Source organism: Kitasatospora sp. NPDC085895 (assembly GCF_040702125.1).
Classification (GTDB): domain Bacteria; phylum Actinomycetota; class Actinomycetes; order Streptomycetales; family Streptomycetaceae; genus Kitasatospora; species Kitasatospora arboriphila.
The window spans coordinates 113,162-165,494 of the sequence record NZ_JBFBJY010000011.1; the positions used below are offsets into that span (position 1 = coordinate 113,162).

Genomic DNA, 52,333 nt, shown 5'->3' on the forward strand with positions numbered 1-52,333 from the left:
TGGGCGCGATCCTGGCGAGGATCGCCCTGAACGAGCTGTTCACCGAACTCCTCGGCCGGCTGGAACACCTCGAACCGGCCGGCCCCGTCCGGCGCCTGCGGTCCAACTTCATCGCCGGCCTGGGCAGCATGCCGGTCGCCATGACGCTGCGCCCGACGGGTCCGCAGGGGTGAGCGGCCCCGTCCCATCGGTTGTTCCGAAAGGATGTTGACACCGCGTCGACAGACTGGTTTCGCCCACGGATGAAGCATGCGAGCATTACCCGCGGCTCGTATCGCCACCCACGGTCGCCGTCCGCTCACGAGGCAGGGCAGCCGATCGGGCCCACCGGACGGAATCCACCAGAAAAGGAACCAGATGGGGCTGCAGCCGCACGATGCGGACGACGACGTCCACTTCGCACTCCTCGGGCCGTTCGCGGTCACGCGCGGCGGCACCTCGGTACCCCTCCAGGCCAGGCGGAGCCGGCTCCTGCTCGCCGCCCTGGCCTGCCGGCCGCGGGAGATCGTCAGCGTCGAGCACCTCAGCGAGGTGGTCTGGGCCGAGGACCCGCCGACCACCGTCCGCACCCAGATCCAGATCTGCATCTCCACCCTGCGCAAGACCCTCGGCGTCGTCGGGATGAGCGAGGCCCTCGTCACCCACCCCGTGGGCTACGCCCTGATGCTGGCCCCGGGCCGCCGGGACGTCGACCGCTTCACCGAACTCGTCCGCGGCGCGCGCTCCGCCAGCGACGCCGGGGACCTCGAGACCTCGGTGCGCACCTACCGCGAGGCGCTCGCCCTGTGGCGCGGGCCCGCGCTCGGCGGCGTGGACAGCGACGTCCTGCAGCGCCGGGCGGTCGCCCTCGACGAGGAACGGCTCACCGTCCTGGAGGAGTACTTCGACCTGGAACTGCTGCGCGGCCGCGACCGGGGACTGATCCAGGAACTCGCCGACCGGATCGCCGAACACCCGCTGCGCGAGAAGCTCCGCGGCCAGCTGATGCTCGCCCTGCACCGCGCCGGACGGCGCTCCGACGCCCTCCAGATCTACCGCGAGGGCCGCCGGCTGCTGGTGCGGGAACTCGGCATCGAACCCTCCGACGAACTGCGCCGCCTCGAACAGGAGATACTCCGCGACGCACCCGAGCTGAACCCCGGCTACGGCAAGCCCGAAGGACCCGCCGCCCCGCGCCAACTCCCCAGGCAGTCACGCTACTTCATCGGCCGCGAGGAGACCGTCCGCCGGCTGACCGCGGTCCTGGCGGACCCGCGCGGGCCCGAGGACCACCCCTACCGCGCCGTCAACCTGTACGGCCCCGGCGGGACGGGCAAGACCGCCCTCGCCGTCCACGTCGCCCACGCCCTCCAGGACCGCTTCGGCGACGGACAGCTCTACTACGACCTGCACGGCAGCAACACCGTCACCGCGGCGCCCGTCCGGGTCCTCGACCACTTCCTGCGGGCGCTCGGCGTCCCGCCCGGCGACATCCCCGACGAACTCGACGAGCGGGCCGCGATGTTCCGCAGCCTGGTCGCCGAGAAGAAGATCCTGGTCATCCTCGACGACGCCGCCGAGGAGCACCAGATCAGCCCGCTGCTGCCCGGCGGCCGGGACTGCGGCGTCGTCGTCACCAGCCGCCGCCCGCAGACCGGCCTCCCCGAACTGGAGTCCGTCCACCTGGACGTGCTGACCCAGACCGAGGCCGTCGAACTCCTCGGCCGGATCGTCGGCGACCGGCGGGTCGCCCAGGAGCCCCTGGCCAGCGCCCAGTTGGTCCGCGAGATCGACCGGCTGCCGCTCGCCCTGGGCATCGTCGGCGCCCGCCTCGCCGCCTCGCCGCACCGGACGATCTCCTCCATGGCCCACCGCATCCACGACGAGCGCCGACGGCTCGACGAACTCGCCCACGGCAACCGGGCCGTCCGCAGCACCATCTCCTCGACCTTCGACACGCTCAAGCCCGACCTGCGCGACCTCCTGTGCGACCTCAGCCTGTTCGGCGCGGAGGCCTTACCCGGCTGGATGGCCGGCGCGATCCTCGGCGGTGACACCGAGGACGCCAACGACGTCATCGACGAGGCCGCCACCAGCCAGCTGCTCGTCGCCACCGACGCCGAACCGACCGACAACCCCCGCTACCGCTTCCACAGCCTCGTCCGCCTCTACCTCAGGGAGTCCGTCGACCGGCTGCCCGCCGAACAGCGCGCCCGCACCGTCCGCGCCGTCCTCGCCGGCTGGCTCGGCCTGATGGACCTCGCCCAGGCCCAGCTGTGGGGCGGCAACTACACCGTCGTCCGCGGCGGTTCCGCCCGCTGGCAGGCCCCGGAGGCCGTCGTCCGGCATGTCCTGACCGACCCGCTCGGCTGGCTGGACACCGAACGGCCCGGACTCCTCGCCGCCGTCGGCCTCGCCGCCGAACACGGCCTCGACGAGGAGTGCTGGGAGGCCGCCACCCAACTCGTCACCCTCTTCGAAGTGCGGCAGCACTACGCCGACTGGCAGGAGAGCCACGAGACGGCCCTGCACCTCGTCCGGCGCACCGGCAACGTCCGCGGCGAGGCGGCGGTGCGCTGCTCGCTCGGATCGCTCTACCTCTCGCAGCGGCAGGCCGGGCAGGCACTTCCCCACCTGGAGAGATCGCTGACACTCTTCGAGGAACTCGACGAGACCGGCGGAACGGCCCTGGCCAACCGCAACATCGCGCTGTGCCTGCACACCGTCGGCGACCTCGACGGCGCACTCCGGCGCTACGAACGGGCGGCCGAGCTCTTCCGGCTCGCCGGGGACCCGCTGGGCCGCGCCCACGTCCTGTCCAACATGGCACCGATCCACGCCGCCGGCGGCGACCCCGGCCGGGCCGAACAGGAACTGACCGAGGCGCTGCGGATCTGCCAGTCGATCGGCAGCTCGCGGGTCGCCTCGATGAGCCTCCACCGCCTCGGGCAACTCTGCCTCGGCCAAGGGCGGTTGGACGACGCCCTGCGCTGGTACCGGGAGGCCCTCGCCATCGTCCGGCGACAGGCCGACTCGCTGGGGGAGTGCATCGTCCAGCACGGCCTGGGCGACACCCACATGGCCAGGGGCGACCACGCGGAGGCCGCAGGCTGCCTGGAGGGCGCCCTCGTCACGGCCGAAGCGGCCGGACACCTGCACGCGGCCGCACAGGTACGGGTCAGCCTCGCCGAGGTGTGCATCGCCCAGGGGCTGGACGGCCGCGCGAGGAACCTGCTGGAGGAGGCCCTGCGCGTGCTGGAGGACCACGACCACCGGGCCGCCCTCACCCGGGCCCGCACAGCCCTGGCCCGGCTGGACGGGGTGAACTGGTAGGACGTGTCTTCAAAGGCGTACGGATGCCGCACAGAGGCGCGTGGGGGCGCCTCCCGAGTCATTCCGTTGCCCGCTGCCGGGCCCCCGTGGGACGATCAAGGTCTGATGGACACCACAGAGCCGGCAGAAGCCCGCATCGAGGCCGCACGCACCGTCCTGGTCGCACCCTCGGAGCTGCAGGACAACGACGTCGTCAGGGACTTCTTCGGGTCCACCGTCACACCGGAGGAGCTCGCCTCCGGCGCGCCCGACCTCGCGGGGAGGACGGTCTACCTGTGCGGTGACGTCTCCGGGGTCAGCCGGCACCACCTGCGGGCGGCGGAGCGGGTGTTCGTCGTCCGGGAGCTGTCGCACGGTCACCGCGAGGACGCCGACGAGCCGTGGACGGTCGTCGGCCCCGGCCGGGTCCCCGTCCGGGTGCACGGCGCCGGCGTGTACTACCCCTGCTTCTTCGACCCCGACGCCGACCACTTCGGACGGATCCGTGCCGAGCACGCCTTCCAGTCCCTGACGGAGTCCACCAAGCCCGGAACGGCCCACCGCAGCGGGATCTACCTGACGCCCGTCACCCGGGACGGCGACGAGCTGCACTTCCGCCTGCTCCGCTGCTCCACGAACCTCTCGGGGCCGACCGAGGGCTTCCGCCCGACCGACACGGAGATCGTCGAGGCGCTGAACCGCGAGGCCGCCGCCGTCTTCCGGAACCAGGCCCCGCTCAACCACGTGCTCGCCCAGATCTACCACAACACCCCCGCCGCGGACGGGCGCAAGCAGTCCAAGGCCAGGATCTCGGCCCACGCCGACAAGACCAAGGACATGCCCGTCAACGGCATCATGGCCTTCTGCACCTTCTACGACCGGCTCGACGGGCTGCAGCCCTCGGCCGAGGACGCCCTCGACCGCGGCGTGAACGGCGTCAGCGCGCTGACCAGGCTGCACTTCCGCCTCAAGGAGCCGAACGCAGGACACGACGGGGCCGCGCTCCCGGCGCAGTTCACCGTGACCCTCCACCCCGGCTCCGTGTTCTTCGTGCCGCTGTCCACCAACCGCCTGTACACGCACGAGATCCGGCCCTCGGCGCTGGACGCCGAACTGCTCCCGACCCGCCTGGGCTACGTGGTGCGCTGCTCGAAGGCCGAGGCCGTCCACAAGGGCGGCCACACCTTCCTCAAGGCGGCCGGCGGCCCGGTGCGGCTGGGACCGCCCACCCCGGAGGGCATGGACGAGCTGCGCCGGCTGTACGCCGAGGAGAACAGGTCCTCGTCCTCCGTCGACTACGGCGACGAACTGCTCTTCAGCATGAACACGGGGGACTACGGTGCACCCCGGGCCTAGGATCGCGGACGAGATCGTCTCGTGCACCCTGCCGGCCGCGGAGGACCTCTTCGCCGAGCTGGCCGCGTCGGCCCGCCTGGAGGACGTGGGGAGGGGCCGCCGGGGCGCCGTGCTCACCAGGGTCGACGAGGCCGGCGGCGTCCCCCTCGTGCGCACCACCACCCGGTACGGCAGCCCGGCGCAGCGCTTCCGGGCGGTGCACGAACGGCTGGCGCAGCGGATCCAGGACGGTGCGGCGCTCCCGGTCGGCTTCAACAACGCCCTCGTCGAGCGCTACACCGACGCCTACCGGACCATGGGCGCCCACTCCGACCAGGCCCTCGATCTGGCCGACGGCTCGTTCATCGCCGTCTTCTCCTGCTACCTGCGCCCCGAAGCGGGCCCGTCCAGGAAGCTGATCTTCGAATCCAAGGAGTCGGACCTCGACGGGTTCGAGATCCCGCTCGCCCACAACGGCGTCGTCGCGTTCTCCGTCGCCTCGAACCGGCGGCTGAGGCACAGGATCGTGCTCGACACGACCGTCCCGGCGTCGGACAACCACTGGCTGGGCGTCACCTTCCGGACCTCGAAGACCTTCGTCCGCTTCCGCGACGATCGGGCCCACCTCCCGGACGGTGCGCGCCTCGTGGCGGCCGACGACGAGCAGAGCCGCGAGTTCTACCGGCTGCGGCGCCGCGAGAACCACGAAGCGGACTTCACCTACCCCCTGCTGACGTACACCGTCAGCGAGAGCGACCTGATGCCGCCCGTCTGACCCCGACCGCGTCAGGACCGCGAACCGGGCGTCAGGACTGCGGGCCCGGGCCCCAGGGGTTGTCGGCCACGACGTGCACGGGGTGGGCGGGGCCGGTCTGCGACTCCAGGGAGTCGGCGGCCGCGGTGAGGGCCACGGCGGCCAGCAGGCATGCGCACGCACGGACGAACATGAGCTTGGTCATCGCTGTCTCCCATGTGTCGGCGGGGCCGGGCCGGCGGGCGGTGGCGTCCTGCTCGGCGTTCCCTCGTGATGCTCACGCTAGGAAGGCCGCCCATTGCCACCGCATCGGTGCACTATCGCCTCGGCCGCCACCGCGATAGCGGCCGCGGCAAAGGCCGTCAGACCTGCGGCGACGCGCTACCGGCGGCCTCGCTCCACGGCCGCGGCGGTGTGACCCGGACGGTACGCCCGTCCTCGAACCGGAAGTCGTAGGCGATCCTCCCCAGCGCCTCGTCGAGCACCGCGAACATCTCCCGGTGGGATGCCGCCTCTCCGCACACCATGTCGAGCTGGCAGGTCATCCCGCCGTCGAACAGCCACTGGCCGGGCTTGACGATCGGGCGGTAGGCGGTGATGCCCGGCACCGCCCGGGCCTCCCGGCCGCCCTCGACGCCGGTCAGCCGGCACCGTTCGGCGGGCCCGGCGCCCCAGTACTGGAAGTGGACCCGGTCCATCGGCTCCGGTTCGGCCCAGTCGTCCTTGCCCGTGGCCCGCAGGCCGGCCAGCCGGATCAGGTCGACTCCCGCCGCCCGGCGGCTGATCTCGTTGACGAGCCCGCCGAGCCGGCCGTTGACCTCGATGATCCGCGGCCCCCGGGCGGTGAGCTTCACCTCGGTGTGGGTGACGCCGAAGTCCACGCCGAGCGCGCGCAGCGCCCGGGTGGTCAGGTCGGCCACCGCGGCCACGTCCTGCGGGGGCAGCGCCGAGGGCCAGAACTGGCCCTGCTCGCGGAACGGGGGAGCCATCGGGAACTTGCCCGAGACGGAGACGTGGGTGATCCGGTCCGGCGCGCAGAGGCTCTCGACCGACACGTAGTCCCCGTACGGCAGGCTGGGCCTGCCCTGCAGGTACTCCTCGACCATCATGCCGGCGGGGTGCCGTTCGGCGAGCCGGGCGAGGGTCTCCTCGTCCCGGACGAGGTGGGTGTCCCGGCTGCCGCCGCCGTACAGCGGCTTCACGACGGCCGGGAGCCCGACGGCGTCCAGGGCCGAGGCCCAGTCCTCCGGGCGGTGGACGGGGTGGTGGCGCACCGCGTCCACCCCGGCCTGCGCGAGCCGCCGGCGCTGCCGCTCCTTGTCGGTGAGCAGCAGCACGGTCTCCGGCCGGTGGCCCGGCAGCCCCAGGGCGGCGGCGATCCGGGCGGTGTCCCGCAGCATCGGCTCGCTGTAGGTGACGATGCCGTCGGGGCGCAGCGCCCGGACCCGGGCGACGTCCCGGTCGTCACCGGCGAGGTCGACGACCGTGCCCAACTGCTCCAGCAGGGGCCGGACCTGGACGGTGTGGTCGGTCCGCGGGACGAGGAAGGCGAGCGGGGTGTCCGCGGCCAGCGCCGTGGCGATCTCCGCCGCTGCGGCGGCCCCGTGGTCGTAGGCGATCACCAGCATGTCAGCCTCCGGGGAAGGTGCGCATGACGAACGGAAGGGAGTTGGCGACGCACAGCAGTGCGAAGGTGAAGGACTGGACGTACTCGTCGACGACCGGGGCCTTGACCAGCCCGGGGTCGAAGGCGACCAGCACGCCGCTGCCGAGGTCGGGCGAGCCGAGCAGCACGTCCACGCCGAGCGGGATGCCCGCCCCGCCGACGGACCACCAGGAGCCGACGGCGGTCTCCAGGTGCTCCAGCCGGTGGCGCGGACGGAACCGGGTGAAGCCGAAGGCGACGTCGAACGGCGCCCGGCGCAGCCGGCGTTCGATCTCCGCGGGCGGGAAGTGCCGGTGCGCGGCGGTGCTCCGCTCGGCGCTCCAGGCCCGCCTGGCCTGGTCGGCCCAGCTGCCGCCGGTGGTCCGCAGCCGCAGCGGAAGGGTCTTGGAGAAGCGTCCCACCAGGTGGTCGGAGCCTTTGCCGACGGGCCGGCAGTCCGTCACCAGACCGGTGACGATGTCGCTGTCGCGTCCGGTCGCCTGCGCCAGCGACCAGACGTGCAGGGCGAGGTAGAGGCTCTTCGGCGGGACCCCCGCCTCCTCGGCGGCCGCGCGGATGCGGTCGACGGCAGGCCCGTCGAGCGGGATGAACCGCGCCTCGTCCGGGTCGGGGACGGCGTCGGCGGCGCGCAGCGGCAGGAGCAGCGGCGGTGCGTTCGCCTCGGCGAGCCAGAACGCCGCGGAGGCCGGGTCCGCGTAGTCGGGTCCGGCCAGCCGCCGGTGCCCGTCCGGCGGGACGTCGGGCAACTCGGCCGGCACGCCGGTGAGTTCGGCCTCGTACAGGGCGACCAGCTCGGCCAGCAGGACCCACACGCTCCAGCGGTCCACGGCGGCGTGGTGGGCGGCCACCGAGACGCTGAAGGACGCCGGCTCGCGGACGACGTGGCAGCGGAAGGCGGGCGGCCCGGCCGTATCCGCGTCGGCGGCGAACCGCCGTCGCTGGAAGGCGCGGACGAGCGCGGCGCCGCCACCCGTCTCGACCTCCACCGGCGGGTCCGCCTCCGCCCGGACGAGCTGCAGCGGCACGGAGAACCCGGCCGCCGCGAACGAACTGCGCAGGGGGTCGTGGCGGGCGGTCACCGTGCGCAGTGCGGCTCGGAACCGCTCCTCGTCGAACGGTGCCTCGACGTGCACGCCGACCACGTCCCGACCCGGACCCCGACGGTCGGCCAGCAGCGCCGACTGCTCCGCGGAGGCCGGGAAGGCGTCGGCGAGCCCGGCCGGCAGCCGTGCCCGGTCCGCCGCCGACAGGGCGTCGAACGGCCGTGCCACCTGCCGGAGTCGCCGTGCGATCAGGGCGCAGGCCGCGGCGGCCTGCTCGTGGAGGACGAAGTGGCCGCCCGGCAGGAGTTCGACGCGGCAGTCGCCGTCGGTGCGGTGGCGCCACGCGGCCAGCGCCGTGGGGGTCACCGCCGGGTCGCGGTCGCCGCCGATCGCCAGGACGGGGACGGTCAGCCGGCCCTGGCCCGGCCGGTACCGGCGCAGCAGGCGCAGGTCGTTGCGGAGGACGTCCAGCAGGTGGGCCCTGGTCTCCGGGTCCGCGGTCGGGCCGGGGGCCGTCCGGCCGAGCCCGGCGAGCCCCGTGAGCAGCCGGGCGTCGCCGAGGTCGCCGGTCGGCATGGCGTCCGGCCCGGGGTCGCCGCCGCAGGAGGAGACGACCAGCAGCCGGGGCGCCGGGGCGCCGCGGCGTTCCAGCCAGGCGGTCAGCTCGGCGGCGAGCAGCGCGCCCATGCCGTGCCCGGCGAGCGCGAACGGCCCGTCCAGCAGCGGCCGCAGGGCCGTGCCCAGCAGGTCCACCAGGTGCGGCACGTCGTCGCAGAGGGGCAGCCGGGCGAGGGTCTCCCGGCCGGGGAGCTGGACGGGCTGCAGGCTGAGTTCCGGGGGTGCGCCCCTGGCGATGCCGCGGTAGGCGGACGCGCAGCCGCCGGCGTGGGGCAGGCAGAAGACCGGGAGGCCCGTGCCGCGTCCGGCCCACAACGGCAACAGTTCGTCTACCCTCATGCCCGGTCCCCTCCTGGCGTGCCCGCGATGGACTCTCCCGTCATGATTGGGCATCGCCGTCGGGCCGGTAATGGGCACGGCGTCGGGTCTTTCGGGCCGTCCCCTCCCTACGGGGGAGCCGGACGGGCGTCCCGGCACGCCGAGAGGGCGGGGGTCCCCCGCCCTCTCCGTCAGGACGCCGCGCGCGGGCGGCCGCTCAGGGACGGTTCGCGGCACACCGCTCGGGTGCGGTGTCCGCGAGGTACTCGTGCTTGACCAGGTTGGCCACGTTGTACGTCTCGGAGTCGGCGAAGTCGGCCGGCCTGAGGGCCGGGTCCAGCCACTCCTGGACGCCGAAGCCGGGCTGGGCGAAGCCGGCCGCGATGCGGCCCGCCTGCACGTCGAAGTCGCGGTTCACCACGTAGCAGTGGTAGCCGTTGCCCGCGCCGTTGAGCGAGTCCGGCGGCAGGGCGCGCTTGGCGTACGGCGTCCCGCCGGTCGCCAGGTACTTGCCGGTGTCGGCCCCGAAGCGGTCCAGCAGACCACCCGGCTCCATCGTCCGCCGGTTCATGTCGAGGACGCCGTTCAGCTCGGCGAAGCCCCGGTTGCCCGGGTACTTCCACTGGTCGCCGACGCGGTACCAGTCGAGGAACTGGGTCGGCTGCAGCCCGCCGAGCCGGTGATAGCCCTTCAGCAGCGTCGCCACCGGCCCGGTCGTGGGCAGGACGGCCGGACCGAGCTCGGGGCGGCCGCAGTAGTGGACCGTCGGGTCGTCGGGCGGCAGGAGGTCGGGACAGTCCGCGGGCAGCTGACGGGCCGCCGCACGGGCCGGCGCGGCGGCCGCGGCCTCACCCGCGGCGGCGACGAGCGTCAGCGGCAGCGCGGCCGCCATGGACAACGAGACGAGCATGAGAGAGCGCACGGGCAGCTCCAGGGGGCCGGGTCAACGGGCGGCACGGGTGCCCGGAGGCACGGCGCCCGACAGCACCGTCATTGCACACGCAACCCCCTCCGCGCGCGAAGAACCCCGGCGGCGGCCGGTCGGAGAACACCCGTGCGGGCTAATCGATCTGACGGCCGACCAGGGCAGGCGGCCGCCGGGGCCGTGGGCCCAGTGCAGCTCCGGGTGGTGGCCCCGTCGGTGGTCCGACAGCCGGGAGGCGGCCGGCCCGCCCCCGCCGCGGCAGATCGGGCAGACGCGTTCGGTGCGGCACACCCGGCAGCGGGTCCGTCCGCGGGGTCCGGAGGGCACCCACCCCCGACCGCCGCATCCGGGGCATCACCCGAGGCCGTCGACGGTGCCCGTGGCCGTCCCCGGGTCGCACAGCGTCTTGACCACGAGCGGGCCGATCGGTTCCCCGCCCGCCGAGTCGTCCCGGCACGTACGGGCTGGTCGACAGCGCGAACCACCGTCGCGGCCCCGGGCCGCCTCGCAGCCCGGGCCGTCGGCGGCCACGTGGACGGACGGAGCCGCCACGCAGGTGAACCGCCGTCGGGCGGTCAACTCGCCAGCGGGAATTCGCACCAGACGTTCTTCCCGCTGCCGAGCGGCTCGACGCCCCAGCTTCCGCTGAGGGCGTCCACCAGCAGCAGGCCGCGGCCGGAGGTCGCGGTCTCGCCGGGCACCCGGCGGCGCGGCAGGACGCTGGAGCGGTCCTGGATCTCCAGGCGGATGCAGGGGGCGGTCCCGGCCCGGAGTTCGATGGTGAGCAGTGCTCCTCCGTCGGTGTGGACCAGGGCGTTGGTGATCAGTTCGTCCGCAGCGAGTTCGACGTCGGACGCGAGGTCGGTCGCACCCCACCCGGCCAGGGCCTGGCGGAGCATGGCCCGGGTCTCCGCCAGCCCTTCCGGATCTGCCTGGTGGACGTGCTGGGTCATCTGCCGGGTGGCGTGCGCACCGGGTTCGGCGGCGCGGTGCAGCAGCAGGAGCGCCACGTCGTCGCTGCTGCCGAGGCGGCTCGGGTGGCCGCCGCAGAGGTGGTCGGCGAGCGCCTCGGTACCGAGCGGTCCGGCACCCATGGCGGCGGCGAGCGCTTCGATGCCGTCCGCGATGTCCCGACCGGGGTGCTCGACCATGCCGTCGGTGCACAGGAGCAGGGTGTCCGCGGGGTTGAGGTCGAGACGGGTCTCGGGGTAGCCGTCCTGGCCGAAGACCGTGGCCACGCCGAGCGGGAGGCCGCCGCGGACGCTGGCCCAGCCGGTACGGCCGGTGCTGTGCCGCACGAGTGGTTCGAGGTGGCCGGCCCGCACCATGCGCAGGGTTCCGGTCTCCAGGTCGGCGTCGACGTAGATGCACGTCGCGGACCGCTCGGTGTCGAGGTCTGCGAGGAACCTGGACGCGCGGGCCATGACCGTGGCGGGAGTGTGTCCCTCGGTGGCGTAGGCCCGCAGGGCGATCCTCAACTGACCCATGATGGCGGCCGCGTGGCTGTCGTGCCCCTCCACGTCGCCGACCACGAGACCCACCCGCCGCCCCGGCAGGGGGATGACGTCGTACCAGTCCCCGCCCACTTCGCGTCCGCTGCGGCCGGCGCGGTAGCGGACGGCCACCTCACCGCCGTTGATCTCGGGGATGCGGCGCGGCAGCATGGTGGTCTGGAGCGTGGTCGCGAATTCGCGTTCCTGGTCGAAGAGCATGGCGCGTTGCAGGGACTGCGCGACGGCGCTGCTGAGCGCGATGCAGATGTTGCGGTCCTCGGTACTGAAGTGGTGCCTGTCCCGGTAGAACAGGCCCAGTGCGCCGATGGTGCGGGCCTGGGCGGCGAGGGGCAGGAAGGCCGCCGCCTCGATCCCCATCTCCTCGGCGTAGGGCAGCAGTCGGGGGTAGCGGGTGGTGAGCTCCTCGCTGGTGCCGACGAACCGCGCGCGCCGGGTGAGCACGGCCTCGGACAGCGGCAGCGCGTCCTCCAAGCGGGTCAGCGACAGGTCGTCCCGGGCCCTGAGTTCCGTGGACGGTTGCTCGGTCACGGCGACGAGGCGCATGACGTCCCCGTCCACCAGCCCGAGGGCCAGCCCGTCCGCCCCGAATCGTCGCAGCCCTTCGCTGTCGGTCAGCACGTTGGTCACGTCGCGGACGGTGACGGCGCGGGCGAGGGCTTCGGTGGTGGCGCGCACGGAGTCGGTCTGGCGGCGCCGGTCGGCAGCGAGCGTACGCATCGCCTCGGCGTGGGCCAGCTCCTCCTCGGCGTTGCGGACGATGCCGACGATGCGGTACGGGTGCGCCTGCGGATCGCGCAGGATGCGCCCCTGCGTGTGGGCCCAGCGCAGGGTTCCGTCGCGGCAGACCAGGCGGAAGTAGGACGCGAAGGTCAGGTGTCCCTCCCGTAGCGCGAGCGTCACGGCGTTGTCGAGCCGTTCGCCGTCCGCCGGCAGCACCCGGGCGGAGAGCGACGCGGGCACTCCGTCGAACTCGTCGGCCCGTAGGTCGAACACCTCCAGGCCCACGTCGTCGAGGTGGTAGGTGCCCTCGTCGAGGTCCCAGTCGAAGCTGCCCATGCCGTTGAGCGCCAGCCGATCGTTGGCTGCGGTCGGCTCGGCGTCACCGGGGGAGCCCGACGACGGCGAAGGAGTGCGCGCGGACGCGGGGAGGGTGACTTCGGGGTCGTAGCCGTCCGGAGACCTGGACGTGCTCGCCATGGCAGGGCTCCCGTCCGATCGATGGCCCGCTGCCGGATCGTCCGCGACAGGCTCGCCATCGCCGTGCGGTCCCGGAGAGCGGCGTACATGTGCGACGGCGAGGCGCGTGAGTGCTCCGCCGCCCGCGCCGGGTCCGTTCCTGGAACGCGTGGTCAGTCTATCCACGGGTCGACGGCTCGGCATCGACGCGTGAGCCGTGATCCAGGCCTTCGTGCCGGTCCTCCGGGCGAGAGCGGGGCGCAGAAGGCAACCGGTAGGGGGGCGGACCCGGGACGGGACCGGGACGGAACACCCAGGAACCCCTCCCCACTGCCGGAGCTCCCCGTCGGCCGCTCCGGCACCCCGGGCGCGGGTCCCTCCGGGAGGCGGTGTGGACGCCCGTCCGGTGGTCACAGCCGTGACAGGACGAGGGCCACGGCGGTGAGCACCCCGGAGAGGGCTCCGGCGGCGACCCGGCACACCCGGCGGGCCAGTACGCACCAGGCCCGCGCAGCGCCACCCGTCACCCGGTACCAGCCGATGCCGAACGGCAGTGCGAGGAAGAACCACGACGGCGGTGCCAGTTCCCCGGGCCGTTGCGAGCCCTCGCGCGCCCACCGGCGGCACCGTTCGACGCCCCGGCCGGTCCGATCGGCGCACCGGTCGGCGCGCTCGGCCCACCGGCCGGAGGCGGTCAGGAGCCCGGCCCGCCAGCCGTCCCGTCGTCGGACGATCGCGGCGCCCGCCCGGCCCCGGTGGGGCACGGCGCCGCTCACCGTCCCTCCAGCCGGGTCGCCAGTCGCGCCGGGAGGACGTCCCGGTTCGCCCGGGTCAGCCGGATCAGCTCGACATCGCTACGGCGCTTGAGGGCGTTGGTGAAGGGGCCGTGCTGTGCGTGCACGGTGGCCACCACGTCCACGTCGGCCGCGAACACGGCCCGGACGGCGTCCCGGAACGGGGGGTACGCCAGTTCCATCCGCCCGAGCTCGTCGACGAGCACGAGCGTGCCGGGCTCCGGGGGCGTCGCGAGCGAGGGCACCGCGAGCCCTTCCATCACGCCGATGTCGACGCCGTATCGACCGACCCGCAAAGGCCCCGGCAACCCGACCCGGGCGAGCACACCGCTCCGGCCCGTCAGCGTCTCCAGGACGAAACCGACCCGGGCGCCGCCCTCACGGATCTCCTCCGTGGTGAAGCCGACGGCCTCCCGGGTGCGCAGCAACGCCGCCAGCCGGCGGATCGCGGTCGTCTTCCCGCTGCCGGGGCGCCCCTCCAGCAGAATCCTCGTGGGCATCACGTGCTCGGATCGGTCGTCGGCGCTCGAGCCCTGCTCCCAGCCTCCCACCGCGCGGGGAGGCCGATCCACCCGGCCCTCGGGAGTCCTCCCCTCACGCCTGCTGCCCCCGTGCGGCGAGGAGCGCCAGCATGCCGTCCGCCCCGCGACCCACCCGTACGCCGAAGCCGCGGCTGACCCGGTCGAGGGTGTCGTGCACGTGCTGCGTGTCCTCGGAGGAGGCGTGTTCCAGCCGCATCCGGCGGGCCCGTACAGGTGCCACGTGCACCTCGACCACTTCCCCGCCGTCGGGCTCCACCGAGACGAAGTACAGCAGCCGCAGGTCGTCGCGGTACTGCTCGTGGCCGGCGATGCCCTCGTAGTCGTCGATGAAGTCGCCGCACCCGTAGAGGATCAGCCGTCCACGGTGGAACTCGACGGGACGGGGATGGTGCGAGGAGTGCCCGTGCACCACGTCGACACCGCCGTCGACCAGCGTGTGCGCGAAGCGCACCTGTTCCCGGGAGACCTGGTAGCCCCAGTTGGAACCCCAGTGGATCGAGGCGACCACGACGTCGCCGGGCCGCTTGACCCGCTGCACCCGGTCGGCGACCTCGGCCGCGTCGGCGCTCGACGCCTCGGAGACGACGTGGACGCCGGCCCGCTGCTCGGACGCGGCCCAGCTCGACGGAATCCCGCTGGACGCGGTTCCGAAGGCGAAGACCAGCACCCGGCGGCCGCCGTAGGTCTCGACGGTCGCGGGCCGCCGGGCCTCGCCCGCGTCCCGCCCCGCTCCCGCCGTGCGCAACCGCGCGTCTGCCAGGGCGGCCAGCGTCTCCCGGAGCCCGGGGACGCCGAAGTCCAGCACGTGGTTGTTGGCCAGTACGCAGACGTCGGGCCGGGCCGCGGCCAGACAGGGGACGTTCGCCGGATTCATCCGGTAGTGCACGTCCTTGCCCGGCGCGAAGGCGTCGCTCCGGGTGACTCCCGTCTCCAGGTTCAGCACCCGGACGTCGGGCGCGGCCCGGTCGAGCAGCGCCAGGGCCTCGCCCCAGGGCCACGAGAAGTCGACCGGGCGGGGGATCGGGCCGTTCGCGGCTTCCGCCGACCCGACGTAGTCCCGAGCATCCCGCACGTACGGTTCCCGCAGCTCCGGAGCACCCGGGTGCGGCAGGATCTGGTCGACACCGCGCCCGAGCATCACGTCCCCGCAGAGGAACAGCGTCACGACGTCGGCGTCCACGGTTCAGCGCCGGTCCGACCGCTCCACCAGGGCCGGCAGATCGGCGACGGAGTCGAGGACGTGGTCGGGGGTTCCGTCGGCGTCGCGGAGTGCACGGTCCTGGAACTTCCCGGTCCTCACGAGGACGCCGCCGATGCCGCAGCGCTGGGCGGCGAGCACGTCGGACTCGATGTCGTCGCCCACCATCAGCGTCCGGTCCGCCTCGACCCCCAGCCGGGTCAGCGCCCCGGTGAAGAAGGTGGCAGCGGGTTTGCCGACGACCTCGGCCCGCCGACCCGAGGCCTGCTCCAGGCCGGACAGGAAGGCGCCGCCGTCGAGCTGCAGGCCGCGGTCGGTGCGCCAGTACAGGTTGCGGTGCATGGCGACGAGGCGGGCGCCCCGCTGGAGGTGGCCGAACGCGCGGTTGAGGGCGCGATAGCCGAACTCGGGTCCGGCACCGCCGACCAGGACGACGTCCACGTCCTCCCCCTGTGCCCCCTCCGAGGCTTCGTCGTCCTCGGCCAGGGCCACCCCGGTCAGGTCCTCCCGGACGTCGCCGCTGTTGAGCAGCATGCAGCGGGCACCGGGGTAGCGCTCCGCCAGGAAGGCCGCGGTGGCGCCGGGTGCGGTGAGGACGGACTCGGCCGAGACCGGGAATCCCGCACCGGAGAGGGCCGCCGCGATCGAGGCCCTGGTGCGTGAGGTCGTGTTGGTGAGGAGCAGGAAGGGCAGGCCCATCTCCCGGAGCCGTTCCAGCGCCTCGACAGCTCCGGGAAGCGGATTCCAGGACACCGTGAGCACCCCGTCGATGTCGATCAGGGCCGCGCTGACGGTCGTGGTGCGGTGCCGCATGGGCCGACCCTAGCGCCGACCCGGCCCCGCGGCACGTTCCGGCTCCCCGGGCACGGATGCCGGGCTCGCACGGGAGATCGTGGCGGCCGAGCGCGAGCGCCTCCTCACGGGCGGCTGACGGACGCGGGACGGGCGCTCCGTCTTCCTCCGGCGCTAGAGGACTCGGCCGAAATCGAAGACCGCCGTGACGGGGGCGTGGTCGGACCAGCGCTCGGCGTGCGAGGCGGCCCGCTCGACGTAGGCGTCGGCGCAGGTGGCGGCGAGGCCGGGGCTGGCCATCAGGTAGTCGATGCGCCAGCCGGAGTCGTTGTCGAAGGCGCGGCCGCGGTACGACCACCAGGTGTAGGGTCCGGCCTGGTCGGGGTGGAGGTCGCGGACGACGTCCACGTAGCCGACGTCGTCGAGGAGCCGGGTCATCCAGGCCCGCTCCTCGGGCAGGAAGCCGGCGTTCTTCCGGTTGGCCCGCCAGTTCTTGAGGTCGTCCTCGCGGTGGGCGATGTTCCAGTCGCCGCAGACCAGCACCTCGCGCCCCTCCTCGGCGGCCCGCCGCTTCAGGCTGTCGAGGTGGACGAGGAACTCCGCCATGAAGCGTTCCTTCTCGTCCTGGCGCTCGGTGCCGACCTCGCCGGAGGGCAGGTAGAGGCTTGCGACCGTGAGGCCCGGCAGGTCGATCTCGGCGTACCGGCCGGAGCTGTCGAACTCGGTGGAGCCGAAGCCGATCGCGGTGCGCTCCGGCGCCCGGCGGGAGAGCACCGCCACGCCGGCCCGGCCCTTGGCGGCGGCCGGCGCCCAGACCGCGTGCCAGCCCTCCATGTCCTTGATCTCGGACGGCAGCTGGTCGGCCTCGGCGCGGACCTCCTGCAGGCAGACGACGTCGGCCTTGGTGCCGGCGAGCCACTCGGTGAGGCCCTTCTTGGCGGCCGCCCGGATGCCGTTGACGTTGACTGTCGAAACCACGATCACCCCGGGAGGGTACCGGCCGCCCCGGCCGTTCGCCGAAGCGGTCCGGCTCCGTCGTGGCGCAGATCACGAACGGTCGGCGAGTGGCCGTGTTCCGGTCAAGCCCGGTCATTGGTCTTGACCATCTCGTCCGCCACCCCCTAGGGTCTGCTTACTGCAAAGACCTTTAATAAAGAAGGACGGATAAAGCCCACCCTCCCCACCTGCCGAAACCGGGGAAGGACCGGGCGGCCCCACACCTTCAGGGCGGAGGACACGGTGGCGCAAGGACAGCTCGCGGCGGCTCCCGAGCCGAAGTACTGGCACCTGCGCACCGTCCTGGTGCGCACCATCGACTCGGAGTTCTCCGCCGGTCAGGTGCTGCCCAACGAGCGCGAGCTCGCCGCCCGCTTCGGCGTGGCCCGGGCGACGCTGCGCCAGGCGCTCGACCAGCTGGAGCTGGAGGGCCGGCTGGTCCGCCGCCGCGGCATCGGCACCGTGATCGCCGCCCCGCGGGTCGGCGTCCCGGTGAGCAGCAGCGAGGAGGGCTGGCCCAGCGCCTCGCGCAACCAGTCCTGGCGGATCGTCGACTGCACCAGCGCCCCCGCCCCGGCCCGGCTGGCCGCCGAGCTCGGCGTCCTGCCCGGCGAGACGGTGCACACCGTGCGCCGGGTGCGCCTCGTCCAGGGCCGGGTGATGGCGACCGAGTCGCTGCACGTCCCCGACTCCGCGGTGCCGCACCTGCCCGCGCTGCCGCAGCTGGTCGGCTCGACGGCCGAGGGCGAGCGCGCCCGTTCGGTGCTCCGCCAGCTGGAGCGCTGCGGGGTGGACGGCGAGTCCCGCACGGTCGAGCTGGGCGTCGCCGAGGCCGAGCAGGCCGCCCTGCTGGAACGCCCGCCGGGCACCCCGGTGCTGGTGGTCACCACCGTGTACGCGTCCGCCGGCCGGCACATCGCCCGCGCCGTCTGCACTTACCGTGCCGACACCTGCAAGCTCACCTTCGGCGAGACCGGCGCCGTCGAGGTCACCCCGGTCGAGGCGGTCCGCTCCGCCTGACACCCGCCCGAAAGCGGACCGTGAGCCCGTCCGACACCGGACGGGCCCACGGTCCGCTTTCGTGGACGGTGCACCGGGTCAGCGCGGGCCGGCCACCGGCGGGTCGACCGCGAACAGCTGCTCCTCCACGTGGTCGAGCGCCACCCGCAGCGCCCCGGTCGCCACGACCTCGCTGCCGAGCGCTGCCAGCGCCACCTCCGGCGCCCGCAGGGTGAACCGTCCGAGCCGCTCGCGCAGCGGCTCCAGGACGCCGTCCAGCCCGGCCGCCCAGCCGCCGACCACCACCAGTTGCGGGTCCAGGGCGAGGACGAGCGCCGCCACGTCGTGCACCAGCCGGCCCAGGAAGCGGTCCATGGCGTCCCGGGCGACCGCGTCGCCCTCCCGGGCCAGCCGCAGCACCCGGGCGACCGCCGCCTCGTCCAGCGGGTCGAGCGGCTTGCCGGTGGTGGAGAGCAGCCGTTCCGGGGTGGCCTCCTGGCCGAGCAGGTGCAGGGCGCCGATCTCGCCGGCCGCGCCGCCGTACCCACGGTGCAGCCGCCCGTTGATCAGCGAGCCGGCACCGGGGCTGAGGCCGGCCATGACGAAGACGACGTCGCCCTTGCCGACCGCGGCGCCCTTCCAGTGCTCGGCGATCGCGGCGAGGTTGGCGTCGTTCTCGATGACGACCGGGCAGCGGAACGAGCGGCGCAGCCGGGCGCCGAGGTCGAGGCCGGTCCAGCCGGGCACGGCGGTGCTGAGCCGGACGGTGCCCTCGCCGTCCACGATGCCCGGGGTGCCGACGGCGACGGCCCACAGGCTGTCCCGCAGGACGCCGGTCTTGCGCAGCACCTCGGCGACGGTCGTCCGCATGACGCCGAGCCGCTCCTCGGCGTCGACGGCCTCGTCGACGGGCTTGGAGTGACCGGCGAGGATCTCGCCGCTGAGGTCGGCCAGCACCACCCGGACGTCGTGCACGCCGACCTCGATGCCGAGCGCGTGCCCGGCCTCGGCGCGGAACCGGAACCAGCGGGCGGGCCGGCCGCGGCGCCCGCCGCCGTCCAGGCCATGCTCGACCTCGGCGACCAGGCCGGACTCCATCAGGCCCTCGATGACGCCCTCGACGGTCGGCCGGGAGAGCCCGGTGTCGCCGACGAGCTGCGTCAGGGTGACGGTCCGTCCGTCGCGCAGCGCCCGCAGGGTGACCGCCGCGTTGATCCGACGCAGCAGCGAGGAGTCCCCTCCGGTGAGCCGATCCGCCACGTCGCCGCCCTTCCCGCGTTCGCGCGACAGCTCTGGCGCGCGGTGCCGAGTGCGCGGTGACCTCCGTTGCCCCGCGAGAGTCCGCCGCGGGCAGCACGGCACAACGGCGCGCGCACCCCGGGGCGTCAGCCGGGATGGTACTCGGGCCCCCTCCGGGTCGCGAGCGTTTCCGCAGCTCATCACGTATTCGGTATGGAAACGGTACGAAGGCGGTGACGCTCCGGTGCGGCCGCCCGCCGACGCGGGCCCGGGTCGGCTCAGCCGTCGAGGCGCCACACCACCGAGGTCTTCTCCGGGGCGTCCTCGAGATCGGCCACCACCGGCACCCGGTACGAGGCGACCTCGGTGAAGTGCTCGCGCGGCAGGTACGCCCGGCCCGGGTCGCCGACCAGCACCAGGGCGCCGCGGGCACGGGCGCGCCGGAGGAACGGCAGTACCCGGTGGGCCATGGCCCGCTCGTAGAAGACGTCGCCGGCCAGCACCACCTCGGCGGGCGAGCCGTCGCCCGGCAGCAGGTCGGCGCAGCGCGCGTCGATCCGCACGCCGTTCGCCGCGGCGTTGAGGCCGGTCGCGGCGACCGCGTACGCGTCGATCTCGGCGGCGGTGACGGAGGCGGCGCCGCGCAGGGCGCAGGCGATGCCGACCAGTCCGGAGCCGGCGGCGAGGTCCAGCACGGCCCGGCCCGCGACCGTCTCCGGGTGGTCGAGCACGTAGCGGGCCACGGCCTGGCCACCGGCCCAGGCGAACCCCCAGAACGGCGGCGGCAGTCCGACCTCGCCCTTCGCGGACTCGGTGCGCTCCCACAGCCCGATCGCCTCCTCGGCCAGGTGCAGCCGGACCTCGGGGACGAACGGGACCGCGCCGAGCGCGGTCTGCGAGCGGACGAACTCCGCCGCCGCGCCGCAGGCCGGATCGGAGCCGGCCGGATCGGAACCGGTCACGGCGGACCGGGCGGGGCCGGGGGCAGGGGCTGCGATGGGTGCGGTCGGCACGGTGCTCCTCGCGGGGTGTCGCACAGGCGGGGGTGGCCCGAGCCTACGGGACGGGTGACGCGAGGTCAGCCCGCCCCGTCCCACCCTGTGGAATGTTGCGTCGGGCCGGAGCGCGGCTGTTAGACAGGGCGCATGACCGACATCGCGATCCGTGCCGCGCGCCCCGACGAGATCCCCGCCCTGCTCGCCTTCTGGGCCCGGGCCGCCGAGGGGGCCAGCATCACCGACGACGAGGCCGGGGTCGCCCGGCTGATCGAACGGGACCCGCAGGCCCTGCTGGTCGCCGAGCTGGACGGGATGCTCGCGGGCACGGTGATCGCCGGCTTCGACGGCTGGCGCTGCCACCTCTACCGGCTGGCGGTCGACCCGGAGCTGCGCCGCCGCGGGGTCGGCGGCGCGCTGATCGCGGCGGCCGAGGCGAGGTTCGCCGAGCTGGGCGGCCGCCGCGCCGACGCCATGGTGCTGGAGCACAACGCCCTCGGCCAGGCGGCCTGGGCCGGCGCCGGCTACCGGCGCGAGGAGCAGTGGCGCCGCTGGGTGCGCCCGCTGGCGGGCTGAGGCCCGGGGGCGGGGCGGCCGGCCGTCCGGTCAGACGTGCTCCATGGTGAGCGTCGCCGTGGTGTCCGGCTCCAGCGCCTCGAAGACGTGCGGCGCGTCGCCCGGGTAGGCGATGTAGTCGCCCGGGCCGAGCTCGACCGGGGCCGCGGCCGGGCCGACCAGGGCCCGGCCGGTGCCGATCACCACGTGCTCCACCGAGCCGGGCAGGTGCGGGTCGGAGCGGCGGACGCCGCCCGGCTGTGCGTCGATCCGGTAGATGTCCCGGCGCGCGTTCGGCGGGCAGGACGCGAGCAGGGTGGCCGCGTAGTCGGCCCGCTCGGACCAGGTGACCGGGCCCTCGCCGGCCCGGACGATGCGGACCTGCGGCCGCGGCGGGTCGACCAGGCGGCTGAACGGCACGTCGAGGGCGGCACCGAGCGCCCACAGGGTCTCCACGCTCGGATTGCCGGCGCCCGCCTCCAGCTGCGAGAGCGTCGACTTGGCGATGCCCGCCCGGCGGGCGAGCTCCGCCATGGAGAGCCCGGCCCGCTCCCGTTCGCGGCGGATCGAGGCGGAGATCAGGGCGATCAGGTCGAGGGAGGACCGGTGTCCGCCCGGTGCCGCCGCGCCGTCCGCAGGGACGCTGTCCACAGGGTCCACGTGTTCGCTCCAGACTGCTGTCCGTTCGGCTTGACGAACGCCGAGGTTGCTGTTCATTCTAATGGACATGCGTTCGGCAATGCGAACACTCGATCGCGGCACGCTCCGCGACATCGCCCTGGTCTGTCTCGCCGACGCCCTCGTCGGCGCCTCCTTCGGCGCGATCGCCGTCTCCGGCGGGCTGCCGGCCTGGGTGCCGGTCGCCATGTCCCTGCTGGTCTTCGCCGGCGGCTCGCAGTTCGCCGCGGTCGGCGTCGTGCTGGCCGGCGGCGGCCCGATCGCCGCGGTGGTCACCGGCCTCGTCCTCAACGCCCGGCTGCTGCCCTTCGGCTTCGCCGTCGCCGACGTGCTCGGCGGCGGATGGCGGGCCAAGCTGCTCGGCGCCCAGATGCTCACCGACGAGTCCGCGGCGTTCACCCTGCTGCAGCGCGACCCGAAGGCCCGCCGCGCCGCCTTCTGGATCTGCGGCGTCGCCCTGTTCGCGGTCTGGAACATCGCCGTCCTGCTCGGCGCGATGGCCGGCGGCGCCATCGGCGACACCGACGCGCTCGGGCTGGACGCGGCCTTCCCCGCCGTCCTGCTGGCCCTGGTGCTGCCCTCGCTCGCCGACCGGTCCGTCCGCAACCCGGCCCTGGCCGGCGCCGTGGCTGCGGTCGCCGCCACGCCCTTCCTGCCGGCCGGCCTGCCCGTCCTGCTGGCGCTGGTCGCGCTCGTCCCGGCCGCCCGGGCCGCGCTGCGCCGCACCCCGGCCCGCACGCCCGGAGCCGAGCTCGAAGCCGACCCGGAGCCCGAGTCCGGGCCCCTGTCCGGATCCCGTCCCGAACCGGTGGGGGAGGCCCGCTGATGCCGCTCTTCGCCGTCCTGCTGCTCGCCGCCGGCACCTACGGCTTCCGCCTCGCCGGCCCGGTGCTCCGCGACCGGCTGCACCTCTCCGGGGCCCTGGAGCGGCTGCTCTCCACCGCCGCCGCCGTTCTGCTGATCGCCCTGGTGGCGACCGCGGCCCTCACCCAGGGCCAGGGCTTCGCCGGCTGGGCCCGGCCGGCCGGGGTGCTGGTCGCCGGCGCCCTGGTGCTGTGCCGGGCGCCCTTCCCACTGGTCGTCGTGGCGGCGGCCGGGACGACCGCCGTGCTCCGGCTCTGCGGCGTCGCCTGACCGCGTCGACGCAGCGGCACGGAAGCGGGTGCGTCCCGATGGACATGTGACCAAATGGTCACCTATTCTGGAGGCGTGTCCGACGACGACCTGGTGTTCAAGGCGCTGGCCGACCCGACCCGCCGGTTCCTGCTCGACCTGCTCTTCGCCCGCGACGGGCGGACGCTCACCGAGCTGGAGTCGGAGCTGGAGATGTCGCGGTTCGGCGTCATGAAGCACCTGCGCGTGCTGGAGGACGCCGGCCTCGTGGTGTCCCGGAAGTCGGGCCGCGAGAAGCTCCATTTCCTCAACCCCGTGCCGATCCGGCTGATCCACGATCGCTGGATCGACAAGTACACCGAACGCCACGTGACCGCTTTGACCGAGCTCAAGGCAGAGTTGGAGAAGGATCCATGAGCGGGACCGACAGCGCGGCGACCACCCAGGTCTACCGCGTCTACATCAAGGCCGCCCCCGAGAAGGTCTGGGACGCCATCACCAAGCCCGAGTGGACCGACCGCTACGGCTACGGAGGCCTCACCGACTACGACCTCACCCCCGGTGCGCCCTACCGCACCCTGCCCGGCCCGGCCATGGTCGAGGGGGCCAAGGCGATGGGCTTCCCCGTCCCCGAGACCGTCGTCGACGGCGAGGTGGTCGAGGCCGACCCGCCGCGCAAGCTGGTGCTGACCTGGCGGATGGCCATGGACCCGCAGCTGGCCGCCGAGGGCTTCACCCGGGTCACCTACGAGCTGGCGGAGAAGGACGGCTCCACCCGGCTCACCGTCACCCACGAGCTGGCCGGCGCCCCGCAGCTCGCCGCGCTGGTCAGCGGCGCCCACGACGACGAGCAGATGGGCGGGGGCGGCGGCTGGAGCTGGGTGCTCAGCGACCTCAAGTCGCTGCTGGAGACGGGCAAGACGCTCGCCCAGTGACCGAGTCCCCGTGACCGCCACCCCGTGACCGCACGCCGGTGCGGGCGGGCCCCCACCGGGAGCCCGCCCGCACCGGCACGCGCCACTACCGGCCCGGTGCGGGCACCGCGTGCGCGGCGGTGAAGGCGTCCGCGTCCCAGCTGCCGCCGAGCGCCGGGGCCAGCGCGGCGCGGGCCGCCGACACGAACGGCCCGCCGCCCACCGCGGCACACCCGGCGGGCAGCGCCCCGAGCAGCGGAGCGCCCGAGGCCACCGGCAGGTCGGCGAGGTTGCAGCGCATCGCCAGGTCCGGCTCGTCCGGCCACGCGCCGATCACCACACCGTGCAGCCGCAGCCCGCGGGCCGCCAGGGCCTCCGCGGTCAGCGCCGTCGTGTTGAGGGTGCCCAGCCCGGCCGTCGCCACCACCAGTACGGACGGCTCCAGGCCGAGCCCGGCCGCCGCGAGCGCCATGTCGGCGAGGGTGTGCCCGTCCTCGTCGTAGCGGACGAGCAGCCCGCCCGCACCCTCCACCAGTACCAGTGCGTGGTCCTCAGCCAGTTCGGCGACGGCCTCCGCGACCTGCTGCGGGTGGACGGCGGGCAGGCCGGCCCGCCGGGCCGCGGTGTCGGGGGCGAGCGGCTCGGGGTAGCGGGCCAGCTCGCGGACGGTGAGGCCGCGCCCGGTGAGCCGGACCACCTCGGCCACGTCCCCGGCCTCCGCGGGGGCGACCCCGGTCTGACCGGGCTTCAGCACGGCCACCGGCCCCCGGGCGAGGGCGGCCACCGCCGCCGTGACGACGGTCTTGCCGACCTCCGTTCCGGTGCCGGTCACGAACAGCACGCTCATCCGGCCACCGCCGCGGCCGCGACACCGGCGGCGATCCGCGCGAGGTCCTGATCGTCCGTCACGTAGGGCGGCATCGTGTAGACCAGGTCGCGGAAGGGCCGCAGCCACACGCCCTCGCGCGCGGCCGCCTCGGTGGCCGCCGCCATGTCGACGGGGTGGTCCAGCTGGACGACGCCGATCGCGCCCTGCACCCGCACGTCCAGCACGCCCGGGGCGTCCGCGAGCGGCGCGAGCCCGGCGGACAGCCCGGCCTCGATCCGCTTGACCTCCGGCTGCCAGTCCTGGCCGAGCAGCAGCCCGATCGAGGCGTTGGCGACGGCCGCGGCCAGCGGGTTGCCCATGAACGTCGGACCGTGCGCCAGCACCGGCACCTCGCCGCGGCTGATGCCGTCGGCGACCTCCGCGGTGCACAGCGTCGCGGCCATCGTCAGGTAGCCGCCGGTGAGCGCCTTGCCCAGGCACATCACGTCCGGCGACACCCCGGCGTGGTCCGCGGCGAACAGCGCCCCGCTGCGGCCGAAGCCGGTGGCGATCTCGTCGAAGACCAGCAGCACGCCGTGCTCGTCGCACAGCTCGCGCAGCAGCCGCAGGTAGCCGGGGGAGTGGAAGCGCATCCCGCCCGCACCCTGCACCACCGGCTCCACGATGATCGCGGCCAGCTCGTCCGCGTGCTGCGCGACCAGGTCGGCGAGCACGCCCGCGTACGCCTCGTCGAGCGGCGCGTCGAAGCCGGCCGGCGGCTCCGGGACGAACAGCTGACGGGGCAGCACGCCGCCCCACAGGTGGTGCATCCCGCCGTCCGGGTCGCAGACCGACATCGGGTGGAAGGTGTCACCGTGGTAGCCGCCGCGCCAGGTCAGCACCCGGCGCTTGGCCGGGCGGCCGACCGACTGCCAGTACTGCAGGCACATCTTCAACGCCACCTCGACCGCGACCGAGCCGGAGTCGGCGAGGAAGACGTGCCGCAGCGGCTCCGGCGTGATGTCGACCAGCGTCGCCGCCAGCCGGACGGCGGGCTCGTGGGTGAGCCCGCCGAACATCACGTGGCTCATCCGGCCGAGCTGCTCGCGCACCGCCTCGTCCAGCACCGGGTGCCGGTAGCCGTGGATCGCCGCCCACCAGGAGGACATGCCGTCGATCAGTTCCCGGTGACCGCCCGCCGGCCGGGCGAGCCGCAGCCGCACCCCGGACGCGGACTCCACCACGTACGGGGTGACGGTGCCGGGCATGGGCCCGTACGGGTGCCAGACGTGCGCCCGGTCGAGGCCGAGCAGGTGCTGGACGTCGGCCATCAGGCGTTCGGGGCCAGCTCGGTGCCCGCGCCGCGGCGGCGCACCCGCACCAGGTCGGTCCGGGCCTCGTCCGAGGACTCCGCCTCGATCAGGGCCTTCGCCCCGGCCTCGGCCTCCGCCGGGTCCCCGGTCGCGGCCGGCTCGGCGTGCCCGCCGCACGGGCCGCAGCCGCCGGTGCCGCACGCGTGCGCCTCGGTGCCGCAGGCCGGGGCGGCGCCGCCGCCGCAGCCGCCCGCGACCGCGTCCGCGCGGTGCCGGGGCAGGGTGCGCTCGCCCGCGCCCTCGACGGTGAAGCCGGCGTCCTTGATCATGTCGAGGTCGGCCTGACCGGCCTGGCCCTCACTCGTCAGGTAGTCGCCCAGGAAGATCGAGTTGGCGATCTCCAGGCCCAGCGGCTGCAGCGAGCGCAGGTGCACCTCGCGGCCGCCGGCGATCCGCACCTCGACGTCCGGGCAGACGAAGCGGACCATCGCCAGGATGCGCAGGCAGCGCTGCGGGCTGAGGTTCCACTCCTGCGCCAGCGGCGTGCCCTCGAACGGGATCAGGAAGTTGACCGGCACCGAGTCCGAGCCGAGGTCGCGCAGCGCGAACACCACGTCGACCAGGTCCTCGTCGCTCTCGCCCATGCCCGCGATCAGACCCGAACAGGCCGACAGGCCCGCACCGTGCGCCTTCTGCACGGTGTCCACCCGGTCCGCGTAGGTGTGGGTGGTGGTGATGTCGCCGTACGTCGCCTCGGAGGTGTTGAGGTTGTGGTTGTACGCGTCCGCGCCGGCCGCCTTCAGCCGCTCCGCCTGGTTGTCGGAGAGCAGGCCCAGGCAGGCGCACACCTCGACCTGCGCGTCGGCGTCCTTGATGGCGGCGATGGTGTCGGCCACCCGGTCGATGTCACGGTCCGTCGGGCCGCGGCCGCTGGCGACCAGGCAGACCCGCTTCGCGCCGCCCGCGAGGCCCGCGGCGGCCGCCTCGGCCGCCTGCTCCGGCTTCAGCCAGGTGTACTTGAGGATCTCGGCCTTCGAACCGAGCCGCTGCGAACAGTACGAACAGTCCTCCGGGCAGAGGCCGCTCTTCAGGTTCACCAGGTAGTTGAGCTTGACCCGCCGGCCGAACCACTGGCGGCGGACCTTGCCGGCGGCCGCGACGACGTCCAGGAGTTCGTCGTCCGTGGTGGCGAGGACGGCCAGCGCCTCCTCCCGGGTGGGCAGTTCCCGGCGCAGGCCCTTGGCGGTGAGGGTGTCGAGCAGATCCATGCGCTCGATCCTGCCCGTGCCGCGTCGCCTTCCGCCAGAGGGAACCCGCCAGAAGATCCGCTCGGCGGTGTGCGAGTTGTCACAGTGCCGCCGCAGACGGTAGTGGCGCAGGTCACGTACGCCCCCTTCGTGCGCGCAGCGCCCCTGCGGCAGGGCCCTCCCTCCGGGCCGGACCGATCACCTGCTTAGAATCTCCCGCATGACCACGCAGGGGGAGCCCGACCAGACCGCGGCCGGACACGACGGCGGGACGACCGCCGAACCGCGCCGACGCGGACGGGGCCGCCGCCGCACCGCCCTGTGGTGCGCCCTCGCCGTCGCGGCGGTCGCCGTCGGCTGGGTGGTCAGCCGCCCCAACCCCGGTGACCTCGTACCCGGCCTCGGCAGCACCAGCGGCCAGTCCAAGAAGTACCAGCCGGCCCCAGGCCTCGCCTCCGAGCAGCCGCTGACGGAAGCCCAGAGCTTCACCGCCGACCACTACTTCCCCGGCCAGCGCACCGTCGACCAGAACGGCGTCCAGGCCCACCGCACGGCCGCCCGCGAAGGCACCGACTGCACCGAGGTCCTGCTCGACCGCGAGAAGAACCCGCTGAAGGACTCCGGCTGCCAGGCGTACGTCTCCGTCGGCTACACCAACGCCGACCAGCAGGTCGTCAGCAGCGTGACCGTCCTGCGCTTCGCCGATGAACAGAGCGCGCAGAAGGCCCGTCAGGCGCTCGCCGACCCGGCCGCCCTCGCCTTCCTCACCGCCGAGTCCGCGGCGCCGTCCCCGACGCCCTCGCCGACCGCGACGGGCAGCCCGGCGGCCGTCGTGTCCGGCGCCGCGAGCGCCCCGGCCGGGGCGACGCCCCCGTCGCCCACCGCGACCACACCCCCGCCCAAGCCCGCCGGCGTCGCCCGGGTCGAGCCGGTCGGCCACTACCTGACCGTCACCGTCTCCCGCTACACCGACCAGCGCACCACCCTCGCCCCCGGCGACCAGACCCTGGACAGGGCCACCCGCGCCCTCTCCTACACCGTCCGCGCCCCCTTCCTCTGGATGTAGGAGAACCCCCTCCGGGGGCGAAGGGGAGCCACCCAGGGGCGCGGGGAACTGCGCAATCCTGGTAGGGCCGACTGTGCAGGTACGGGAAAGCCGAAAGGGGCGCGGGGAACTGCGCAACCCGGATGCGGCGAACTGCACGGAACCAGGGCAGCCCCGATTCGTCCAGCGCACCACTCCCGGACCGCGCAGTTCTCCCCCAGCCTTCGGCCGGGAGGTGCCCCCACGCGCCCCTGGCTTGCCTGCCCCGAGGTGCTCCCCCGGGAGGGCCGTCAGCCGCCGAGGCGGTCGACGGCGGTGACGCGGAGGACGGCGCGGCCCTCCTCGTCGGAGCCGAAGAGGTCGACCTCGGCGGAGATGCCCCAGTCGCGGTCGCCCGCCGGGTCGTCGAAGATCTGCCGGACCCGCCAGAGGCCCTCGTCCTCGACCTGCTCGATCATCAGCATCTTCGGCCCGCGGGCGTCCGGCCCCGTCCCGAGGTCGTCGTACTCCTCCCAGTACCCGTCCATCGCGTCGGCCCAGCGGTCGCCGTCCCAGCCGTACTCGCCGTCGAGTTCGCCCAGCTCGTCGTAGTGCTCGAGCGCCGCGAGCTCCACCCGGCGGAACATCTCGTTGCGCACCAGCACCCGGAACGCCCGCTCGTTCGCGGTGACGGGCGCCGGCTTCTCGTCGAGCCGGACCTCGGCGGCCTCCGGCTCGGTCGGGTTGGCGAGCTGCTCCCACTCGTCGAGCAGCGAGGAGTCGACCTGCCGGACGAGCTCGCCCAGCCAGGCGATGACGTCCTTGAGGTCGTCGGTCTTGATGTCGTCGGGGACGGTCTGCTCCAGCGCCTTGTAGGCGCCGGCCAGGTACCGCAGGACGATGCCCTCCGTCCGGGCGAGCTCGTAGAAGCCCACGTAGTCGGTGAAGGTCATCGCCCGCTCGTACAGGTCGCGGACGACGGACTTGGGCGCCAGCGGGTGGTCGCCGATCCACGGGTGCGCCCGCCGGTACACCTCGTACGCGTGGCCGAGGAGCTCCTCGAGCGGCTTCGGGTAGGTGATCTCCTGGAGCCGGGCCATCCGCTCCTCGTACTCGATGCCGTCGCGCTTCATCTCGCCGACGGCCTCGCCGCGCGCCCTGTTCTCCTGGGAGGCGAGGATCTGCCGCGGGTCGTCCAGCGTCGCCTCGACCACGGAGACGACGTCCATCGCGTACGAGGGGGACTCCTGGTCGAGGAGGTCGAAGGCGGCCAGCGCGAAGGTGGACAGCGGCTGGTTGAGCGCGAAGTTCTCCTGGAGGTCCAGGGTGAGACGGACGCGGCGGCCCTCGGCGTCCGGCTCGTCGAACTGCTCGACGACGCCGCCCTCCAGCAGCGAGCGGTAGATCGCGATCGCCGAGCGGATGTGGCGGCGCTGCGCGGCGCGGTCCTCGTGGTTGTCGGTGAGGAGCTTGCGCATGGCGGCGAAGGCGTCGCCGGGCCGGCCGATGACCGAGAGCAGCATGGCGTGGCTGACCTTGAACCGGCTGACCAGCGGCTCCGGGTCGGCGGCGATGAGGCGTTCGAAGGTCTCCTCCGACCAGCCGACGAAGCCCTCGGGGGCCTTCTTGCGGACGACCTTGCGGCGCTTCTTCGGGTCGTCGCCGGCCTTGGCGAGCGCCTTGTCGTTCTCGACCACGTGCTCGGGGGCCTGCGCGACCACCTGGCCGACGGTGTCGAAGCCGGCCCGGCCGGCCCGGCCGGCGATCTGGTGGAACTCGCGGGCCCGCAGCACCCGCACCCGCTGCCCGTCGTACTTGGAGAGCGCGGTGAAGAGCACGGTGCGGATCGGCACGTTGACGCCGACGCCGAGGGTGTCGGTGCCGCAGATGACCTTGAGCAGGCCGGCCTGGGCGAGCCGCTCGACCAGCCGGCGGTACTTGGGCAGCATGCCGGCGTGGTGCACGCCGATGCCGTGGCGGACGTAGCGCGAGAGGTTGCGGCCGAACTTGGTGGTGAAGCGGAAGTTGCCGATGAGGGCGGCGATGGCGTCCTTCTCCGCCTTGGTGCACATGTTGATGCTCATCAGCGACTGCGCCCGCTCCACCGCCTCCTTCTGGGTGAAGTGCACGACGTACACCGGCGCCTGCCCGGTGGTGAGCAGCTCCTCCAGGGTGTCGTGCAGGGTGGTGCGCCGGTACTCGTAGAAGAGCGGCACCGGGCGGGTCGCCGAGCGGACGGCCACGGTCGGGCGACCGGTGCGCCGGGTGAGGTCCTCCTCGAAGCGGCGGACGTCGCCGAGGGTGGCGGACATCAGCAGGAACTGCACCTGCGGCAGCTCCAGCAGCGGGATCTGCCAGGCCCAGCCGCGGTCCGGCTCGGCGTAGAAGTGGAACTCGTCCATGACGACCTGGCCGATGTCGGCCCGGTCCCCGTCGTGCAGCGCGATCTGCGCGAGCACCTCGGCGGTGCAGCAGATGATCGGCGCGGTCGGATTGACGCTCGCGTCGCCGGTCATCATGCCGACCTGTTCGGTGCCGAAGATCTTGCAGAGGTCGAAGAACTTCTCCGAGACCAGGGCCTTGATGGGTGCGGTGTAGAAGGTCCGCTTGCCCTCGGCGAGCGCGGCGAAGTGCGCGCCGGCGGCGACCAGGCTCTTGCCGGAGCCGGTCGGGGTCGCCAGGATCACGTTGTTCCCGGAGACCAGCTCGATCAGCGCCTCCTCCTGGGCGGGGTACAGCGTGATGCCGCGGTCGGACGCCCACTCGGCGAAGGTCTCGAACAGGGCGTCGGGGGTGGCGGGCTTCGGCATCAGGTCCAGGAGGGTCACCGGCCTATCTTGCCTGCTCCGGATCATCCCGGGCAAAGCCCTTCCCCGCCCGGCCGCCGCCCGGCCGCCGTTCGACCCCCGCCCGACCCCGCCCGACCCCCGCCCGGCCGCGCTGCGGGGCCGCGCCGGAAGCGGGCGAATTCATCCATCATCCCCATCGGAAACTCCGGTGTAACCCCGCCGGGCGCCATTCGTCATCCGGATCCGATTTACATCCGATCATGGTTTCGCCGCGGAACGCACAACACGGGAGAGCGTTACAGCGTGGTACTGCACCTCGGGGTGTGAAACTCATAATGTCAACGGTCTACACCGACTTCTGCGAGGAGTTGAGATGAGCCGAGTCGTCAGGGCAGCGCTGTTCCAGACCGCCTGGACGGGGGACAAGGAAACGATGGTCGCCGCCCACGAAAAGGCGGCGCGCGAGGCGGCGGCGCAGGGCGCCCAGATCATCGGATTCCAGGAGGTCTTCAACGCCCCGTACTTCTGCCAGGTGCAGGAGCCGGAGCACTACTCCTGGGCGGAGCCCGTCCCGGACGGGCCGACCGTCCGGCGCATGCAGGACCTGGCCCGGGACCTGCGGATGGTGATCGTCGTGCCGGTCTACGAGGTCGAGCAGCAGGGGTTCTACTACAACACCGCCGCCGTCATCGACGCCGACGGCAGCTACCTCGGCAAGTACCGCAAGCACCACATCCCGCAGGTGAAGGGATTCTGGGAGAAGTACTACTTCAAGCCGGGAAACCTCGGCTGGCCGGTGTTCGACACCGCGGTCGGCAAGGTCGGGGTGTACATCTGCTACGACCGGCACTTCCCGGAGGGCTGGCGCGCGCTGGGCATGGCCGGCGCCGAGATCGTCTACAACCCGTCGGCCACCAGCCGCAGCCTCTCCCAGTACCTGTGGAAGCTGGAGCAGCCCGCCGCGGCCGTCGCCAACGAGTACTACATCGCCGCGATCAACCGGGTCGGCGTCGAGGAGTACGGCGACAACGACTTCTACGGCACCAGCTACTTCGTCGACCCGCGCGGCCGGTTCGTCGGCGACGTGGCCTCCGACAAGGACGAGGAGCTGGTCGTCCGCGACCTCGACCTCGGCGCCATCGAGGAGGTCCGCCAGCAGTGGGCCTTCTACCGCGACCGCCGCCCGGACGCCTACGGCCCGCTCACCCAGGCCTGAGAGGAGCGCCCGTGACCCGCACCGTGATCCGCGGCGGCCTGGTGGTCACCGCCGCCGAGGAACTGAACGCCGACGTGCTGATCGAGGACGAGCGGATCGTCGCCCTCGCCGCGGCCGGCAGCAGCGCCGCCGAGTGGACGGCCGACCGGGTGATCGACGCCACCGGGATGTACGTGATCCCCGGCGGCGTCGACGCCCACACCCACATGGAGCTGCCGTTCGGCGGCACCTTCGCCTCCGACACCTTCGAGACCGGCACCCGCGCCGCGGCCTGGGGCGGCACCACGACGATCGTCGACTTCGCCGTCCAGTCGGTCGGCGCCTCGCTCCGCGAGGGCCTGGACGCCTGGCACGCCAAGGCCGAGGGCAACTGCGCGATCGACTACGGCTTCCACATGATCCTCGCCGACGTCAACGACGCCAGCCTCAAGGAGATGGACCTGCTGGTGGGGGAGGGCGTCACCTCCTTCAAGCTGTTCATGGCCTACCCGGGCGTCTTCTACAGCGACGACGGCAGGATCCTGCGGGCCATGCAGCGCGGCGCCGACAACGGCGGCCTGATCATGATGCACGCCGAGAACGGCATCGCGATCGACGTCCTGGTCGAGCAGGCCCTCGCCGCGGGGAAGACCGACCCGCGCTACCACGGCGAGGTCCGCCGCGAGCTGCTGGAGGCCGAGGCCACCCACCGGGCGATCAAGCTCGCCCAGGTCGCCGGCTCGCCGCTGTACGTGGTGCACGTCTCCGCCGCCTCCGCGGTCGCCGAGATCGCCGGCGCCCGGGACGCCGGCCTGCCGGTCTTCGGCGAGACCTGCCCGCAGTACCTCTTCCTCTCCACCGACAACCTCGCCGAGCCCGGCTTCGAGGGCGCCAAGTACGTCTGCTCGACCCCGCTGCGGCCCAGGGAGCACCAGGCCGAGCTGTGGAAGGGCCTGCGCACCAACGACCTGCAGGTGGTCTCCACCGACCACTGCCCGTTCTGCTTCGTCGGGCAGAAGGAACTCGGCCGCGGCGACTTCTCCAAGATCCCCAACGGCCTGCCCGGCGTCGAGAACCGGATGGACCTGCTGCACCAGGCCGTCGTCGACGGGCACCTCACCCGCCGGCGCTGGATCGAGATCGCCTGCGCCACCCCGGCCCGGATGTTCGGCCTCTACCCGAAGAAGGGCACCATCGCCCCCGGCGCCGACGCCGACGTCGTGGTCTACGACCCGAACGCGGAGCAGACGATCTCCGCCGAGACCCACCACATGAACGTCGACTACTCGGCGTACGAGGGCAGGCGGATCACCGGCAAGGTCCGCACCGTGCTCTCCCGCGGCACCGTCGTCATCGACGGGGACAACTACCTCGGACGCGCCGGCCACGGCCGCTACCAGCCGCGCGCCACCTGCCAGTACCTCGACCGCTAGGAGCCCCGTGGACATCGGACTCGTCCTGCAGACCGACCCGCCCGCCCGCCTGCTCATCGACCGGATGAAGCGCGCCGAGGCGGCCGGCTTCACCCACGGGTGGACCTTCGACTCCGTCGTGCTCTGGCAGGAGCCCTTCGTCATCTACAGCCGGATCCTCGCCGAGACCGAGCGGATGATCGTCGGCCCGATGGTGACCAACCCCGCCACCCGCACCTGGGAGGTCACCGCCTCGCTGTTCGCCACCCTCAACGACATGTACGGCAACCGCACCGTGTGCGGCATCGGCCGCGGCGACTCGGCGCAGCGGGTGGCCGGCCGCCGCCCGGCCGGGCTCGGCATGCTCGGCGAGGCGATCAACGCGATCCGCGACCTCGCCGAGGGCCGCACCGTCGAGGTCGACGGCACCGAGATCCACATCCCGTGGGTCAAGGAGGGCTCCCGGCTGCCGGTCTGGATGGGCGCGTACGGGCCCAAGGCGCTGCACCTCACCGGACAGGTCGCCGACGGCTTCATCCTGCAGCTCGCCGACCCCTACCTGACCGAGTGGATGGTCAAGGCCGTCCGCGACTCCGCCGCGGAGGCCGGCCGCGACCCGGCCTCCGTCACCATCTGCGTGGCCGCCCCCGCGTACGTGACCGCCGACGACTCGCCGGAGGCGCTGGCGCACGCCCGCGAGCAGTGCCGCTGGTTCGGCGGCATGGTCGGCAACCACGTCGCCGACCTGGTCTCCCGGTACGGGGAGCACTCCGCGATGGTCCCGGAGGAGCTCACCGCGTACATCAAGGACCGGCACGGCTACGACTACAGCCACCACGGCCGGGCCGGGAACCCGGACACCGCCTTCGTCCCCGACGAGATCGTCGACCGGTTCTGCCTGATCGGCACCCCCGAGCGGCAGCTCGCCAAGCTGGAGGAGCTCCGCGCGCTGGGCGTCGACCAGTTCGCCGTGTACGCGATGCACGACGCGATCGAGCCCACCATCGACGCCTACGGCAAGAGCGTGATCCCGGCCCTCTCCTGACCCCGGCGCTCGCCCGAAGCACCCGCGCTCCCCCCGCGCACCCGCACCGACCACCCGCACCGACGCACCATCACCTTCCCCGGCGGCCGCCCCCCACGGCGGCCGCCGAGCCGTCCCCCCGCACAAGGTGGTAGCCCGTGTCCGCAACCCAGTCCGTGCAGCCCGACGGCCGGATCGAACTCGCCCCCGGCACCGACCTCTCCGACCCCCGCTTCGCCAACGACGACCTGAGACCCGTCCCCATCGCGAAACGCCGCTGGACCACCTACAACTTCCTGGCCCTCTGGGTCGGCATGGCCCACAACATCCCGTCCTGGACGCTCGCCTCCGGCCTCGTCGCACTCGGCATGGACTGGAAGCAGGCCGTCCTCACCATCGCGCTGGCCAACCTGATCGTGCTCGTCCCGATGCTGCTCACCGGGCACGCCGGCACCAAGTACGGCATCCCCTTCCCGGTGTTCGCCCGGGCCTCGTTCGGCCTGCGCGGCGCCAACCTGCCGGCCATGATCCGCGCGGCGGTGGCCTGCGCCTGGTTCGGCATCCAGACCTGGATCGGCGGCGAGGGCATCTTCCTGCTCGCCGGCAAGCTGCTCGGCTCCGGCTGGCAGAACGCCTCCCACCTCGGCGGCTACCCGTGGACGCAGTGGCTGTCGTTCCTGATCTTCTGGGCGATCGAGATGGCGATCATCGTCCGCGGCATGGAGACCCTGCGGCGGTTCGAGAACTGGGCGGCGCCGTTCGTCATCGTCGGCGCACTCGCCCTGCTGATCTGGATCTCGGTGGAGGCCGGCGGCTTCGGCCCGCTGCTCGACCAGCCCTCCGAGCTCGGCTGGGACGGCGACTTCTGGAAGGTCTTCTTCCCCGCCCTGATGGGCATGATCGGCTTCTGGTCGACGCTCTCGCTGAACATCCCCGACTTCACCCGCTTCGGCGGCTCGCAGAAGGCCCAGATCCGCGGCCAGGCGCTCGGCCTGCCCACCACCATGACCCTCTTCGCGCTGCTGTCCGTCCTGGTGACCTCCGGCTCCCAGGCCGTCTACGGCGAGCCGATCTGGGACCCGATCGCACTCGCCGCGAAGATGGACTCCACCGTCGGCATCCTCTTCGCCCTGCTGACCGTGCTGATCGCCACCCTGTCCGTCAACATCGCGGCCAACGTGGTGTCCCCGGCCTACGACCTGTCCAACCTGCTGCCGAAGCTGGTGAACTTCCGGACGGGCGCGGTCATCACCGGCGTGGTCGGCATCGTGATCTTCCCGTGGAAGCTGATCTCCGACCCGCAGATCTACATCTTCACCTGGCTCGGCGTGGTCGGCGGCATGCTCGGCACGGTGGCCGGCATCCTGATCGCCGACTACTGGATCGTCCGCCGCACCGCCCTCGAACTCGCCGACCTCTACCGCCCGCACGGCGCCTACTGGTACGCCGGCGGCTGGAACTGGCGGGCCGTCACCGCCCTCGTCGTCGGCGCCCTCCTCGCCGTCGGCGGCTCCTACGGCGGCCCCTTCCCCGCCGACGGCCTGATCCCCTTCCTCAAGCCGCTCGCCGACTACGGCTGGGCCGTCGGCTTCGCCTCGTCCCTCGCGCTCTACACCGCACTGAGCGCGGGCACCCGCCGCAACGCCGCATAACCGCAGGCCGGAAACACGGAATCACTGGGAACCGCCCCGACACACCACTGCGAGGGTGACGGCGCCGTGGTCGACGACCACCCGCCGGGTCGGTCCGACGAACGCCGCCTCTCCGGTCCGACCGGATCGGAGAGGCGGCACCGGCCGCGGAGTACGTACGGCCCGCTGGACGACCTCGCCCAGGAAGTACGTGAGGCGGACCGCGGCCTCCCCTTCGGCGTGCCTGCGTAGTGGTGAACCCCGCCTGTCGGCGGCTGTGGTCGGGACACACGCCGTTCGGGGCACGGTGTGCCGATCCCCCGGTCCGAGTTCCACGGCCGCGTCCCGGAACCGAAGCACTGCCGGTATGCGTACTACTCCCTGTTGTCTGTCAATCATGTAATACGGCCGGGGGAGAGTGTGGCGATCGAGCTACCGGACGAGCTCGTCTGGGTGATGAATCTGATCGGTCTCAACTGGCCGCAGGTCAACGAGGACGAGGTCCGCGAGTTCGCCGGTCACGTACGCGAGTTCGCCTCGAACATGGACAGCACCCACGTGGCCGTCACCGAGACGATCCGGCAGATGGGGGATGCCTACCAGGCCGCCTCCTACGAGGTGCTCGCACAGCGGTGGGCCGACATGTCCTCCGAGCACATCGCCGAGATCGTCCGGGTGTGCAACGTCGCCGCGACCGTGCTGGACGTGGCCGCGGACGCCATCGTGGCCGCGAAGTTGGCGGTCATCGCCGAGTTGGGAGTGATGGCGGCCGAGTTCATCGCCGCCCAGGCCGCCGCTGTCGCGACGCTGGGAGCGGCCGAGGCCGCCGAGGCGCTGCTGATCGAAGCGACCAAGCGGGTGGTGAACGGGCTTCTCCAGCAGTTGGAGGACCAGATCATCGGCGAACTGATGGAGCAGATGTGCGGCCCGCTGGAAGCGGTTGTCGAACGGGCCCTGAGCGGCCTGGTGTTCCAGGGGGTGGAGGCAGCTCTCGGGGTGCCCGGAGGCGCGCCGAGCGGTGAGGGTTATCGAATCCATCCGGCTGAGCTCATGAAACACGCCCAGACATTGCACGGTCATGCGGATGAGATCGCCGGCCACGCGCAGCGGTTCGTCACAGCCACCGAGGGGATGACGTTCGAGTGAGCCACTCCATCGCCAAGGGGATCAAGAAATCCGCCACGAAGCTCACCAAATCAATCGGTGAAGACGTCGGAAAGTCCGTCGGTGGCGTGGTCAAGCAGGTCGCCCACGGCAGCGAGAAGGTGGCCAAGAACGTCGCCGAAGCCGAAGAAGCCCACCTGAAGCACCTCCAGTCGATCCACGTGCCCAAGTCCACGCTGCAGTCGGCAAGGAGCAGCATGGGCCCCACGCCGGTCTACCGCATCCGCGACGACCGGGTGATCGAGCGCCTCACCCCCGGCGGCCCCAGGGCTCTGACGCCCGACGAGCGAAAGGGCCTGCCGCTGAAGCTGAACGGCAAGGACCAGGTCGGCAAGCGGCCGACGGGCAAGAAGAACCCCTACAACCTCAAAGATCTCCCGAAGGGCGCCAGCCGTCCGAAGAAGCACTCGGACCCGGTCGACTTCGACCACGACGAGTTGTCGCGGGCGACACAACTGGCGCGCCACGAGGACGGGAGCTACGGCAACTACAACAAGGACAAGGACTCAAACGAGTACAGCTTCAGCAGTAACAACTATGCTGCGGTACGGCATGGGAGGGAGAGCGAGGACGGAGGATTCATTCTCGTCGGGCGAAGTCGTTTCCCCACGCACTCCGAGCGCGTCCTCGGCATCCCGTTCCTGCAGGCCGGAAACCCGAAGGGCATCACCGCCCTCTACACGGAGCGGGAACCCTGTACCAGTAGGGCGAACTGCAGCGCGTGGATGTGCGACCACCTGCCAGGTCACGTGAGGGTGAGCCACACCGTCGAATACGGCTTCACCGACGAATCGCAGAAGCGCGGCAACGCGCAGATGGAGCAGCATCTGAGAAATCTCAATCCCCGGCCCAGTCACCATGCCTTCAAGAGCCATTAGATCCCTGGCCTTATTGGCAGTTGGCGGGAATTTCCGCTAGGCTGCGCCGTGCGCAGTGCAGTGTCCGAAACCGCAAAACCGCATGGATTGGCATTATTCGTGGCATACCTCGTCGACCGGGCCCAACTGGAGTCGGTGTTCCCGCCGGAGGTGCTTGTCACCCTGGACGGGGCTGCCGCGCAGGACATCTCCCACGGGCCGACCCAGGACTTCCTGCGCCACGTCGGGCTTCCCGACAAGCCGGCCGCCTGGTTCGAGGTGAGTGAGGAGGTCTGCGACGGGGAGCTGGAGATCGGCTTCGAGGAGATCGCCGAGCAGCACCCCGGCCTGTCGTTCGACCCCTCGCACTGGGTCAACCTGGGCGGCCTCTCCTACGACGACATCGTTCTGGATGCCTCGACCGGGGCCGTCTACTGCCTGCCGGACGACGGGGGCGCCCCCTACCTGCTCAACCGCAGCCTCGACGCCTTCGCCTACTTCCTCTACCTGCTCGAAGTGGAGCGGCCCAACTACGACTTCGAGACCGGTGACGGCACGTTCGAGGAAGGGGCCGAGAACCGGTTGAGGGCGCGGATGGAGGCCGCCGACGACACCGCGTTCAGCAACCCGGAATCCGCCTGGACGACCGTCCTCCAATACGTGTCGACCAAGCTGCAGTAGTGGTTCGACGCTCCTCAAGCCCTTCCGTCCCGTCAAGGAGAGTTCCGTGACCAGCCCCAGCAGCCCCCTCGTCGATCGGTTCGGCGAGGACGGGGTCAGGCGGTTCAGCAGCGCGGTGGCCGACCTCGGCCGGCCCCATGCCGCAGCGCTGACGCGCATCACCGCACTGCTCCTTCCTCTTCAGGTGGGGCCGTATTTCCACACGGTCGAAGGTGAGCCCGTCTCGCTGCGCGAGTACGCCGACGACATCGAGCAGCCCCTGGACGCCGAGCACGCGAGCTGGGCGAGACTCGGCTCCGACCGCGCCTACGACCTGGTGGCGAACCCGGACGGGGAAGTGCACGCCCTTCTGATCGGCTACGACGAGCCCCTCAAGTTCGTGAACTCCTCTCCGGAAGCTCTCGCCGACGCGCTGCTGGGACTCGACGTGCTGCTCGAAACCATTGGTTCCACCGACGACCCCGAGGTGGCTTCGACCGCCTTCTCCGCACTCGAAGAACGCCTCAGGCAGGCCGACCCCCGAGCGTTCGCCGGCCCGGAGAACTGGTGGCCGCTCGTCCTCGACGACATCCGCGACACCGCGAGCGTCGAAGGCTACGCGTCCTTCGAAATCGTCGACCAGGAGGGCAAGAAGGAGATCTTCACGGCCTCGGGAGCGATCTGTCTCCACCCCGAGGAGCGTCTGTGGAGCAGCCTCGACGCTGCGGGCGTACAACCCGAGCAGGTCACCCGCATCCACACCGAACTCGAAGCATGTTCGATGCCCGGTCACTACTGCTCGATGTGGCTGGCGATGATGTTCCCCGACGCAACGCTGACCCACAACTTCCCGTACGGCGAGAGCGCTGCCTCCCGGCGCGAAGGCATCCGGCAACTGCTCGCTGCGCAGCGTGGCGAAGGTATGTGAGCCCGTGACCGCCGTCCCCGCCCTCAGCGCCTGGCCGCCCGTCACCGGTTCCGCCGCCCGCCACGCACCGGCCCTGCTCGACTGGGCCTGGCGCCAGGACGCCGCCTGCTCACGCCTGTGCCTGCTGACCGGCGGTCCGAAGACCGGCAAGAGCCATTTGCTGGCCTGGCTCCTCGCGGGTTCTGACGGCGACCCGCGCACCACCATCCATGCGACTCTCCCCGCCGCGGGGCAGACCGCCCTCGCACTGGCCTGGGAGCTGGGCCGCCAACTCGGCTACGGCCCGCTGTCCCCGGCAGGAGTGATCGACCGTCTCGCTGCCGACCCGCGCCCGGTCCGAATCCTGGTGCCGGACCTGCACCGGTCCGGCCGGGGCCCCACCGACCTTCCTGCCGCAGACCCGTGCACGGTCTTCGACGAACTACTGGCCCCTCTCCTCGCCCTGCCGCACGTGCGCGCCGCCATCGAGGTCGGACAGCTGCGACTGCCCGGTACCGACGCAGCCCTCGTCCTGCACCTCGGACCCCGGGTGGACACCCTCGACCAGGGAGGCGGCACCACTGTCCTCCGAGAGCCCCCGGCCGATCGGCCGCCGATCTTGACGGCCGGCGAGACCACCGGGCCGAATGCCGCCCCTGCAGTGGATTGGCGTGCCGCACCGGCCCGCGACCGCGAACAGGCACTCGACGAAGCGCTTGCCGCCGGCACGGTACCCCAACTGCTCAGGGACCCGGGTTTCCTCGTCCACGGGTCGGCCACCGCCATCACGGCGACCCTCGCGGATCCACGCATCACGGTGCCCAAGAAGCTGCGCACCGTGTGGGACCGGGCCGCACCGCAGCTGGCCTCCGGGGAGCTGGCCGACACCGGAAGGGCCGCTCTCCTGCACCTGGCGGCGCTCGGCACCGATGCCCGGCTGTGCGAGTTGCTGCGGCCCCTCGCGCAGACCAATCCCTGGACCGCCCAGTGGTCCCGGCCGGGCCGACGCGTCGGTGCCATGACGCTACTTCCTGCGACGGACACGCCGGGCGTCCCGACGGTGACCAGCGATCCCCTCGGCCGGATGCATCTGCACGACGCCACCACCGGAGCCGTCGTACGGCGGCTCTCCACCGACCCCAGGCTCAGGCCCGTACAGTTGGCCCTGGTAGCCTCCGACTGCGTGCTGGCTCTGGAGGCCGACGGCACCATCCACGCCGTGCCGATTCCACCGTCCACCATGGCACCGGTCAGCGCCGACTTTCCGGCCCTCCACCACAACGCCCTCCGCCTGGCCCCCGAAGGCGGCCGAGCAACCGCTGTCTCGGGCAACGGCAGTGCGGTGGTCGTGGGAGACGACCAAGGGCGCATCCACTACTGGTCCCTGGCCGACCTGTACGCGGGCCCCCGTACCAGCACACCACACCAGAGCCCGATCACCGCCCTCGCCTGCCTCTCCCTGCCCGAAACCGGAGTGACGCTCGTCATTTCCGGAGGTCTGGACGGAGTCGTACGACTCTGGGATTCCGCAAGCGGCGACACGATGCCCGTGCCGGTGGAACGCCGAAACTCCATCCCGACCGCACTCGCACTCGCCCACACCGAAGCAGGCCCGGTCCTCGCCGTTGCATGGGCCGATCAACGACTCCATCTCTGGCAGATCTTCGAGGGCCGGATGGCCGTGATGCCAATGCTCCATGTGGCCGATGCCCTCGACCTGACAGCCGGTGGCCTCCTGTTGCACGGAGGACGGCACGGTGCTTCGGCCATGAGTATCAGCCTTTCAAGGGTGTGGGCATGACATGCCTGTCGCGCTGCGAGTGTGTGCTCAGACACCGGGGGGCGTAGTCGCCGGCACCTGTCATCGGTTGAGTTCGGCGTCGATCCGGCGGCCCTGCCCGGATGCGTGGGTTCTCGATGGGATCCTCCTGACGGGCATCTCTCGGTCGGGTTGCGGGCCACCCGGGCGACACTTCACGTGAGGTGGCGTCAGCCCGCCTTGTCCGCAGCCGCGTTCGTCATAATCCAATACTCATCGGTAAGGCCCGCCGCATGGGGTGCGGCTATGACGACGAACCGAATCCGGCGGTCCACCACGGTCGCCGCCTGTGTCCTGCTCGCGCTGGCAGGGCCGTTCGCCGCCGCCCCGGTGGCCCAAGCGGACCCCGCCCCTACCAGCACACCCGTGCACCTGACCCTTCCGGCGCCGCACGGCCCGAACGCGGTCGGCACGACCGACCTCCACCTGGTGGACCAGAACCGCACCGACCCCTGGCAGCCCGGCCGCTCCCGCGAGCTGATGGTCACGCTCTGGTACCCGGCCCGTTCCGGCGGGACGGGCGCACGGGCGCCCCAGCTGTCCACCGGCACCGCGGCCGCCTTCGCCGACTCGCTGCAGCGGCAGTTCGGCCTGCCCGCCGACACCGCCGACTGGGCGGGCACCCTCACCCACGCCCGCACCGGCGTGCCCGCCGCCTCCGGCCGGGACCGCCTGCCCGTCGTGCTGTACTCGCCCGGCGCCGGCGGCCTGCGCGGCCAGGGCACCGTCCTCGCCGAGGAGCTGGCCTCCCGCGGCTACCTGGTGGTCGCGATCGACCACACCTACGAGTCGCTGGCCGTGGAGTTCCCCGGCGGCCGGACGGTGACCGCCGACCCCGCCGCGGCCGGCGCCGCACCGCGCCGCCTCGTCGACATCCGGGTCGCCGACACCCGCTTCGTGCTGGACCGGCTCGCGGTGCTCGACCGGGGCGGCAACCCGGACGCCGAGCACCGCCGCCTCCCCACCGGACTGGCCGGCCGGATCGACCTCTCCGCCGTCGGCATGACCGGCCACTCGCTCGGCGGGGCCACCGCCGCCCAGGTGATGCACGACGACCCCCGGGTGGACGCCGCGGTCGACCTCGACGGCGGGCTGGACTTCGGCGAGGAGGGACCGGTCGGCAGCGTCGTCGCGGACGGACTGGACCGGCCCTTCCTGCTGATGAACAGCGGCGAGTGGACGCACGACGACCCCTACTGGCAGTCGTTCTGGCCCAACCTCCGCGGCCCGCACCGCAACATCCGGCTGACCGGCGCCGGCCACCTCTCGTACACCGACCTCCAGGTGCAGCTGCCGCAGATCGCGGCCGCCGGACGGGTCCCGGCCGCCGCCGTGCAGACCCAGGTCGGCACCATCGACCCGGCCGACTCGGTCGCGGCCCAGCGCGCCTACGTCGACGCCTTCTTCGACCTCGGGCTGCGCCACCGCGACAGCCACCTGCTGGACGGCCCGTCGAGCCGCTTCCCGCAGGCCGAGTTCGTGGAGTAGCCCGGCGCCCGCACGGCCGGGGCCCCACCGTCGACCGCAGCCCCCACCGCCGGCCGTCCCCCGCCCGGACGGCCCGGTGGGGGCGTGCCGACGGGCGGGGGCCGCCGGGCGCTGGGAGGCTGGGCCGCGGTGGCACTCTCGATGGGAGAAGACGTGATCACTACCGACTTCGTACCCGGCTCCCCCTGCTGGCTCGACCTCGGCGCCCCGGACGTCGCCGCGACGGCCGCCTTCTACAACGCCGTGCTCGGCTGGGAGACCCAGTCCTTCGACGAGGAGGGCGGCGACTTCCGCGCCTTCAAGCACAACGGCAGGATCGTGGGCGGCCTCGGGCCGCTCACCGAGGAAGGCGCCCGTTCGGCCTGGATGATCTACTTCAAGACCACCGACGTGGACGCCGCCGCCGAGGCCGTGCAGCGGCTCGGCGGCACCGTCCGGGTCCCCCCGACGGACGCGGGCGAGGAAGGCCGGATGGCCCAGTTCTCCGACCCGCTCGGCGGACAGTTCGCCGTCTGGCAGCCGATCGGCGACCCCGGCCTGCAGATGGTCGACGACCCGGTCAGCCTCAACTGGACGGAGCTGTACACCACGGACGCCGCGGCCGCCCGCGAGTTCTACGGCACCCTCTTCGGCTGGCAGACCTCGGCCATGCCGATGCCCGGCGGCGTCGAGGGCACCTACTGGCTGATCACCCCCGCCGGCCTGCCCGAGGACCGGATGCAGGGCGGGCTGATGCAGCTGCCCCCCGAGCACCTGGTGCTCACCGGCGGCACGCCCTACTGGCACCCCGTCTTCGCCGTCGAGGACGCCGACGACGCGGCCGCCAAGGTCAAGGCCAACGGCGGCAGCCTCCAGATGGAGCCCGAGGACGCCCCCGGCGTCGGCCGCCTCGCCGTCTGCGTGGACCCGAACGGCGCGGACTTCGTCGTCCTCAAGCCCTCGCCGGCGGTCTGACCGGCGCCGACCCCGCCACCGCGGCCGGCCCGCCACCGCGGCCGGCCCGCCACCGCGGCCGGCCCGCCACCGCGGCCGGCCCGTCGGCGTTCCGGCGGGCGTTCCGGCGGGCGTTCCGGCGGGCGGCCCGCCGCGGGACGATGGCGGCATGGAACTGCGGATCGACGCCACCGACCTGCCCGGCCGCGACTGCGCCCCCGGCCCGGCCCTCCCCGGTGCGACCGGCATCCACGTCGGGGTGCCGCGCCGCGGCCGGCCGCAGGACCTGCTCGGCCTGCAGCCCGGCGACGCGCCGTCGGCGAGCTGGACGCTCCGGTGCACCGCCGTCCGCGGACCGCGCGGCGTCGACCTGCGCGGACCCCACCTCCAGGGCGGTCCGTACGCCCGGTTCGTCCACCTGTCCTGGGGCACGGTCGACGGGGCAGGGGGCTTCACGATGTTCCGCCGCGCCAAGCTGATGCTGGACGCCGTCGCCCCGGAGACCGTCGAGGCGGCGGTGGCGTCCGGACTGCTGGTCGCCCGGCTGGGGCTCACCGACGGCAGGGGGCAGCCGCTCTGCGCCGCCGTCCGCCCGCCGGCCGTCACCTGGTCCGCCGGCTGAGCACGGGCCGGTCACCGCACGACCACCGCCCGACCACCGGGCGCTCCCGCCGGTGCGCCGTGCGGGGCCGGTCCGGTGCTCTCCCCGGGTGACGGCTCGGCCGGACACGGTGGCGGTACGTGCCCCGTCCCCGGCCCGCTGGGTAGCGTCGGCGGTCTCAGCCGATGTCCGACGACCGACCGCCCCGGAGGCCGGGAGGCCGGTCCTCGGGTCGCACCGGCGCAGCCGCAGCCGGGCGACGCAGTCGGGAGGGAGCCGCACGTGGTCGACGCAGCCGAGGACGGTCCCGCCCGGCCGCCGGGCACACCCATCGGGCGCCGGGGCTTCCTCAAATCGGCGGGCCTCGCCGCCGTCCCCGCCCTGCTGCCCGCACCGGAGGCCGCCGCGGCGCCGCCCCTCCCGCCGCCGGACCTGCCGACGGCCGGGCGCCCGACGGCCGGGTACCCGCCGGCGGCGGACCCGTGGGCGGCCGTCCCGGACCCGACTGACGTCCCCGCACCGGCCGCCGACGGCGACGCGGTGGCCCGGCTGCTGAGCGCGCCGGGCCCGCGGGACGTCCGCTGGCTCCGGCGTGCCCTGCAGATCGCCGTCGCCGTGGAACTCGCGACCATCCCGCCGTACCTCTGCGCCTGGTGGTCGGTCAAGGACCGGACGAGCGAGCCCGCCCGGCTGATCCAGGGCATCGTCGGCGACGAGATGTTCCACATGGGACTGACCTGCAACCTGCTCACCGCGGTCGGCGGCCGGCCGCGGATCGCCTCCTCCGTCCTCGGCTACCCGGGCCCGCTGCCCGGAGGCGTCCGCCCCGACCTCACCGTGTACCTCTCCGGCCTGACCAAGGCGTACGTGAGGAACGTGCTGATGGCGATCGAGGCCCCGGAGCTGCCGCTCGTCCGGGAGTCCGGACCGACCATCGGCACCTTCTACACCGCGCTGCAGGACGCCTTCCACGAGGTCCGGCCGGCCCTTGACACGGCCGGCCAGCTGCCCGTCCGGATCGGGCCCGACGTGCTGCGGCCGGTGGCCACCCTGGCGGACGTGGACGAGGCGCTGGAGGTGATCAAGGAGCAGGGCGAGGGCACCTCGGCCAGCCCGGACGTCCCCGCGGGCCACGGTGCGCCCGCCCACTACTACGCCTTCGGCGAGATCTTCCACGAACGCCGGGTGGTGGCCTCGGCCGACCGCTGGGGCTACGACGGCGACCCGGTGCCCTTCCCCGACGCCAGGCCGATGGGCGTGGTGCCGGCCGGCGGCTGGCCGGACCCGCCGGCCGCGGCCGGCCGGCTGCTCGGCCGGTTCGACCTGCTGTTCAGCCGGGTGGTGCACGCCCTGGAGGGCGCCTGGGCGATCGGCGATCCGCACGCGCTGGACGGCGCCGTCCGGTCGATGCGCGCCCTGGAGGAGCCCGCCCTCGCCCTGATGGAGATCCCGCTGCCCGACGGCAGCGGTGTGTACGGCCCGCAGTTCCGCGTCCTCACCCGCCGCCCGGCCGGGCTGTCCTGACCGGACGAGCTCTCCTGACCGGCCGGAGGGGAGGGCGTGACCGCCGGGGCCGCGGCCGCGGCCGGCCGGTGCCGGGTCAGCCGCGGCGGCCCCAGGCGGTGATCAGACCGGGGGAGAGGTCGGCCGCGGTGCCCTCGGCCAGCGCCCGCTCCGCGCGGGTCAGTTGGTCGGGGGTGATCAGGCCGGTGGCCAGCACGGCCGGGCGGGAGCGCCGCCAGGTGTCCAGCCAGAACTCCGCGATCGGGCTGCCGCGGGTCAGCGGGGGCACCGCGATCTCGGCCCCGACGTCCGTCAGGCCGAGTTCCGCCAGCAGCCGCGGGTACTGCGGCGTCCAGGTGACGTCGGTGCCGATGGTCTCCCGCAGCGCCCGCCACATGGCCCGCATCGCCAGCCGGTACGGGGTGTCCGGGGGCCCGGCGGAGGTGAGGTCCACCGCGTCGCCGAGCACCAGGCGGCCGCCGGGCGCCAGGAACCCGCAGAGCCGGGCCGCCAGCCGCCGGTGGTCGGGGACGTGCATCAGCACGAAGCGCGCGTGCACCAGGTCGAACCGGCCGGGGTCGAAGTCCGGCGCGGTGACGTCGGCGGCCAGGGTGCGCAGCGCCCCGCCGGCGTGCGGCTCCAGGAAGCGGACGTCCCGGTCGACCGCGAGCACCTCGGCGGCGCCCGTCTCCTCGGCCAGCCAACGGGCGACGGTGCCGGTGCCCGCACCGATCTCCAGGCAGCGGACGCCCGGCCCGGCCCCGGCGGCGAGCAGCCTGCGGCGGGTGGTGCCGTCGTAGGCCAGCGCGCCCAGGTCGATGCGCCCGCCCTCGCCGGGCTGCCACGGCTCGAACAGCGCCTCGCCGTACCCGCCCCGTTCCGTACTCGCCGGATCGACGCCCATGGCGGCCTCCCGTCCTGCGGTGTCCGACCTTCCGAGCGTAGGGCCGCCGCGGCGGTCCGCGCCGTGCGTGCGGCCGGGCCGCGGGTGAGGGCCGGCCCGTACCGCGGTGCCGGTGCGGCGGCGGGCGGCGCGATCACCCCTGGAATACTGGTCGGGTGATCGAGACCCCAAGCGTGGACGGCCCGAGGCTCACCGGACGCGGCGCGGCCCGCCGCACCGAGCTCTTCGAGGAGCTGACGGCCCTGCTGATCGCCGAGGGGTTCGCCCAGCTGACCCTGGACGACCTGGCCGCCCGGCTGCGCTGCTCCAAGCGCACGCTGTACGGCCTGGCCGGCAGCAAGGAGCAGCTCGTCCGGGCGGCCGTGGTGCACTTCTTCCGCCGCGCGACCGTCCGGGTGGAGGCGGCGCTCGCCGCCGAGACCGACCCGGCCGGCCGGCTCGCCGCGTACCTGCGGGCGGTGGCCGCCGAACTCTCCCCGGTGTCCGGCCGCTTCTTCGACGACGTGGCGGCGTTCGAGCCGGCCGCCGAGGTGTACGAGCGCAACACCCGGGCCGCGGCCCGGCGGGTGCAGGAGCTCATCGACGAGGGCGTCGCCGACGGCGCCTTCCGCGAGGTCCACGTGGCCTTCGCCGCCGACGTGATCACCTCGGTGATGGTGCGGATCCAGCAGCGGCAGGTGGCGGCCGCCACCGGGCTGGCCGACGCGGACGCCTACGCCCACCTCGCCGAGCTGCTCCTGCACGGCCTGGCCCGCTGACCCGGCACGATCCCGAGGGGTGGGCCTAGCCTGGGAGGAGGAGGCGATGGACATGCTTGCTGATGCGCCACTGTTCGCGGTCGTTCCGGCCGCCGACCTGGAACGGGCGAAGGCGTTCTACCGCGACACCCTGGGGCTCACGCTCGCCGAGGAGGCGGAGCACGAGGTCACCTTCGAGTGCGGCGGTACCCGGTTCGGGATGTACGAGACGCCGTACGGCGGCCAGGCCGGGCACACCCTGGCCAGTTGGAAGGTCGCCAGTCTCGACGCCGAGATGAAGGAGCTGCGCGACCGCGGCGTCACCTTCGAGGACTACGACCTGCCCGGCCTGAAGACGGTCGACGGCGTCGCGGAGGCCGAGGGGATGCGGGCCGCCTGGTTCAAGGACAGCGAAGGGAACGTCCTCTGCATGACCGAGCGGACCGAGGGCTGAACCCGACAAGCCGCTGGACGGCCGGGGCGGGCGGTGCGGTGCCCCGCACCGCCCGCCCCGGCGCGCGTGCGTCAGCGTGCCGACGCCTCCACCGCCTCGCGGGTGATCTGCTCGAACCGGGCGCCCATCGCCTCGGCCAGCGCGTGGGCGCCGGACAGCGGACGGACCATCACCGTGAAGTCGTCGATCAGGCCGTCCTCGTCCAGGTGCAGGAAGTCGCAGCCGTCCACCCGGCGGCCGTCGACCGTCGCGGTGAAGGCGAGCGCGTGCCCGCGGCCGTCCTCGCTCGCGAACTCCCGGACGTAGCGGAAGTCCTCGAAGACCTGCATCACGGCGCGCAGGATCGCCGCCGTGATCGCCCGGCCCGCGTAGGGCTTGAAGGCGACGGGGCTGGTGAAGACGACGTCCTCGGCGAGCAGGGCCTCGACCGCCGCCGGGTCGCGCCGCTCGACGGCCTCGCGGAAGGGGTGCATCCGGCCACCTCCGGGTGGGGGGGGATATTCAACTTTTTGAATAGGTGTGGAGGAGACTAGGCGGGTTTCCCGGCCGCTGTCCAGAGGCGCCCGGACCGGCGGCGCTACCCTGTCGGGATGGCGTTGCGCAACGCGGTGATGGCCGCACTGCTGGAGGGCGAGGCGTCCGGGTACGACCTGGCCAAGGAGTTCGACGCATCCGTCGCGAACTTCTGGATGGCCACCCCGCAGCAGCTCTACCGGGAGCTCGACCGGATGGAGGCCGAGGGACTCGTCCGGGCCCGCGTCGTCGAACAGGAACGCCGCCCCAACAAACGGCTCTTCTCGCTCACCGAGCAGGGCCGCCGGCACCTGCGCGAGTTCACCGCCGAACCGCTGCGCCCCGGCGCGATCCGCGACGAGCTGATGGTCAAGGTGCAGGCGGTGGACGCGGGCGACGCCGGCGCCGTACGGGCGGCCGTCGCCGAACGGATCGCCTGGGCCGAGGCGAAGATCGCCCGCTGGGAACGGCTGCGGGCGCGGCTCCTCGACGACCGCACCGAGGACGAGTTCCTCGCCGGTGCCGAGCGCATCGGCCCCTACCTCACGCTGCTGCGCGGCCTCGCCTTCGAGGAGGAGAACATCCGCTGGGGACGGCGCGCCCTGGCCGTCCTCGACCGCCGTGCCGCCGCCCTGCAGTGACGTGCGGCGAACGGCCCGTCGCCACGGGGAGACCGTGACGGACGGGTGACGCCCGGTCACCGAACGGCCCCGCCCCGGGAGCGCGGAGGTCCCGGCACGAACGATCGGCGCGTCGACGGGCGACACGCCCGAGTGTCGTGGAGCGGGGCGGGGGGCTTGCGGATACGTTCGTACACGTGACCGGCAACGACGCAGTCCTGGCGCTGGTGGTCGCCACCGCGCTCGGCTTCGACTTCACCAACGGATTCCACGACACCGGCAACGCCATGGCGACCTCCATCGTCACCGGAGCCCTCCGGCCGCGTGCGGCGGTCGCCGTCTCCGCCGTCCTCAACCTGGTCGGCGCCTTCCTGTCGACCGCGGTCGCGGCGACCATCGCGAGCGGACTGGTCGACAGCGCCGACGTGACCCTCACCGTGGTCATGGCGGGCCTGGCCGGCAGCATCCTGTGGAACCTGACCACGTGGTACTTCGGGATCCCCTCCAGCTCCTCGCACGCACTGGTCGGCGGGGTGATCGGGGCGACCATGGCGGCGGCCGGAGCCTCGGCCGTCAAATGGCAGGGCCTGGTCGCCAAGGTGATCGTGCCCGCCGCGCTGTCGCCCTTCATCGCCGGGTCGGTCGCCGCGCTCGGCACCTACCTCGTCCTGCGGATCACCCGCCGCACGGCCGAGGGCCCGCGGCGGCACGGCTTCAGACTCGGCCAGGTCGGCTCGGCCTGCATGGTCTCGCTCGCCCACGGCACCAACGACGCGCAGAAGACCATGGGCGTCATCACCCTGGCGCTGATCGCCAACGGCTCGCTGCACGCGGGGGCGAGCGCCCCGAGCTGGGTGATCACCTGCTGCGCGGTGGCGATCGCGCTCGGGACCTACATCGGCGGCTGGCGGGTGATCAGGGCGCTCGGCAAGGGGCTGGTGGAGATCGAGGCGCCGCAGGGCATGGCCGCCGAGTCGGCCTCCGCCGCGGTCATCCTCGCCTCCACCGACTTCGGCTACTCGCTCTCCACCACCCACGTGGCCACCGGCTCGATCCTCGGCTCGGGGGTGGGCCGACAGGGCGCGGTCGTGCGCTGGCACATCGCCCACCGCATGGTGGCGGCCTGGCTGATCACCCTTCCGGCCGCGGCCGTGGTCGGCGCCCTCGCCTACTGGGTCGCGAACGGGATCGGCGGCACCGCCGGTGTGGGCGTCGTCTTCGCGGTGCTGGTGCTGGCCTCGGTCGCCTTCTACGTCGCCTCCCGGCACCCGGCCGTGACCCCGGAGAACGTCAACGCCGCATGGACGGACTAGGACGTGTCGTCAAAGGCGTACGGATGCCACGCAGGTGCCCCCACGCGCGCCCCTGGACCGACCACCCGAGCGCCCTTCGAAGACGGCTCCCAGGACGTGTCGGACCCGCCCCGAGCCGTCCCGCACCCCCCGCAGGCGAGGTGAGCCGCATGGACTCCTGGATCAACCTGAACGCGCTCTGGAAGATCGTCGTGGTGGGGCTGCTCGCCGGAGCCGGGCTGCCCGCACTCTTCGCCGTCGGCGTACGCGTCCTCAACCCCCCGGCGGGGGAGGGTGACCGCCCCGGCCGGGCCCCGGCCGCCCGTCCGCTCCACGTCGCGGTCGCCGTCCTGTGCTTCGCCGTCGTCCTCGCGGCGATCGGCTGGGGCGTGTCCGTCATCGTCAACCCCGGCTGATCCGAGCCGGGCCGGCCCGCGGACGGCGCCCGGGCCGGTCGACACGGCCGGTCGGTACGGCCGACGGCCGGTGGGGGCGACGCGGGGTCGCTCCCACCGGCCGTCGGTGGTGGTGCCGTGCTGCCGTGCCGGTCGGACGTCAGGCCACGGGGGCCGCCTCCGGGGAGGTGCCCGCGGCCGTGGTCGCGGTGGCGGGCTTCGGGTTGACCAGCCGTTCGGCCAGGTGGCCGAAGACCAGGGCGAAGGACGTCCACAGCGTCAGCTGAACGGCGAGCGCCGCGACGCGGAACTGCCAGAGCAGCGTGGCCGGGAAGTCCTCCGGGACCTCGTTGACCGCGGGCAGGAACGCGTACGCGAGCCCGACCGCGACGGCGAAGCCGGCGGCGGCCACCACGGTGGCGTACCAGTTGCCGAGGGTCGGGGCGAGGCGCTTGCCGACGATCACCGCGGCGACGGCCAGCAGCACGCTGAGGGCCGTCATCAGGAAGTACAGCGTGGTGCGCTTGCCGATGGTCTCCGGGTCGCCCACCGACGGCGGGTTGGCCGGGTACTTGAGGAACGGCACCACGTAGACCGCGACGAGCGCCGCGGCCGACAGCAGGGCCGCGGTGGCGCGCGGCGTGAAGCGGCCGACGCGGCCGAGGGCGAAGCAGTAGGCGAGGGCGGCGATGCCGCCGAGCGCCACCCCGAACACCAGGACACCGGTGGCCAGGCCCGCAGTGGACTGCAGGGACCGGCTGACGATCTCCATCTCGTGCTCGTGGGAGTGCGACTCCTCGTACGCGATGGCCGCGTCGATGCGCGGTTCACCGAGGAAGTAGGCGACGACGAGGGCGAGCAGGCCGGACGCGAGCCCGGCCAGCATGCCGCGGACCAGGAGGCCTCTGACGATTGCGGAGTTCACGCGGCCCCCGTCAGTGGCAGGGGAAACCGAGCAGGTGCCGGCCGTCGTGCACCCACTCGTGCACGTCCTCGCCGGAGATGAGGGACGTCGCGCCCTGCTCGGCGCCGACGAAGTAGACGAGGGCCAGCATGAGGATGGTGAAGAACACCGCCCACGGCAGGATGGTCTTCAGCGAGATGGGGGTGATCGCCGGCGCAGCGGCGGGGGCGATGGGGTGAGCCATGGCCGACCTCCTTTGGGAACACGCGTCCCGTTCGGTGGAGCACGAGCGACGGAGGCGGGTCTGACTTTCGGTCCCGGCAGGCTGCAGGGTCCGATTCACAGTGGCGCGACCGTGCCGGCATCTCACCGGACTTCCACGCACCGTCGATTTCAGTTGTCGCCCGAGAAGGTACCGCCTCCGACGGGCGGGGCCAAGGCTTGTTGCGGGGGCGCGCGAAGCGCGGAGCGGACCGGGAACCGGTTCGTATACCCGCGGTGCCGGTTCCACGGGCCCTGCGGCAGGCGCGTGTCGATCGCGTGATGTTGGTCGCACCACGCGGTGGCGCTCCGGACGGCCACTCAACCCGCCCGTCCGGAGGGCGGTCCGCCGCTCGGCCGCCCTCCCCGTGGGTGGACGCTCCGGGGCGGACACGGCGGCGGCGCCGCGGAGTGGGTTCCCCC

Annotated in this window: 50 protein-coding genes and 1 riboswitch (1 of these 51 only partly in view); of the genes, 29 read left to right on the forward strand and 21 right to left on the reverse strand. The window is 73.2% G+C overall.

Annotated elements, in window-relative coordinates; genetic code table 11:
• The 4 genes from AB0442_RS09985 to AB0442_RS10000 all read left to right on the forward strand — a co-directional run.
• On the forward strand, nt 1–173 hold the end of the coding sequence (locus AB0442_RS09985) for a cytochrome P450 (protein WP_366161905.1). The gene continues 1,084 nt to the left of window position 1, outside the view; the window shows 173 of its 1,257 coding nt (coding positions 1,085–1,257); its start codon lies beyond the left edge, outside the window; its stop codon occupies nt 171–173.
• Between the two features lie 184 nt (nt 174–357).
• Nucleotides 358–3,312: a BTAD domain-containing putative transcriptional regulator gene (locus AB0442_RS09990; RefSeq protein ID WP_366161906.1), complete on the forward strand. Its 2,955-nt coding sequence runs from the start codon at nt 358–360 to the stop codon at nt 3,310–3,312.
• 105 nt (nt 3,313–3,417) lie between these two features.
• Nucleotides 3,418–4,647 (forward strand): hypothetical protein, encoded by a 1,230-nt coding sequence (locus AB0442_RS09995; RefSeq protein ID WP_366161907.1) that lies wholly within the window; start codon nt 3,418–3,420, stop codon nt 4,645–4,647.
• The gene (locus tag AB0442_RS10000; RefSeq protein ID WP_366161908.1) at nt 4,631–5,401 is read left to right on the forward strand and encodes a hypothetical protein; all 771 of its coding nucleotides are present in this window, start codon (nt 4,631–4,633) and stop codon (nt 5,399–5,401) included. Before AB0442_RS09995 ends, AB0442_RS10000 begins: the two co-directional genes overlap by 17 nt.
• 31 nt (nt 5,402–5,432) lie before the next feature.
• Here the strand turns inward: AB0442_RS10000 and AB0442_RS10005 are convergent, their stop codons facing one another.
• The 10 genes from AB0442_RS10005 to AB0442_RS10050 form a co-directional block, all read right to left on the reverse strand.
• Nucleotides 5,433–5,585 carry a hypothetical protein gene (locus AB0442_RS10005; protein ID WP_363538856.1) on the reverse strand — a complete coding sequence of 51 codons (153 nt, stop codon included), beginning with the start codon at nt 5,583–5,585 and terminating at the stop codon, nt 5,433–5,435.
• Between the two features lie 157 nt (nt 5,586–5,742).
• Nucleotides 5,743–7,008 carry an ATP-grasp domain-containing protein gene (locus AB0442_RS10010; RefSeq protein WP_366161909.1) on the reverse strand — a complete coding sequence of 422 codons (1,266 nt, stop codon included), beginning with the start codon at nt 7,006–7,008 and terminating at the stop codon, nt 5,743–5,745.
• Nucleotide 7,009: 1 nt separating this feature from the next.
• The gene (locus tag AB0442_RS10015) at nt 7,010–9,046 is read right to left on the reverse strand and encodes a thioesterase domain-containing protein (protein WP_366161910.1); all 2,037 of its coding nucleotides are present in this window, start codon (nt 9,044–9,046) and stop codon (nt 7,010–7,012) included.
• Nucleotides 9,047–9,242: 196 nt separating this feature from the next.
• Nucleotides 9,243–9,947: a TNT domain-containing protein gene (locus tag AB0442_RS10020; RefSeq protein WP_366161911.1), complete on the reverse strand. Its 705-nt coding sequence runs from the start codon at nt 9,945–9,947 to the stop codon at nt 9,243–9,245.
• A gap of 578 nt (nt 9,948–10,525) precedes the next feature.
• Entirely contained in the window at nt 10,526–12,661 is a 2,136-nt protein-coding gene (locus AB0442_RS10025) for a SpoIIE family protein phosphatase (protein WP_366161912.1), read from the reverse strand.
• A gap of 389 nt (nt 12,662–13,050) precedes the next feature.
• The gene (locus tag AB0442_RS10030; protein ID WP_366161913.1) at nt 13,051–13,416 is read right to left on the reverse strand and encodes a hypothetical protein; all 366 of its coding nucleotides are present in this window, start codon (nt 13,414–13,416) and stop codon (nt 13,051–13,053) included.
• Complete coding sequence (locus AB0442_RS10035) at nt 13,413–13,934, reverse strand: nucleoside-triphosphatase (protein ID WP_366161914.1); 522 nt, start codon at nt 13,932–13,934, stop codon at nt 13,413–13,415. Before AB0442_RS10035 ends, AB0442_RS10030 begins: the two co-directional genes overlap by 4 nt.
• 94 nt (nt 13,935–14,028) lie before the next feature.
• Entirely contained in the window at nt 14,029–15,156 is a 1,128-nt protein-coding gene (locus AB0442_RS10040) for a CapA family protein (RefSeq protein WP_366161915.1), read from the reverse strand.
• Between the two features lie 3 nt (nt 15,157–15,159).
• Entirely contained in the window at nt 15,160–15,987 is an 828-nt protein-coding gene (locus AB0442_RS10045) for an HAD-IIA family hydrolase (RefSeq protein ID WP_366161916.1), read from the reverse strand.
• Between the two features lie 153 nt (nt 15,988–16,140).
• Complete coding sequence (locus tag AB0442_RS10050) at nt 16,141–16,950, reverse strand: exodeoxyribonuclease III (RefSeq protein WP_366161917.1); 810 nt, start codon at nt 16,948–16,950, stop codon at nt 16,141–16,143.
• A gap of 255 nt (nt 16,951–17,205) precedes the next feature.
• Here AB0442_RS10050 and AB0442_RS10055 point away from each other — a divergent pair, with 255 nt between their 5' ends.
• Nucleotides 17,206–17,982 carry a GntR family transcriptional regulator gene (locus AB0442_RS10055; protein WP_363538884.1) on the forward strand — a complete coding sequence of 259 codons (777 nt, stop codon included), beginning with the start codon at nt 17,206–17,208 and terminating at the stop codon, nt 17,980–17,982.
• Between the two features lie 78 nt (nt 17,983–18,060).
• Here AB0442_RS10055 and AB0442_RS10060 read toward each other — a convergent pair whose 3' ends face one another.
• Complete coding sequence (locus tag AB0442_RS10060) at nt 18,061–19,221, reverse strand: ROK family protein (RefSeq protein WP_366161918.1); 1,161 nt, start codon at nt 19,219–19,221, stop codon at nt 18,061–18,063.
• A gap of 257 nt (nt 19,222–19,478) precedes the next feature.
• On the reverse strand, nt 19,479–20,213 hold the full coding sequence (locus AB0442_RS10065; protein ID WP_366161919.1) for a methyltransferase: 735 nt from the start codon (nt 20,211–20,213) through the stop codon (nt 19,479–19,481).
• A gap of 132 nt (nt 20,214–20,345) precedes the next feature.
• On the opposite strand from AB0442_RS10065, the gene AB0442_RS10070 reads away from it, so the two are divergent.
• Nucleotides 20,346–20,771 (forward strand): GNAT family N-acetyltransferase, encoded by a 426-nt coding sequence (locus AB0442_RS10070; protein WP_366161920.1) that lies wholly within the window; start codon nt 20,346–20,348, stop codon nt 20,769–20,771.
• A gap of 30 nt (nt 20,772–20,801) precedes the next feature.
• Here the strand turns inward: AB0442_RS10070 and AB0442_RS10075 are convergent, their stop codons facing one another.
• Nucleotides 20,802–21,284, reverse strand: coding sequence for an XRE family transcriptional regulator (locus AB0442_RS10075; protein WP_366161967.1), 483 nt, complete (start codon nt 21,282–21,284; stop codon nt 20,802–20,804).
• 193 nt (nt 21,285–21,477) lie between these two features.
• On the opposite strand from AB0442_RS10075, the gene AB0442_RS10080 reads away from it, so the two are divergent.
• The 4 genes from AB0442_RS10080 (at nt 21,478) to AB0442_RS10095 (ending at nt 23,476) form a co-directional block, all read left to right on the forward strand.
• Entirely contained in the window at nt 21,478–22,254 is a 777-nt protein-coding gene (locus AB0442_RS10080) for an AzlC family ABC transporter permease (protein WP_366161921.1), read from the forward strand.
• On the forward strand, nt 22,254–22,562 hold the full coding sequence (locus AB0442_RS10085) for an AzlD domain-containing protein (protein WP_366161922.1): 309 nt from the start codon (nt 22,254–22,256) through the stop codon (nt 22,560–22,562). Before AB0442_RS10080 ends, AB0442_RS10085 begins: the two co-directional genes overlap by 1 nt.
• A gap of 75 nt (nt 22,563–22,637) precedes the next feature.
• Nucleotides 22,638–22,958 (forward strand): metalloregulator ArsR/SmtB family transcription factor, encoded by a 321-nt coding sequence (locus AB0442_RS10090; protein ID WP_344626510.1) that lies wholly within the window; start codon nt 22,638–22,640, stop codon nt 22,956–22,958.
• Nucleotides 22,955–23,476, forward strand: coding sequence for an SRPBCC family protein (locus tag AB0442_RS10095; protein ID WP_366161923.1), 522 nt, complete (start codon nt 22,955–22,957; stop codon nt 23,474–23,476). The genes AB0442_RS10090 and AB0442_RS10095 overlap by 4 nt, the downstream gene beginning before the upstream one ends.
• A gap of 85 nt (nt 23,477–23,561) precedes the next feature.
• Here the strand turns inward: AB0442_RS10095 and bioD are convergent, their stop codons facing one another.
• Genes bioD through bioB form a run of 3 tightly spaced genes read right to left on the reverse strand, consistent with a single transcriptional unit; the run spans nt 23,562 to nt 26,844 of the window.
• Nucleotides 23,562–24,302 carry a dethiobiotin synthase gene (gene bioD / locus AB0442_RS10100; RefSeq protein WP_344626512.1) on the reverse strand — a complete coding sequence of 247 codons (741 nt, stop codon included), beginning with the start codon at nt 24,300–24,302 and terminating at the stop codon, nt 23,562–23,564.
• Nucleotides 24,299–25,594 (reverse strand): adenosylmethionine--8-amino-7-oxononanoate transaminase, encoded by a 1,296-nt coding sequence (locus AB0442_RS10105; RefSeq protein WP_366161924.1) that lies wholly within the window; start codon nt 25,592–25,594, stop codon nt 24,299–24,301. The genes bioD and AB0442_RS10105 overlap by 4 nt, the downstream gene beginning before the upstream one ends.
• A complete protein-coding gene (gene bioB, locus AB0442_RS10110; protein WP_366161925.1) occupies nt 25,594–26,844 on the reverse strand; it encodes a biotin synthase BioB in 1,251 nt (416 codons plus the stop codon). Before bioB ends, AB0442_RS10105 begins: the two co-directional genes overlap by 1 nt.
• A 199-nt stretch (nt 26,845–27,043) precedes the next feature.
• On the opposite strand from bioB, the gene AB0442_RS10115 reads away from it, so the two are divergent.
• Nucleotides 27,044–27,889, forward strand: coding sequence for a hypothetical protein (locus AB0442_RS10115; protein WP_366161926.1), 846 nt, complete (start codon nt 27,044–27,046; stop codon nt 27,887–27,889).
• A gap of 269 nt (nt 27,890–28,158) precedes the next feature.
• Here AB0442_RS10115 and AB0442_RS10120 read toward each other — a convergent pair whose 3' ends face one another.
• Nucleotides 28,159–30,675 (reverse strand): DUF3516 domain-containing protein, encoded by a 2,517-nt coding sequence (locus AB0442_RS10120; RefSeq protein ID WP_366161927.1) that lies wholly within the window; start codon nt 30,673–30,675, stop codon nt 28,159–28,161.
• Nucleotides 30,676–31,009: 334 nt separating this feature from the next.
• Between AB0442_RS10120 and AB0442_RS10125 the strand changes: the two genes are divergently transcribed.
• From AB0442_RS10125 to AB0442_RS10185, 13 genes are all read left to right on the forward strand, one after another.
• Entirely contained in the window at nt 31,010–31,852 is an 843-nt protein-coding gene (locus AB0442_RS10125) for a nitrilase-related carbon-nitrogen hydrolase (RefSeq protein WP_363538906.1), read from the forward strand.
• Nucleotides 31,853–31,863: 11 nt separating this feature from the next.
• Nucleotides 31,864–33,264 carry a dihydropyrimidinase gene (gene hydA / locus AB0442_RS10130; RefSeq protein ID WP_366161928.1) on the forward strand — a complete coding sequence of 467 codons (1,401 nt, stop codon included), beginning with the start codon at nt 31,864–31,866 and terminating at the stop codon, nt 33,262–33,264.
• 7 nt (nt 33,265–33,271) lie between these two features.
• Nucleotides 33,272–34,288 carry a TIGR03842 family LLM class F420-dependent oxidoreductase gene (locus tag AB0442_RS10135; RefSeq protein WP_344626519.1) on the forward strand — a complete coding sequence of 339 codons (1,017 nt, stop codon included), beginning with the start codon at nt 33,272–33,274 and terminating at the stop codon, nt 34,286–34,288.
• A gap of 137 nt (nt 34,289–34,425) precedes the next feature.
• Nucleotides 34,426–35,919, forward strand: a complete 1,494-nt coding sequence (locus AB0442_RS10140; protein ID WP_366161929.1) for an NCS1 family nucleobase:cation symporter-1 — start codon at nt 34,426–34,428, stop codon at nt 35,917–35,919.
• Nucleotides 35,920–36,318: 399 nt separating this feature from the next.
• Entirely contained in the window at nt 36,319–37,044 is a 726-nt protein-coding gene (locus AB0442_RS10145) for a hypothetical protein (protein WP_366161931.1), read from the forward strand.
• On the forward strand, nt 37,041–37,940 hold the full coding sequence (locus AB0442_RS10150) for a nucleic acid/nucleotide deaminase domain-containing protein (RefSeq protein ID WP_366161933.1): 900 nt from the start codon (nt 37,041–37,043) through the stop codon (nt 37,938–37,940). Before AB0442_RS10145 ends, AB0442_RS10150 begins: the two co-directional genes overlap by 4 nt.
• 99 nt (nt 37,941–38,039) lie before the next feature.
• Entirely contained in the window at nt 38,040–38,600 is a 561-nt protein-coding gene (locus tag AB0442_RS10155; protein ID WP_366161935.1) for an SUKH-4 family immunity protein, read from the forward strand.
• Nucleotides 38,601–38,646: 46 nt separating this feature from the next.
• Entirely contained in the window at nt 38,647–39,507 is an 861-nt protein-coding gene (locus AB0442_RS10160; protein WP_366161937.1) for a nucleic acid/nucleotide deaminase domain-containing protein, read from the forward strand.
• A gap of 4 nt (nt 39,508–39,511) precedes the next feature.
• Nucleotides 39,512–41,287, forward strand: a complete 1,776-nt coding sequence (locus AB0442_RS10165) for a hypothetical protein (RefSeq protein ID WP_366161938.1) — start codon at nt 39,512–39,514, stop codon at nt 41,285–41,287.
• 264 nt (nt 41,288–41,551) lie between these two features.
• Nucleotides 41,552–42,793, forward strand: coding sequence for a lipase (locus AB0442_RS10170; RefSeq protein ID WP_366161939.1), 1,242 nt, complete (start codon nt 41,552–41,554; stop codon nt 42,791–42,793).
• 153 nt (nt 42,794–42,946) lie between these two features.
• Nucleotides 42,947–43,747 (forward strand): VOC family protein, encoded by an 801-nt coding sequence (locus tag AB0442_RS10175; protein ID WP_366161940.1) that lies wholly within the window; start codon nt 42,947–42,949, stop codon nt 43,745–43,747.
• Between the two features lie 148 nt (nt 43,748–43,895).
• Complete coding sequence (locus AB0442_RS10180) at nt 43,896–44,348, forward strand: DUF5990 family protein (protein ID WP_366161942.1); 453 nt, start codon at nt 43,896–43,898, stop codon at nt 44,346–44,348.
• Between the two features lie 261 nt (nt 44,349–44,609).
• Nucleotides 44,610–45,851, forward strand: coding sequence for a ferritin-like protein (locus AB0442_RS10185; RefSeq protein ID WP_366161944.1), 1,242 nt, complete (start codon nt 44,610–44,612; stop codon nt 45,849–45,851).
• Between the two features lie 76 nt (nt 45,852–45,927).
• Here the strand turns inward: AB0442_RS10185 and AB0442_RS10190 are convergent, their stop codons facing one another.
• On the reverse strand, nt 45,928–46,734 hold the full coding sequence (locus AB0442_RS10190; protein ID WP_366161946.1) for a class I SAM-dependent methyltransferase: 807 nt from the start codon (nt 46,732–46,734) through the stop codon (nt 45,928–45,930).
• Nucleotides 46,735–46,889: 155 nt separating this feature from the next.
• On the opposite strand from AB0442_RS10190, the gene AB0442_RS10195 reads away from it, so the two are divergent.
• A complete protein-coding gene (locus AB0442_RS10195) occupies nt 46,890–47,492 on the forward strand; it encodes a TetR/AcrR family transcriptional regulator (RefSeq protein ID WP_344626459.1) in 603 nt (200 codons plus the stop codon).
• A 46-nt stretch (nt 47,493–47,538) separates the two neighbouring features.
• Nucleotides 47,539–47,925, forward strand: coding sequence for a VOC family protein (locus AB0442_RS10200; RefSeq protein ID WP_366161948.1), 387 nt, complete (start codon nt 47,539–47,541; stop codon nt 47,923–47,925).
• A 71-nt stretch (nt 47,926–47,996) separates the two neighbouring features.
• On the opposite strand, the gene AB0442_RS10205 is transcribed toward AB0442_RS10200, so the two are convergent.
• Complete coding sequence (locus tag AB0442_RS10205) at nt 47,997–48,398, reverse strand: nuclear transport factor 2 family protein (RefSeq protein ID WP_366161950.1); 402 nt, start codon at nt 48,396–48,398, stop codon at nt 47,997–47,999.
• A gap of 117 nt (nt 48,399–48,515) precedes the next feature.
• Between AB0442_RS10205 and AB0442_RS10210 the strand changes: the two genes are divergently transcribed.
• The 3 genes from AB0442_RS10210 (at nt 48,516) to AB0442_RS10220 (ending at nt 50,766) form a co-directional block, all read left to right on the forward strand.
• Complete coding sequence (locus AB0442_RS10210; RefSeq protein WP_366161951.1) at nt 48,516–49,079, forward strand: PadR family transcriptional regulator; 564 nt, start codon at nt 48,516–48,518, stop codon at nt 49,077–49,079.
• A 176-nt stretch (nt 49,080–49,255) separates the two neighbouring features.
• Complete coding sequence (locus AB0442_RS10215) at nt 49,256–50,371, forward strand: inorganic phosphate transporter (RefSeq protein WP_366161953.1); 1,116 nt, start codon at nt 49,256–49,258, stop codon at nt 50,369–50,371.
• A gap of 149 nt (nt 50,372–50,520) precedes the next feature.
• Nucleotides 50,521–50,766, forward strand: coding sequence for a hypothetical protein (locus tag AB0442_RS10220; protein ID WP_366161954.1), 246 nt, complete (start codon nt 50,521–50,523; stop codon nt 50,764–50,766).
• Nucleotides 50,767–50,905: 139 nt separating this feature from the next.
• On the opposite strand, the gene AB0442_RS10225 is transcribed toward AB0442_RS10220, so the two are convergent.
• The gene (locus AB0442_RS10225; protein ID WP_366161956.1) at nt 50,906–51,670 is read right to left on the reverse strand and encodes a CbtA family protein; all 765 of its coding nucleotides are present in this window, start codon (nt 51,668–51,670) and stop codon (nt 50,906–50,908) included.
• 10 nt (nt 51,671–51,680) lie between these two features.
• Entirely contained in the window at nt 51,681–51,893 is a 213-nt protein-coding gene (locus AB0442_RS10230; protein WP_344626466.1) for a CbtB domain-containing protein, read from the reverse strand.
• 35 nt (nt 51,894–51,928) lie between these two features.
• Nucleotides 51,929–52,087, reverse strand: a riboswitch (cobalamin riboswitch).
• Nucleotides 52,088–52,333 lie beyond the last annotated feature (246 nt).

Coding starts and splice junctions, on each gene's coding strand:
- AB0442_RS09990 (WP_366161906.1), top strand. CDS start 358: ATGGGGCTGCAGCCGCACGATGCGGACGACGACGTCCACTTCGCACTC.
- AB0442_RS09995 (WP_366161907.1), top strand. CDS start 3,418: ATGGACACCACAGAGCCGGCAGAAGCCCGCATCGAGGCCGCACGCACC.
- AB0442_RS10005 (WP_363538856.1), bottom strand. CDS start 5,585: ATGACCAAGCTCATGTTCGTCCGTGCGTGCGCATGCCTGCTGGCCGCC.
- AB0442_RS10010 (WP_366161909.1), bottom strand. CDS start 7,008: ATGCTGGTGATCGCCTACGACCACGGGGCCGCCGCAGCGGCGGAGATC.
- AB0442_RS10015 (WP_366161910.1), bottom strand. CDS start 9,046: ATGAGGGTAGACGAACTGTTGCCGTTGTGGGCCGGACGCGGCACGGGC.
- AB0442_RS10025 (WP_366161912.1), bottom strand. CDS start 12,661: ATGGCGAGCACGTCCAGGTCTCCGGACGGCTACGACCCCGAAGTCACC.
- AB0442_RS10035 (WP_366161914.1), bottom strand. CDS start 13,934: ATGCCCACGAGGATTCTGCTGGAGGGGCGCCCCGGCAGCGGGAAGACG.
- AB0442_RS10045 (WP_366161916.1), bottom strand. CDS start 15,987: ATGCGGCACCGCACCACGACCGTCAGCGCGGCCCTGATCGACATCGAC.
- AB0442_RS10070 (WP_366161920.1), top strand. CDS start 20,346: ATGACCGACATCGCGATCCGTGCCGCGCGCCCCGACGAGATCCCCGCC.
- AB0442_RS10075 (WP_366161967.1), bottom strand. CDS start 21,284: ATGGCGGAGCTCGCCCGCCGGGCGGGCATCGCCAAGTCGACGCTCTCG.
- AB0442_RS10080 (WP_366161921.1), top strand. CDS start 21,478: ATGCGTTCGGCAATGCGAACACTCGATCGCGGCACGCTCCGCGACATC.
- AB0442_RS10085 (WP_366161922.1), top strand. CDS start 22,254: ATGCCGCTCTTCGCCGTCCTGCTGCTCGCCGCCGGCACCTACGGCTTC.
- AB0442_RS10095 (WP_366161923.1), top strand. CDS start 22,955: ATGAGCGGGACCGACAGCGCGGCGACCACCCAGGTCTACCGCGTCTAC.
- bioD (WP_344626512.1), bottom strand. CDS start 24,302: ATGAGCGTGCTGTTCGTGACCGGCACCGGAACGGAGGTCGGCAAGACC.
- AB0442_RS10105 (WP_366161924.1), bottom strand. CDS start 25,594: ATGGCCGACGTCCAGCACCTGCTCGGCCTCGACCGGGCGCACGTCTGG.
- bioB (WP_366161925.1), bottom strand. CDS start 26,844: ATGGATCTGCTCGACACCCTCACCGCCAAGGGCCTGCGCCGGGAACTG.
- AB0442_RS10115 (WP_366161926.1), top strand. CDS start 27,044: ATGACCACGCAGGGGGAGCCCGACCAGACCGCGGCCGGACACGACGGC.
- AB0442_RS10125 (WP_363538906.1), top strand. CDS start 31,010: ATGAGCCGAGTCGTCAGGGCAGCGCTGTTCCAGACCGCCTGGACGGGG.
- AB0442_RS10170 (WP_366161939.1), top strand. CDS start 41,552: ATGACGACGAACCGAATCCGGCGGTCCACCACGGTCGCCGCCTGTGTC.
- AB0442_RS10180 (WP_366161942.1), top strand. CDS start 43,896: ATGGAACTGCGGATCGACGCCACCGACCTGCCCGGCCGCGACTGCGCC.
- AB0442_RS10190 (WP_366161946.1), bottom strand. CDS start 46,734: ATGGGCGTCGATCCGGCGAGTACGGAACGGGGCGGGTACGGCGAGGCG.
- AB0442_RS10200 (WP_366161948.1), top strand. CDS start 47,539: ATGGACATGCTTGCTGATGCGCCACTGTTCGCGGTCGTTCCGGCCGCC.
- AB0442_RS10205 (WP_366161950.1), bottom strand. CDS start 48,398: ATGCACCCCTTCCGCGAGGCCGTCGAGCGGCGCGACCCGGCGGCGGTC.
- AB0442_RS10210 (WP_366161951.1), top strand. CDS start 48,516: ATGGCGTTGCGCAACGCGGTGATGGCCGCACTGCTGGAGGGCGAGGCG.
- AB0442_RS10220 (WP_366161954.1), top strand. CDS start 50,521: ATGGACTCCTGGATCAACCTGAACGCGCTCTGGAAGATCGTCGTGGTG.
- AB0442_RS10230 (WP_344626466.1), bottom strand. CDS start 51,893: ATGGCTCACCCCATCGCCCCCGCCGCTGCGCCGGCGATCACCCCCATC.